We start from the raw sequence: 53,463 nt of genomic DNA on the forward strand, positions 1-53,463 counted from the left end.
CACGAACGCCTGATACAGGGTGTCACCGCGCAACGGCGAGCCATCACGGCTGACGAACAGGCGTTCTTTCCCGGCGTACTCGTCCAGGTGCAGGCGGATCACAGGGACGACGTGCGGAGGAATGGCGATGGTCCGCCGACCCGCTTCTGACTTGGGGTCCTTGTCGAACGCCTTGCCGCGATCGTGAAGCGGCTCGACCCGGGCCTTCCGCACCGTGATCGTGTGCTCGGTCAGGTCCACATCCGCCACCCGGAGTCCGGCGATCTCCCCGCGCCGCAGCCCACACCAGGCGGCGATTAGCACCGCAGTTCGGTAGCGCGGATTGATGGCCTCGACCAGGGCGACGACCTGAGCAGGGGTGGCGACAGGCCGCTCAGCGACGCGAACCGTACCCGCTCCCGGAATCTGGCACGGAGACCGAGCGATGATGCCCTCACGCACCGCCGTGTTCATCACCATCCGCAGAAACCGATACGACTGAGAAATGGACGTACGGCCACCGGTTCCGCGAAGCGCAGCGGCATGCCACTCCCGAACACGACTCGCCGTCATCTGCCGAAGCGGCACGTCGACCAGCGGTGCCAGGTGAAGCCGTAGGTTCCGCTCGCACGTCTCCCGCCAGCGGACGCCGATCTTCGGACTGTCCCGCAGGATCGCCCGCGCGTAGGTGCCGAACGTCTGCGCCGCCGCCCGGTCATCGAGCCAGGTGCCCCGCGAGATGTCCGCTTCTACCAGGGTGAGCCACCGGTGAGCGTCAGTCTTGGTCTTGAAGGTATGCGGTGCGTTCTGTCGGGCACCAGTGCCAGGCGGAAGGAACGAGGCTTGGTAGCGGCCCGAGGGCAACTTGCGCACCGATCCGAACTGACGACGCTTACCCATCAGGCCACCGCCTTCCCACCCGACCACGCAACGGCGATCGGCTCGACCGTGCCGGCGGCGATGAACTCGACCAGAGCGGTTTCGGGGATGCGGACGTGAGCACCGAGCTTGACGAAGCGGATTCGTCGCTCAGCGATCAACCGCCGAGGAAACCGCTCCGTCGTCCCCAGAAGGCCAGCGGCCTGGGCCACCGTCAAGAGCCGTTCCATCACGCCATCTCCTTCGGGTCGGCAGGTCGGTCGCTGTCGGGGCCAGGTACTGCTGGTGGTAGCCCTCGGCGAAGAAGTTGATCCGTCTCGGGGGCACCGGTACTTGCTCGGTCGCGGGCCACGTTGAGGGCGGCTTTCCATTGGGCGCGTTGGGATAGGGCTTTGAGGAGGCGGTGTTGGAGGGGTGGGATGTCGGGGTCGTCGGGTCGGGCGAGTTCCCAGGCGTAGGCGGGTGGGTCGTCGGGTCCGGCGGTTGGGGCGTCGTCGGCGGGGACGGCGACGCCGAGGAGGTTGCGGACCCAGGCACGGGCGTCGGCGCGGTGGTCGGCGAGGGTTTTGCCGGACCAGTCGCGGGAGACGAGGATGCGGCGCCCTCCGATGCCGAGGGTCGCGCGTTGGTGGACCTTGCCTTTGCAGCGTCCCGCTTGCAGCCGGCCGTGGGCCTTCTTCGGCTGGATGCCGTAGATCAGCCAGTTCGCGCACCGCTCGTTGCAGGGGGTGACCCGCAGTTGCTGCCAGAGCCGGTCATGGTGCTGACGCTGCCGGTCGGTCGTCGCTGTGTGGCAGTCGGCGGCCGACTTGGTGATGTACTTCGTGATGTAGCCGATGGTGCGGTTGGCGTGCACGGTGCCGGGGGTGACGCCTTCGGCCCGGACCTGCACACCGAAGCGGGCGACGTGAACCGGTCGAGCGTCGGGGTCGGCGTCGACCTGGTCCAGGGCGTCCGTCCAGGACGGCAGCGGCGTGTGGGTATCGGGGTCGACCCACGCGTTGTGGTCGTTGTCCCAGACGGGTAGCCGGTCGAGGGTGTACACGGGTTCGTCGGCGGGGGGCCACCACACCTGGTGGTAGGTCGCGGCGGCAACCTGCTTGAGCATTGCCCGGGGGATGGTGCCCCGGATGGCGAAGTGCGCGTGAGGGGCGAGACGCCGTTGGGGTTCGACGCAGCCGGCGTACTGGACGTTCCAGCCGGCGCAGCGTCGGAGGTTCTGCCAGAACCGGTCGAGGAGTCGGGGGAAGTGCACGGCGTCCCAGGCGGCACGCCGGTAGTCGTAGGTGGCCGGGTCGACGGGGGTGCCGTCGGGCAGGACGCGGCCGTAGCTGTCGAGGGTGAGGGTCAGCCACATCGACGGCCGATGCTCGGTCCCGTCGGGGGCGGTGTAGACGCGGCCGATGGTGCGGGGTTCGACCTTCTTGCGGGGTAGGTCGGGTGCGTCCTGGCGGCGGCGGGTGGACCGCTTCCGGCGGGGACCGGCGTCGTCGTCGTCCTGGTCGTGGGTGGGGGCGACTTGGCCGCGGAGTCCTTCGGCGGCGATGGCTTCCTCTACCTCACGGATCGCCTGGTCGACGTCGGCGACCTGGTCGTGCTGGGCGGCACGGGCAGCGTCGTCGCGGGCGAACTCCAGATGCGCGCGCAGCAGGATCAGTTCCCGTTGCGCGTCGGTGGCCGGTGTGGGTGCGGGGGCGGGTTCGTCGGTGCGGTGCCAGCCTTCCCGGATCTGGGTACGCCGCAGCCGCAGAGCGCGTTGCGCGCAGGGTGGGCACTTGTCCTCGCGGGTCGATCCGCAGGGCAGGTCGATGACTTCGGTTTGCCCGGTGTGCAGGTCGGTGCGGCGCAGGGTGACCGGGTGCAGGCAGACGCCGTACTCGGCGGCCATCTCTTTGAGGACCTGACGCGACATCGGCAGCGCCATCCGGGCGGCACGGGTGCCGGACGCGGGTGGGGCGTCGGCGGGTATGACGGTGGGGGTGTCGGGGGCGAGGCCGGGCAGAGTCGGGGCGGTCATCGGGTCACCTCCGGAAGGGTTGGGCAGTGCCGGTGGCCCACCCGGGCACAGGGGTGGGCCACCGGCGGTGGTGGGGGTCAGTGGTGGCAGCCGGGGCAGTGCAGGCCGGGGCAGCAGCGGCCGGCCCGGCGTAGCAGCAGGACGAGGACCAGGGCGACGACGGCGGCACCGGCGATGAGAGGGAAGACGGCCCGGATGGTCTGGACGAGCTGCACCGCGAGGTAGCCGATCCCGGCCAGCACGGCGACGCCCGGGATGGTGGTGGCGGCGATGACGTGGCCGCGTCGGAGTCGGCGGATCGGGGCGGGGGCGGGGGTGGTGGTGTCGAGGAACCTGACGGTGACGGTGACTCGGTCGCTGCCGGGGATCTGCTGCGGGTGGGTCATCGACAGCAGTCGTCCGGAGTCGCGGACCAGGGCGACGGTCGCGGCGACTTCCGTCGGGGTGCCGACGACGCGACGCACGAGGGCTGCCGGCCGGTTCGGGGTGTGGGTGCGGGCGAGGTGGGTGCGGGTCATGGGAGTCACCTCCGGGTTTGTGGGGCGGGTCGTGCGCCGTGGGGGCGGTTGAGGTTGCGGGAGTTGACGTGTCGCCAGTAGGGGTGGCTGTCCTCGTTGACCCACTCGATGACGCCGTTGCAGGTGGCGCAGACGTTCTGGTCGCGGGTGGGTTGGTCGTTCATCGGACGACATCCGAGGCGAAGACCTGCCCGTTGCGAGGGGCTTGGACGACGGACGAGATCAGCGCCGAGCGGACCGGAGCCGAAGTCGGTGCGGGCGGGACGTAGACGGGAGCCGGGGCGACCGGCAGGTCGGCGGCCAGGTCGACCGGGTCCAGGGCGACAACGTCCTCAGCCGGCGGGACCGGTTCCGGTGCCGGTTCCGGGGCGGGGGTAGGAGTGCCGCCGGTGAGGAGGAGTTTGGACAGGGCGAGGAACGCCAGTGCGGGCACCGACGACAGCAGTCGTGAGGAGAAGCTGTCGTTGGCGACGGCGATTTGTGCGGCCAGGGACAGGGCGACAGCGGCGAGGAGGATGGACAGGGGGTAGAGGACGGAGGCGTTCGGGTCGTGACGTCGGCGTCGGCGGATGACGAGGAGTGCGGCGGCGGGGGTGAGTTCGGAGATGACGGCGTTCGACCAGCCGAACCACTGCCCGGTGCCGGCGGGGGCGTGGTGCATGGTCCAGTCCTTGACGTGGGTGAACGACGCGGCACCGGCCATGCCACCGACGGCCAGGAGGATGACGACCAGGGCGACGGCTTCCAGCCGCTCCGGGTTCAGGACGCGGCGCATCGGGTCACCTCTGCGGGGGAAGTGCGGAGGGCGGGGTTCAGTTCACGGGTCAGGTAGTAGGCGGCGAGGTCCGATGCAATGCCGGGGGCGGGCTGGACATTGGTGCGACCTTCGTCGTCGATGACGAGCCAGGCGCAGGGCAGGCAGCGGGGAGCGCCGTCGTGCCAGTGGGTGGCGGGTCGTGGGCAGGCCAGAGTGAGGCAGCGCACCGGCCCGGAGGGCAGCGGGAGGGCAGCGGCGGTCGGGTTAGTCATGCTGCCCAGCCCCACGCTTCGGCGTCTTCGGCGGCGATCTCGGCGTGCTGGCGCAGGGCAGCGGTGAGGATGTCGGTGGTGTGGGTGTCGGTGCAGTAGGGGCAGGCCTGGTCGGGGTCGGTGTGGTGCAGGTCGAGGCAGGTCCGGCGGATCGGCCGGCGGGCGAGACGACGAGTACGCATCGGGCGCTCCAAGGCAGACGGGGGAGGGTCAGCGGGTGGTGGGGGTGACGTGGACGCGGATCCACTCGGGCGGTTCACCGGTGGACGCGACGGCTTCGGACAGGCAGCGCCACAGCGCCCACGCCTCGGAGGGGGTGAGGTACATGCGGCGGCGGCCGGCACCGATGGCGACGTACAGGTCGGCGTCGGGGGTGACCCGGACCGTGACCGGGACGGAGGTCTTGTCGACGTGCGGGGCGCGCAGCCGGTAGAAGCGGCGCGGTTCGGCGGTGGTGTCGGGTTCGTCGGCGTAGGGCATCGGGACCGGCGGCGAGTCGGGCAGCTCGTGGGTCATCGGGGGTCGCTCCCGTTCGCGGTGTCGAGGTCCAGGGCGTTGAGCAGCGACGGCGGCAGCAGCGGCGCGGCCTGCTTCGGTGGGTTCGGCCGGTAGGTGCGCTGCCCGTTGCCGTTGCCGTTGGTGCGGGCGGGCTTGGGCTGGGCCGGGATCACCACGGGTTCCGGCTGAGACTCGGCCGGGGCGGGGAACGTCGCGGCCAGGTCGCGGATGGCGTCGTCGGTGAGGAAGGAGAACCGGACCCGGGCGGGCTCGGGCTGACCGTCGAGAAGCACGTACGCCACGCCTTTGGCGGACAGGGGGATTTGGTCGGCGAGGGCTCCCCGGTCGCGGGCACCGTCACCGAGCAGGAGATCGACGTGGCCACGTTCGGTCAGGCCCAGGGCGATGCGGGTGGGGAAGAAGTCCCGGACGGTCACGATCTCTTTGCGCGGGTCCTGGGTGGCGGCGACGACCAGGACGCCGAGGCCGGCACCCTGCGTCAGCAGCAGCCCGAGGGATTGGGTGACGCGTTGGCGGATGTCGCTGTCGGGCAGGAACGCCAACAGCGCGGCCAACTCGTCGATGACGATCACGATCAGCGGCTCATCAACGGTCGGCGTGTGAACCCGGACCTTGCCCCGCAGCACCTGTTGCCGGGCGCGCATCCGGGCAACGGCGTCGTCGAGGAGGTCGGCCATGCGGGTCCAGTCGTCATCGACGTACCGGGAGAACAACGGCCGACCGATGGACAGCTCCATGCCACCTTTCGGGTCGATCGCCCACACCCGCACCAGACCCGACCGGATACCAGCCGCCAGCGCGCGGAGAAGGGACCAGATGACCGAGCCCTTGCCCATCCGCGTGGCCCCGCCGATGAGGACGTGGGTGGCCAGGAGGCGCAGGGAGTAGACGGCAAGGTCTTCCCGCAGACCCATCGGCAGGGCGGCGAAGTCCGGGCGGACCGGCACGGGCAGCGGCGCGACGATGCGGGTCAGCGGGTCGCGGCGGATGAACACCAACCACACATGCCGGGGGCGGTCACGGAACCGGACCCGGTCGATCAGGCGCAGCAGCCAGGCCAGCCGGCCGGACCGGTGCGGGGGTGCCTGACGGCGACCGGTGAACACCCGGCAGTGCCGGGTACCGAACGAGTAGGCCAGGTCACGGGCGGCCTTGTGGTAGACCTCCGGGTTCTGGCCCCGAGGCATCCGCACCACCAGCTCATCGGTGGCGTAGGTGCAGCGCACCGACAGCAACCGGGGCAGCTTCTCGCCACCGTCGTACTTCTTGACCAGGCCGCACAGGGACATGACCTCGTGCCACTGACGCCGGTATACCCACAACCGCCGCCAGACCGATACCGCCCGCAGGACGATCAGCCGGTGGAACGAGTCCCGGCCACGCCACCACCACACACCGCCGGCAACGGCAACGACGGTGAGGGCCAGGAGGTGGGGCCACCAGCCGTGGGAGCGGTAGACGTCGACGGCGAGGACGGCCAGGGCGACGGCAGGCCAGGCCCGCCAGTGCCGCACCGACACCACACCCAGCCGCACGACCAGCACGACGAGACGAGCCAGGAGGAACAGGGCGGTGACGGTCCAGACCAGGGGCCACGGGGCGGTGATCTGGAACCGGCGGAAGTTGACCAGCGGGGCGCGCATCACGCCACCGCCTTACCGGCACGCTGCGCGGTCCACGTCTCAGCGCAGACCTTGTGCACCGGCTTACCTGCCGGGCTGCGACAGATCGCGGGCTTGCCGCAGATGACACACGGAGCGGACTCGCCGGCACCACCGGTGCGGGTCCAGTCCAGGAACGTTGGCATGATGAACCTGCCCTTCCAGGCCGAGAGGGTTGGAGGGCAGCGGGGCGGTCAGGCTTCCTACGGCATTCAGACCGCCCCGCGCCTCAGTTGATTCAGGCCGCCGCCTTCACGGTCGGCACGGACAGCGATTCCTGCGCCTGCGCCAGCACCTCGGCCAGCCGGGCGATCTCCGACCGGGGCAGGAACACCGCCACATCACCGCCGGACTCGCCCAGTTCCAGCACGACGCGGTCCTGATCCGGGTGGGACCGGAACGACAGCACGGTGTCCGGCCGGATGTGCACACCCACCGTCACGGCAGCCATCAGGCGGCCTTCCCGCGCGTCTCCGCGAGGGTCTTCGGCGCGACCAACGCGGTCGCCCGGAACGAGTACGCCAGCCGGTTGTTGTTGCCCACGTACGGCGTCACCGTCAGGTTCTCGAACTCAACCGCCTGGAACGGACCCACCGGCGGCACCGGCTGCACGTCGGCGAGGATCTTGATCGACACCTCACGCGAACGGGAGCCCAACTCCGGGTCCATGTCCATCACCCGGCACTGCCACACCCGCTGACCGGTCAGCTTGTCCTTCGACGGGGTCCGCTGGCGGGTCGCCTCGTTGAAGTCCTGCGCCTCCGCGATCGAGTCCGGCACGAACACACACCCGTGCGGAAAGACAGCCTCGAACGGGACCGTGAAGCGGGCTCCACCCCTGAGCGCCATGGTGTTCTCCTTCGCTGCTGCGACGTGACCGGCTATCCGGTCGCTGTGATGCAGGTAACCTAACAACTGATATGACTCCACGTCAACTGTTAGGTACGAAGTTCCTGCGCAGTGTCACTGACCAGGCAGAATCCCTCTCATCTGTTAGGTCACTGGTAGCCTTCAACCGGTCCTAGTCGCTCACCAGGCAGGGAGTACCGATGAGCTCTCCCCGGAACCGGGCCGACCGGTCGGAGTCGCTGCATCAGCAGGTCGCGCGGAACATCCGCAACGAGGTTGAAGCGGGACGCCTGGTGCACGGCACCGCCCTGCCGTCGACCCGCAAGCTTGCGGAGGAATGGGGCGTCAGCGTCTTCACGATCACCGAGGCGATGAAGGTGCTGGCCGATGAGGGATTGGTCATCAACGAGTCGCGTTCCAAGCGGGTGGTCCACGCACCCGACCAGACGCGGCGTAGTGAGGTTCGACCCCAGCGCCCGCGCGTCGTCCTGATCGGCGGTTACGCCGGCAGCGGCAAGACTGAGTTGGGGCGCATCCTCGCCCGCGAGACGGGTTGGCCGATGCTCGACAAGGACACGTTGACGCGGCCTGTGGTCGAGGCAGCGCTAGAGACGTTGGGGCAGTCGCCGCATGATCGTGAGTCCGATACCTACCTGAACGCGATTCGTCCTCGTGAGTACGAAGCCCTCCAGGACGCGGCGAACGAGAACGTCCAGTGCGGCAACAGTGTGATCGTGACCGCGCCCTTCATCCGGGAGTTCGGTGACCCCGCCTGGATGGCACGAACCCGTGCGTTCTACGAGGCCGCGAAGGCGGACACGGTCGTGGTCTGGGTGTACTGCGACGCCGACACGATGCTGACGTACGTCCGCCGTCGCGGGGCTGCCCGGGACACCTTCAAGCTTGCCAACTGGGCCGGCTACCTCGACGCCGTCAACCTCGACTTCCGGCCGACTGAGGCGCACATCGTGGTGGACAACTGCGCGTCAAGCCGCCCTTTGCAGGAGCAAGCGAAGGAACTGGTGAAGGGAATCCTTGCGGACGAGGCGCTGTGATGCGCGGCGTGATCCTCTACGGGCCGCCGGCGGCGGGTAAAGACACCGTCACCGCAGCACTGCACGCCCTTGACACCCGGTACGCACTGTTCCAACGGCTGAAAGCGGGACCAGGGCGCACCACGGGTTACCGCATGACCAGCGAAGCGACGTTGGACGAGCTGGACCGGAACGGCGATGTCGTCTGGGAGAACGAACGGTACGGCGCGCGGTACGTCGTTGACCGACCGTCGCTCATTGAAGGACTCTCGGCAGGGGTGCCCGTCGTACATCTGGGCCAACGACCCGCTGTCGACGCCGTCACCGCAGCCATTCCCGACGCCCGATGGTGTGTGGTCTACCTGTGGTGTCCCCGAGACGTGGCAGTTCAGCGGATCATCGCCAGGCGCACCGGGGACACTGAGGCCCGCATCCGTGCTTGGGACGACACCGAGCCGCTAGTCGCGAGCGACCTCACCATCAACACTGCCGACGTTCCACCACAGGTGGCAGCCGAGCTGATCCACCATCACGTCCTGGCCGACAACCAATCGGCAGCGATCCGGGACTGATGGCTGATCCTGGCCGTCCTCGAAGAGAGGAGGGCGGGAGAAGCAGGGTAGGGCCGGGGGCGCGGGGACAGCGTCAATCGACATCACGGGCGGCAGACCGGTTCGGGCTGACCAGGTCGATGTTCTAGGGCAGCTTACGCCGGACGGATGGACGCGAACGCGGGTCGGGTTGGGCAGTCGTTGCGGGCGGAGACGCCAGGTGGTTGGTGTTGTCGTGCTGGCTTTGGTTGGCTCGGAGCTTGCGGTGATCTGTTGCCGAATTGGCCTGTACTAGATCAAGCGCGCTCCGCGCGGCGCGGGCCGGGCGCGGTAACCGGCTCCTGCGGAGCCGCCGCCCCGCTCGCCTTCGGCGGCGGGGCGGAAAGTCAGCCGGCCCGAAGCCCACGCCCGCCCCGCGCGTCACCCCCTGGTTCCGTGAAAGGAACCGGTGACGAGTCCCGGAGACCACCGGGACCAGGACCACAACCCCGATCCTCCGACCGTCTCCCACCTCGTGACGTCTCACCTCGGACCGGTCGACGGTCGGTCGGGCGAAGTTGCCGAACGGAATCCGTCGGGCCGCTCACGGTCCGAGGTAGGGAAGGGGTGAGGGTGGGGAAGGGGGCGGCGGGGTGGTGGCGGGGTTGGGGTTAGGGCTGTGCCTCCGGCGGGGGCCAGACGACTCCAGGATGGAGTTGCCGAACGTTGCGGTGGGTAGGTGGTGGGTGGTGGGGGTGGGATGCCATCCCGCCAGCCACCGACCCAGGCAGAGCCGAGCAGATCAGGGCCAGGGCGACAAGGTCGTTCGTCCGGTAGGGCGCTCCACCTTGTCACCCTGGCCCTGATCTGCTCCACGGTGTGTGGGTCGGCGGCAGACGGGATGGCGGCAGGGTGTTGGCGTCTACACCGTGGCGAGCACTGAGGGGGTAAACCCTCGCGCCCCAAACCCTGACCAGTCCTTCAGGCCAAAGCGCAGCTCACCCTTGGTCTGCTGGTCCAGCAGCTCAAGCAGCATGCCAACGGTCGCTGTCCCGCCGAACTGGTCACCGCTGCCGGGTTTGACCTCTTTGTTCGGCTCAACGTTGCAAAATCCGAACCGGCCCTTGTCTTCGAACCAGACTGCCAGGACGACCGGGGGCTTGTACGTCTGCGCGCGGGCAAGTACGTCCCGGATTGGATCATTTGGCAGGGCGAGCACTATCTGCCACTCGGGACGGTAGCCGTTGTTCCTCATGTGCTGGCGACCCTCGGCGGTACCGACGAAGCGCCCCAGAGCTGCCCCAGCCTTCAGCCGCTCACGCAGATCAGGCATCTCTCCACCTCCGGACGTTCTCTTCCCACTCTGCCATCATTGCCTCGACGGCTGGCTCAAATGCCGCGTTTACGACTTCCCAGCCATCTTTCGGTATCTGCTGAATCACGCGCCTGTCGTAGATGTCAGTCCCGTCAGCGACGAACTGATGTCGATGGATCGTGCTGTGGCAACAGTCGATCCGCGCGACCTCGACCCAGTCTCCGTCTTCGCGCCGGGCCATCTGTTGAAGGGCGAAGTCCACGACCCGGCCCTTGTAGATACGGGGGCGCATGATCAACCTGTGGCCTGGCGCAAGGTCTGCATCGACAGGAAACTCCTCAGCCGGGGGGCACGTCGGCCGCCGATAGACGTCCTCCTCCGGGTAGGTAGTCATGTCGACCAAGCGTCGCTGACCGCTCTTGCTGCTGTTGTTCGCCAGTGCCCTACCTCCCCGTCGACCTGGGTCGATCGGAGTGACATCGATGGACCCGGGTGCCCCGTACCTCAGCGTCCCATAGTGGACGGAGACGCACCAGAGTCCGATTCGGCTTTGGGGGATTGCCCAACAGGCCAGAAGCTGTACGTGCTTCCGGCAGCTGTGGTGGAGCCCACATCGGCAGGCATCCTCAGTTGTTGAGTGCCTGTCATGATCGAGTGCCCCGCCCTCACGCGCTCAGCGACGCATGCCGCGTGCAACCTGTGTGCGATAAGGGCTGGTGATCACCGGATAGAGACGGTCAACCGGGGGTAGTCCTACCCCGCCATGCAAAAAGCGGCCCTCACCGACGTTTCCGCAGGTGAGGACCGCTGTAGCCCGGCGAAAGGCTATGTGGCCAGGGGCGGGGTCGAACCGCCGACCTTCCGATTTTCAGTCGGACGCTCGTACCAACTGAGCTACCTGGCCTGGTGCTTCGGGACATGTTACCCGGAGGGCGGGGTCTCCGCCGACAGGGTGACACGTCCCGATACGCAGAACGCCGCGCAATGGTGCACGCGGCGTCGGCGCTGGCGGTCCTGACGGGACTTGAACCCGCGACCTCCGCCTTGACAGGGCGGCGAGCACTCCAACTGCTCCACAGGACCTAGCTTTGTTGCCTCCGGCTGGGCCGGATCGTGCCCCCAACGGGATTCGAACCCGTGCTACCGCCTTGAAAGGGCGGCGTCCTGGGCCGCTAGACGATGAGGGCGGCCCCGCCATCATTGCACACTCGCAACTTCAAGCGGACTTGCTCCCATCCGGCCCCGCCGGAGGCATGAGAAGCATATGCCATGCCCCGGCGGTCGACCAAACCGGTATGCCTGCCGGGGTGCGGCCCGGCAAAGTAGCAGGTCAGCGAGGTGGTGCGATGCCGAAACGGCGCTTGAGGTCGCCGATGACCTGCGGCACGGCGCCCAGGGTGCGGCTCCGGTCACCCCCGCCGTCGTGCATCAGCACCACCGCACCGGGGCGGGAGGCGCTCCTGATCCGCCCGGAGATCACCCCGGAAGTGGGCTTCGCCCAGTCCTGGGGGTCGACGGTCCAGTGCAGCGACCGCATGCCGAGTTCCTTGGCGACCTGCACCACCTCCGGCGTCCACCGGCCACCGGGCTGCCGGTAGAACGGCACCTTCGCGCCCGGAACGGCCCTGGTGATGGCCTGGTTGGTGCGCACCAGGTCGGCCCGGATGTCGGCGACCGGCCGGCGGCCCAGGTCGACGTCGTGGTGCCAGCTGTGGTTGCAGAGCTGGTGCCCCTCGCGGACGATCCGGGCCACCAGCTCCGGGTGCTTGCGGACCTGGGTGCCGACCACGCAGAACGTCGCCTTGACCTTCGCCGCCCGGAGCTGGTTGAGCACCTTCGGCGTCCAGGTCGGGTCGGGTCCGTCGTCGAAGGTCAGCGCCACCGCGCGTACCCCGGTCGCCTTACGCAATCCGGCGGGCAGCGTCTTGGGCTTGGGCCGCAGCCGGGGCTTCGGCTTCTTGGTCGGCGGCGGCGTCGGCACCGGGGTCTGGGCCGGCTCGGGTGCGGAGGTCGTCGGGGCGGGCGCGGCGGCCGGCCGGACGTGCCGGGGCTTGTCTCCACAGCCGGCGACCAGCAGGAGCAGACCCAGGACAACCGCCAGGACGGGGCGTGAACGCATCGTCACTCCGAGGGATGGGGGTACGCGGACGGCCCCGACGGTAGTTCACGAAAGCGAAATATGTCAGGCCAGGTCGGTCCCGGTGGACTGGTCCAACGAATCCCGGACGGCCAGCGCGAGCGACACCGCCTCGGCCAGGTCGACCGGTCGGACCACTCCGGCGGGCAGGGTGTCGGCCCGCCAGCCCGGCCCGGCGGCGAGCACCAGCAGCGGTCGGCGGGGCACCGCGAGCAGGGCGGAGAGCTGCCCCGGATCGGCGGTGGGGCGGGTGTGCGACCAGACCACCACGGCCGCCGGCCCGGTCCGGTTGACCGCCTCGACCAGCGCGGCCACCGGCACCCGGGCGCCGAGCATCCGGTACGCCACCCCCGCCTCGGCCAGCGCCGCGGCGAGCGCCTCCAGGGGCAGGGTGTGCTGCTCCTCGTCGGCGCAGGACAGCAGGATGCGGGCCGGCCCGGTGGCCCGGCCGGAGCGGGCGACGGCGGCGAACGCCTCGGAGACGCACCGGGACATCAGGTGCTCCACGTCGATCAGGCCGGCGGTGGCCACGAACCGCTCACCGATGCCGGCCAGCACCGGCCGGAGCAGCCCCTCCCAGGTGGCGATCACCCCGTCGGTGGCCAGCGCCTGGGAGATGGTGTCGCCGATCGCCGCCGCGTCCAGTCGCATCGCGGCGCGGGCCAGCCCCCGGGCCGCCGGTCCCGCCCGGCCGACGGGGATGGCCTGTCCGCCGCCGTCCCGGCTGGCCCCGGCCGGCAGGCGTAGCGCGGTGCCGGGGCTCTGTTTCGCCCAGCGGGCCGCCTCCGCCGGGCTGACCCCCTCGGCGGTGAGCTTCCGCATGATCTCCAGGCGGGCCAGGTCGGCCGGGGTGTAGCGCCGGTGGTGACCGGGGACGTGCTCGCTCGGGCCGAGGCCGTAGCGCTGGTGCCAGGTACGCAGGGTGGTGACCGCCACGCCGAGCCGGCGTGCCACGGCCCCCGCGCTCAGCGGCTCAGCGACCACCCGACCGCTCCGACGCGTCGTCCACCCGGCGGCCGGACGGTATTGCGGAGCCGGCGGCGGGACCCCCGGCGGGAGCCTCGGGACCCCCGGCAGGGGCATCGGGGCCGGTGGTGGTCGGGGCCGGCCGGAGCAGTCGGCTCACCACACCACCGAGCCAGGGGGCGTACGGGCGCGGGTCGGCGTCGATCTCGGTCATCAACCGGGTCGGGTCGACCCAGCGCAGCTCGGCCACCTCGTCCGGGTCCGGCCGCAGGGTGAGTACGGCCGGCACGTCGGCCCGGAGCACGTGGTCGTACTCGAACTCGACCCGACCGGTGGCCGGGTCCTCGGCGTAGTAGAGGTAGACGCCGACCTCGGTCAACGACACCGGCCCGGCGCCCAGCTCCTCGGCGAGCCGGCGGTTGGCGGCCTCCGCCAGTGACTCGGCCGGCAGTGGGTGCCCGCAGCACGAGTTGGCCCAGCGCAGCGGGAACCGGGTCTTGACCGGGGCCCGCTGTTGCAGGAGGACCCGGCCGTCCGGGTCGACCAGCAGCACCGAGAAGGCCCGGTGCAGGCGACCGGGTGCCTGGTGGGCGGCGGCGACGGTGGTCTCGCCGAGCACCCGGCCGGTGTCGTCGACCAGCTCGACGAGGTGAGCCTCCCGGGATTTCACGCGGTCACCGACCCGCGCCGGTGATGCGGTTGGCGGCCAGCTTGCCGGAGATCAGCACCATCGGCACACCGACACCGGGCTGGGTGCCGGAGCCGGTGAAGACCACGTTGGGCAGGCTGCGGTGCAGATTGGACGGGCGGAACGGCCCGGTCTGGAAGAGGCTGTGCGCGGCGGCGAACGGCGTACCGGCGGCCATTCCCTGCTCCTCCCACTCGGCGGGGGTGATCGTACGCAACACCTCGATGCCGGCGCCGAACCCGACGTACCCGCGCTCCTCCAGCGTGGCGACGAGCTGGTCGGCGTAGCGCCGGCTCAGGTCGCCCCGCCAGTCGAACGGGGCCCGGTCGAGGTTGGGCACCGGGGCCAGCACGTAGTAGGTGTGCCGGCCGTCCGGGGCGACCGACGGGTCGGTCCGGCTCGGGTTGGTGACCAGCAGCGACGGGTCGCTCATCAGCTCGCCGCGCCTGATCACCTCGTCGAAGGTGCCCTTCCAGGACCGTCCGAAGTGGATGTTGTGATGAGCGATCTTCCCATACCCCTGCGTCGATCCGACGTGCAGGACCACGCAGGACGGCGAGTAGGTCAGCTTCCGCTGCCGATCCTCGGGGAGCAGGTCGCGGTAGGCGACCGGCAGGTCCGGGTTGAGCACCACCACGTCGGTCGGGATCAGCTCGCCGTCGGCGGTGACCACGCCGGTGGCCCGGCCGTTGGCGGTCTCCACCCGGGCGACCGTGGTGTCGTAGCGGACCTGGACGCCGTGCTTCTCGGCCGCGCCGGCCATCCCCTTGGAGACCGCGTGGATGCCGCCGCGCGGGAAGTAGACCCCGGCCACCGAGTCGAGGTACGCGATGACGCTGTAGATGGCCAGCGCGTCGTGCGGCGAGAGCCCGGCGTACATCGCCTGGAAGGAGAAGATCCGCTGGGTACGCGGGTCGGAGAAGAACTGGTTGATCTTGGTTTGGAGTCGCCGGAACGCCCCGTTCGCCAGCAACTTCAGCAGGTTGCCGGTGAGCAGGTCGGTCGGGGCGTCCAGGTTGCGGTCGATGAAGTCGGCCCGTTCCCAGTTCCACAGGTTGCGGGCGTAGTCGACGAACCGCAGGTAGCCGTCGGCCTCGCGGGGGCCGCAGACCCGGGAGATCTCGGCCGCCATCCGGGTGGTGTCGGTGATCACGTCCAGGGTGGAGCCGTCCGGGTAGTAGGCCCGGTAGGCGGGGTCGATCGGGGTCAGGTCGAGCCAGTCGTGCAGCTCCTCGCCGACCGCACCGAGCGCCTCGGCGATCAGGTCGGGCATGGTGAGCACGGTGGGGCCGGTGTCGAACTCGTACCCGTCGACGCTGAGCCGACCGGCCCGTCCGCCCGGCACCGGCTCGCGTTCCAGCACGGTCACCTGCCGGCCGCTACCGGCCAGGTGCAGCGCGCACGCCAGCCCGCCCAGGCCCGCGCCCACGACCACCACCCGGTCCGTACGTCCCGTCACGGTCCGCACGCGACCACCTCCTTCAGAAAGTTGCCCATCATGCCCGCCGCGTCGCGGCGGCGGTGGCGAGACCGGTCAGCGCGGTGCGCGCCGTCTCGTCGATCGACGCGGTCTCCAACGCGGCGAGCGCGTCGGTGACCCGGTCGGAGATCATGCGCTCGACCCGGCCGACCGCTCCGGTGTCGGCGACGATGTCGGCCAGCCGGGCGACCTCGCGGATGCCGACGGCGGTGCCGGCCCGCTCCAACGCCCGCCGCTGGCCGCCGGTGGCGAGTTGGCGGGCGAGCATCAGCAGCACCGTCGGCTTGCCGGTGCGCAGGTCGTCGCCGGCCGGCTTGCCGGTCGCCGCCGGGTCACCGTAGACGCCGAGCAGGTCGTCGCGGAGCTGGAACGCCTCGCCGACGGCCAGTCCGTAGCGGGTGTACGCGGCGATCAGCGGCGCGTCGGGCTCGGTGCCGGCCAGGCAGGCGCCGAAGAGCAGCGGACGCTGGACGGTGTAGCTGGCCGTCTTGTAGCGGGCCACCCGCAGCGCCCGGTCCACCGACCAGTTCGCCGCGTCGTTTTCGCCGAGCACGTCGAGGTACTGCCCGGCGATGGTCTCGACGCGCATCTGGTCGTAGCAGCGCCGCACCTCCAGCATCCGGGTCGGCGGCACGGTGGCGTGGGCGAGCAGCCGGTCCGCCCAGACCAGGCAGAGGTCGCCGATGAGGACGGCAACCGACTCACCGAACCGGCCCGGATCGCCGGTGTGTCCGGCGGTGACGTGCCGGGCGGCGGCGGCCCGGTGCACGGTGGGCAGGCCCCGTCGGGTGTCCGAGGCGTCCATCACGTCGTCGTGCACCAGGGCGAAGGTGTGCAGCAGTTCCAGGGCGGCCAGCGCGGGCAGCACGGTGGGCAGTGGCGCGTCGCCGCCCACCACACCCCGCCAGCCCCAGTAGGCGAAGGTCGGGCGGACCCGCTTGCCGCCGGCCAGCACGCAGTCGCGTGCCGTCGCGGCGAAACCGCCCATCGCTGCGTCGATCTCGGTCAGCGCGTCGACCTCGCGGGCGAGGAACGCCGACAGGGTGCCGTCGACGTCGTCGACCAGGTCACGGGCGAAGGCGGCCAGTACGCCGTGGACCGGATCGTCCGTCGCTCCCGGCTGTGCCGGCGCGACGCGGAGCGCGTTACCCGCAACTGCGTCGTTGGCCATGGGGGCGAGCGTACCCTAGGGTTACGAGTTGCGTCGATTGCTGCGTCGAATCAGAGGAGGCCCGGTGGACACCGATCTCACCGCTGCCTATGCCCGCTGCCAGGAGCTGCACAGACACCACGGGCGCACCTACTATCTCGCCACCCGGCTGCTCCCCGCATGGAAACGCCGACACGTGCACGCCCTGTACGGGTTCACCCGCTACGCCGACGAGATCGTGGACCGCACCGAGGACCTGCCCCCCGCCGAGCGGGCCGCCCGGCTGGACGCCTGGGGTTCCCGCTTCGTCGCCGGCCTGCACGGTGAGCCGGTCGACGACCCGCTGCTGCCGGCGGTGCTGCACACCATCGCCGTGTTCGACCTGGACCGGGCCGACTTCGCGTCGTTCCTGCGCAGCATGGCGATGGACCTGACCGTCATGTCCTACCCGACCTACGACGACCTGCTCGACTACATGGAGGGCTCGGCGGCGGTCATCGGCACCATGATGCTGCCCATCCTCGGCAGCTCCGACCCGGTCGCCGCCCGGGAACCGGCCCGGCAGCTCGGGTTCGCCTTCCAGCTGACCAACTTCATCCGGGACGTCGCCGAGGACCTCGACCGGGGCCGCACCTACCTGCCCGACGAGGACCTCGCCAAGTTCAACGTCACCCGCGAGGACCTGCTCGCCGCCCAGGCCGCCGGCCACAGCACCGACAAGATCCGCGACCTGATCGAGTACGAGGTGACCCGCGCCCAGGCCCACTACGCCGCCGCCGCGCCCGGTATCACCCTGCTCGCCCCCGCCTCCCAGGCGTGCATGCGCACCGCCTACGCCCTCTACGGCGGCATCCTCGACGAGGTCGCCGCCCAGGACTACGACGTGTTCGTCAAGCGGGCCGTGGTGCCCCAGCGGCGACGGCTGGCGGTGGCGGCGAAGGCCCTGCTGACCCGTACCGGCACCCCGGTCGTGGTGCCCGGCCCGGCCCTGACGTGAGCGGCCGTACGGCGGTGGTGTTGTTCACCCGCGACCTGCGGGTGCACGACCACCCGGCGCTGGCGACGGCCTGCGCCGCCTTCGACCGGGTGGTGCCGCTGTACGTCCTCGACCCGACGCTGGCCGACCACTCGCCCAACCGCACCCGGTTCCTGCACCAGTGCCTCGCCGAGCTGCGGGACACCCTGCGCGGGCTCGGCGGTGACCTGGTGATCCGCCGGGGCGACCCGGTGGCCGAGACGGTCCGGGTGGCCCGGGAGGTGGACGCCGAGGGCATCGGCCTGTCCGCCGACGTCAGTCGCTACGCCCAGCGCCGGGAACGCCGGCTGCGCGCCGAGTGCGACCGGCACCGGCTCGCCCTGCGGCTCTTCCCCGGCGTCACGATCGTCGAGCCGGGGGCGCTGCGACCCGGCGGCGGCGACCACTACCGGGTGTTCACCCCGTACCACCGGGTCTGGTCCGCGGCGCAGTGGCGGGAGGAGCTGGCCGCGCCCCGGCGGGTCACCCTGCCCGACGGGGTCGCGGTCGGCCGGCTGCCGGCGCTGCCGAAGGGCGAGTCGCCGCAGGCCGCGGTCGGCGGCGAGACCGTCGGGCAGCGCCGGCTCACCCAGTGGTTGCCGACCCTGCGCCGGTACGACGACATCCACGACGACCTGGCCGGCGACGAGACCTCCCGGCTCAGCCCGTACCTGCGGTTCGGCTGCCTGTCCCCGCTGGCGGTGGCGAACCGGGCCGACGACCGGGGGCACCCGTTCGTCAGGCAGCTCTGCTGGCGGGACTTCTACCACCAGGTCACCGCCGCCTTCCCGGAGATCGCGGCGAAGGCGTACCGGCGCGGGGCCACCGAGGACTGGCGGTACGACGCGGCGGCGTTGACCGCCTGGACCGAAGGCCGGACCGGGATGCCGATCGTGGACGCCGGGATGCGTCAACTGCACGCCGAGGGGTGGATGCACAACCGGGCCCGGCTGATCACCGCCGGCTACCTGACCAAGGTGCTCGGCCTGGACTGGCGGCCCGGTCTCGCGGTCTTCTCCCGCTGGCTGCTCGACGGGGACGCGCCCGACAACTCCGGCAACTGGCAGTGGGTGGCCGGCACCGGCAACGACAGCCGCCCCTACCGCGGGCTCAACCCGGTCCGCCAGGCCGAACGCTACGACCCCGACGGCGGGTACGTGCGTCGTTGGGTGCCCGAGCTGGCGGCGGTGGCCGGCAAGGCCGTGCACCAGCCGTGGCGGCTGCCCGCCGAGGTGCGACGCACCCTCGACTACCCGCCGCCGCTGGAGGTGCCCGACGCCGACCCGGTCTGGCTGCGCTGAGGTCTGGCCCGTCGGCCCGGGCCGCTTGCGCCGGGCCGCTTGCGCCGGGCCGGGTCCCAGGCGGTGCGGGGCCGGGTCCGGCGGTGCACGCGGGCGGGAATTCCGGGGTGGACCGGTGGCCGAGGGTGGGGTCGTGCGGAATGCTGACGGGATGGCAGAGCCGGAACTGGTGGACGTGGTCGTGATCGGGCTCGGCGTGGGCGGCGAGGAGGTGGCCGGGCGACTCGCCGAGGCCGGCCTCAGCGTCGTCGGCGTCGAACGGGACCTGGTCGGCGGGGAGTGCCCGTACTGGGGGTGCATCCCCAGCAAGATGATGATCCGGGCGGCGAACGCCCTGGCCGAGGCGCGACGGGTCGACGGGCTGGCCGGGTCGGCGCAGGTCCGGGCCGACTGGGCGCCGGTGGCGAAACGCATCCGGGAGGAGGCCACCGACACCTGGAACGACCGGGCCGCGGTGGACCGGTTCACCGGCAAGGGCGGGCGGTTCCTGCGTGGCAGCGGCCGGCTCGACGGTCCCGGCCGGGTCCGGATCGGTGACCAGGTGTTCCAGGCCCGGCGGGGCGTCGTCCTCGGCACCGGTACCCGCCCGTCGATCCCGCCGATCGACGGGCTGGCGGGCACCCCGTACTGGACGAACCACCAGGCGATCGAGGCGGCGGAGCTACCGGCGACCCTGCTGATCATCGGGGGCGGCGCGATCGGGCTGGAGCTGGCGCAGGTCTTCGCCCGGTTCGGGGTCGGGGTGACCGTGCTGGAGGCGTCCGGCCGGGTGCTCGCCCTCGAAGAGCCGGAGTCGTCCGAGGTGGCCGCCGCCGCGTTGCGTGCCGACGGGGTGGAGATCGCCACCGAGGTCAAGATCGAACGGGTCGGCCACGACGACGACACCTTCACCGTGTACGCCGGTGACCGGTCGTTCAGCGCCGAGAAACTGCTGGTGGTGACCGGTCGCCGGGCCCACCTGGACGAGTTGGGGTTGGACACCGTCGGGGTGGACGCCACCCAGCGCTACCTGCCGGTGGACGACCGGATGCACGTCACCGACGGGATCTGGGCGGTCGGCGACGTGACCGGCGAGGGCGCGTTCACCCACATCGCCATGTACCAGGCGTCGATCGTGGTCGCCGACGTGCTCGACCACGCCCGGCGGGCCGAGGGCGGCCCCGACGCCAGCGGCACCGCCAGCGTGGTGGGCGGTGCGATGGGCGCGGCCAGCGCCGTCGGGGGTTCGATGGGCGCGGCCGGCCCGAGCGGCGCCGCCGGCACCGTGCCCCGCGCCGACTACCGGGCGCTGCCCCGGGTCACCTTCACCGACCCGGAGGTGGGCGCGGTCGGGCTCACCGAACGGCAGGCCCGCGAGCGGGGCATCAACGTGCAGGTCGGCTTCACCGAGCTGTCGTCGTCCACCCGGGGCTGGATCCACGGTGGCGAACCGGGCGGCTTCATCAAGGTGATCGCCGACGCCGACCAGGGGGTGCTGATCGGTGCGACGTCGGTCGGCCCGGCCGGGGGTGAGGTGCTGTCGGCGCTGGTCGTGGCGGTGCACGCGGCCGTGCCGGTCAGCCAGCTGAGGCACATGATCTATGCGTACCCGACGTTCCACCGGGCCATCCAGAGCGCCCTGAACGACCTGAGCTGAGCCCGGCGCACCGGCCCGGCGCGGCGCAACCGCCGGGTCGGCCGGTCCGGTCCGGCCTCGGAGCAGACCGGGCCAGGTTCCCGGTTCACGCCGGCCGGGTGGGGTGCGCGGTTCGTGCCCCGGGCCGGGTGGGGTTCCAGGTTCGTGCCCCGGGCCGAGTGGGTTCCAGGTTCGTGCCCCGGGCCGGGTGGGGTGAGCGGTTCGTGCCGGCCGGGCCGGAATTACTGTCCGTGCCGGCCGGCACCGGCGGCGAACCGGGCCGCGCCGGCTGTGGCGTCCGCCGCCAACGAGTCGATGCCGTAGGCGAACTCGGTGGCGAACGCCTCCGGCTCGGGCCGGCCGGCACCGGCCAGCACCGAAGCCCGGTCGTTGCGCAGGCAGGTCTGCGGATGCCGGGCGATCTCGGCGGCCAGCCGCTCGGCCGCCGTCCGCGCCTCACCCGGCGCGACCACCCGGTTGACCAGCCCCATCGCGTACGCCTCGTCAGCGGGCACCGGGCGGCCGGTGAGGATCAGGTCCATCGCCCGGCTCTGGCCGATCAGCCGGGGCAGTCGTACCGTGCCGCCGTCGATCAGCGGCACTCCCCAGCGTCGGCAGAACACCCCGAGCACCGCGTCCGACTCGGCGACCCGCAGATCGCACCAGAGCGCCAGCTCCAGGCCACCGGCCACCGCGTACCCGGAGATCGCCGCGACGACCGGCTTGGACAGTGCCATCCGCGTCGGACCCATCGGGCCGTCGCCGTCGGGCTCGACCCGGTTGCCGCTCGGCGTGCCGATGGCCTTGAGGTCGGCACCCGAGCAGAACGTGCCGCCCGCACCCCACAGCACCGCGACCCGGGCCTCCGGGTCGGCCTCGAAGGCGCGGAACGCGTCGGCGAGCGCCCGCGCGGTCGGCCCGTCGACGGCGTTGCGCGCCGCCGCCCGGTCGAGGATCACCGTGGTCACCGCCCCGTTCCGGGCAACATGCACCGCCATCCCCCCAGCATCCCCCGCCCACCCCCGCCCGGCCACCCCGCCTGCCCCGCCTGCTGCGCGGGGCCTGCGGGTGCGCTCCCCGCCTGTCCTGCCTGCACCCGCAGGCCCTGCCTGCTGCGCGGGGGCGCTTCCGCTCACCCCGCCTGTCCGCAAGCCCTGCCTGCTGCGCGGGCTTGCGGGTGCGCTCCCCGCTCCTCCCGCCTACCCGCAAGCCCCTGCCTGTTGCGCGGGGCTTGCGGGTGGCGCTGGTGCTGGGTCCCCTGGGGCTTGGGCAGCGCCATCGGCGCGACAATGGCGGGGATCTGCGTGGGCGGGTGGTGCCGTGCCTGGGCCGCAGCGCCGGGCCGTGCCGGGGGCCGCGGTGCCGTGCCGGGGCCGCAGTGCCGTGCCGGAGGCCGCAGCGCCGGGCCTGGGGGTGGCCCGGTCGGTGCGACCCGGTGTCACGGCGGGCGGGGTGGGGTCAGCGGCGGTCGGTGATCCGGGTGAGGAAGGTGTGCCAGGCGGCGGGGGTGAAGGTCAGGGTGGGGCCGTCGGGGTCCTTGGAGTCGCGGACGGCGATCACCCCGGGCAGGTTGTCGGCCACCTCGACGCAGTTTCCGCCGTTGCCGCTGCTGCGGGTGCTCTTGCGCCAACGGGCGTGGTTCAGTTCCATGTCTGGGCCACCTTCGTGATCAGATCGACGGACTGCCGGTGGGACAACGCCTCGCCGCGCACGTTCTCCCACGCTGCCATCATGGCCGCGAGGTCATCGAGATCGCTAACCACCTGTCCCTGGAGTTGGTTGTCGAGATAGCCGGCCATCCGGTGATCCGGGTTCGTGGCGATCACGAAGGGGCCGTTGAGGCCGGCGTACTCACCCACGGTGGCCGGCACGACGTGCACCCGGACGTGCAGCTGGTCGCAGGCGTCGGCGAGGGCGAGCAACTGCTCGTGCATGGCCTGCCGGCCGCCGACCGGCCGATGGAGGACCGACTCGTCGAGCACGGCCGTGAGCTGGGGTGGATCGTCGCGTTTCAGGATCGACTGGCGGGCGAGCCGGGCCGCGAGGTGCCGGTCGATGTCACCCCGGGGCAGGGTGCCGGCACCGAGCAGGACGGCTCGGGCGTACGCCTCTGTCTGGAGCAGGCCGGGGATGACGACAGACTCGAATGAGCGCAGCGACAGGGCGTCGCGTTCGATCTCCTGCCAGGGACGGAACCACACCGGCTCGCGACGTCTAGAAGTGTCCGGCCAGATGTCCACGATGTCCCGCCGGAGCGCTTCCGCGGCGGCCACCCGGTGCCGGGCATGCGGTATCCGCCCCTCGCTCAGCCAGCGGCCCACCGTCTTGGGGTCGACGCCGACGCGCTCGGCGAGGGATTCGGTGGTGTAGCCGGTTTCGTTGAGTGCCGCGCGCAGCGCATCGTTCACGACTCCTCCATCGGACGTCTCGAATATCTGCCCACCATACGCCTACGCGGTGTATCTGTCTGACCACAGGGAGGCACGATCTGGTGGAGGGCGGCGCGGCCGGTGGAGGTGAGGGAACCCGGTGGTCGACGTCCAGCCCGGGGCCACCCCGCCGGTGACGGGTGGGGTGGCCCCGATCCACCTGGAAGGAGAACCGCAGTGCGACACCGCTCCCTGCGCCACACCCGACCGCACCTGCCGATGCGTCCACTGTGGCGGTGTCGGGGCTGCGGCGCGGAGTGGCCGTGCCAGCCGGCCCGGCTCGCCCTGCTGGTGGAGTACCGCGAGGACCGGACCGGCCTGCTCGTCTACCTGAGCACCCTGATGGCCGAGGCGGGTACGCAACTGTCCCAGCTCAACGGGAACGTCGTACCCGATAATCTGATGGGTCGTTTCCTCGGGTGGGCCAGAGCGCGCGGGTCGGACACCAGCCCCTGACACCGGCCGGCGGCCCGCCCACTGGGGTGTGGGTGGCGGGATGCCGCGCCGGTCGGTGCCCGTGTCCCGGCACGGCGCTGATCAGGGCAAAGGGCAGATTCGTCCCGGCCGCCCGGTTTGCGGCCCGGTCAGCCGGGAAGTCGGGGAACGTGCGAGCGTTGATGACGAAACTCGAACAGGCCACCGCGCTGGACCGGGCCGGCGACCGGTTGCAGCGTGCCGTCCAGGCGACCCTGCGCCCACAGCGGGTGCGTGACCTGCTGCACGGCGTGTTCCTGGGGCATCCGCTGCACCCTGCGATGGTGCAGGTGCCGGTGGGGGCCTGGATCAGCGCGGCAGTGGTCGATCTGCTCCCCGGTCAGCGTCGCGCGGCCACCACACTGGTCGCGCTGGGCACCGTGAGCGCGGTGCCCGCCGCCGTGGCGGGGCTCAACGACTGGGCGGAGCTGTCCCGGGACCAGCGTCGGGTGGGGCTCGTGCACGCCGCCGCCAACACCGTTGGCCTGACCCTGTACGCCGGCTCCCTCGCCGCCCGGTTGAGCGGCCGGCACGGCGTCGGCCGGGCGCTGGCCTACCTGGGGCTGGGCGCGGCGAGCGCCGGGGCGTACCTCGGTGGGCACCTGGCATACAAGCAGGGGGCGCAGGTCAGCCAGAGCGTCTCCGAGCTGCACCGGATGAGCGACGGGTGGCAGTCGGTGGCCGAGCTGGCGGGGCTGCCGCAACGAGAGCTGGTGACCCGCGAGGTGGACGACGTCTCGGTCATCCTCTACCGGCACGGCGACGAGGTCACCGTCATGCTGGAGCGCTGCCCACACCAGAGCGGCCCGCTCGGTGAGGGCGAGGTGCAAGAGATCGACGGGCACGCCTGTGTGGTCTGCCCCTGGCACGGCTCGGCGTTCCGCCTCAACGGTGGCGAGGTCGTCCACGGCCCCTCCGCGACCGACCAGCAGACCCTCCCCACCCGGGTAGTGGACGGCACCCTCCAAACCCGCCTCCCCTAACCACCCGCCCCTCCCCGCCCGCCCGCCCTCCCCACCCGCCCCGTCGTCCCTGCGCCCCCACCCGCCCTGCCCCGCCCCCACCCGCCCTGCCCCACCTCGCCTTGCCCCGACCTCGCCCCGCCCCGCCCCGCCCCGCCCACAGCGTGATCAAGAGGTTTGCGTCGTTTGATCAAGAGGTTTGCGTCAAAGTTGATCTACAAATTGACGCAAACCTCTTGATCACCGGGGCGGGCGGTGCGGGGCGGGCGGTGCGGGGCGGGCGGTGCGGGGCGGGGCGGCGGGGGCGGCTGGAGCGGGCTGGCTGGGTTGGGCGGCCGGGGGCGGGACGGGGTGGGAGTGGGGACGGGGTCAGTCGCGGCGGTGGCGGCCGGTTACCAGGTCTCGGGCGGCGGAGGCGCGGCTGCCCATCGAGCGGCCCGGGGTGCGGCCGGCGGTGCGGTTGGTGGACATGCGGGCGGCGGCGATCCGGGCGGCCGAGGTGCGCCCGGCGGTCACCCGGACGGGTCGGCGGCGCAGGCCGAGTACCGCGCCGATCTGCGCGCCGACGATGCTCGCCACCGCCAGCACCGCCGACACGGCCAGTGGCCGGTTGATGGCGTCGTCCGGGGTGGCCCGGGACGCTCCGGCGGCCATCGCCGGCGGCACCCCGACCGGTCGCTCGGCCGGCGGCTGCGCGGGCGGTTGAGCGGTCTGCGGGGTGGCCGTCTGCGGGGTGGCCGGTCCGATCTTGCCCGGTTTCGGGGTGGCCGGCCCGGCAGGCTTGCCCGGGGTGACCGGCGTACGGGGGGCACCCTGATGCTGCGGGTCGGCCTGGCCGCCCGGCGTGGTGACCGGCGGGCGCGGGGACGGCTTGCGGGGCGTGTTCGGGACCAGGTGGCCGCTGGCGTGCCGGCGGGCACCGGTGTCGTCGGCCTCGGTGGGGAGTTTGATGAGCTGACCCGGCCGGATCCGGTCGGCGTCGCGCAGGTCGTTGAGCCGGGCCACTTCGGGATAGCGGTCGAAGTCGTCAAGGTAGCGTTCCGCGACCTCTCCCAGGTAGTCACCCCGGGCCACCCGGTACATCGGCTTCGCCGTCGACTTCCCGTCCTCGATGCCGGTCCGGGGGACGGGACCGAGGCCGGAACCGGGGACCGCGCCGTGGGTGACACCGGCGCTGGCACCGAGGCCGGCGCTGGGGGCGGCACCGAGCCCGGTACGGGAGGTGTCCAGGGTGGTCGCCACGCCGGTGCCGGCGGCGGCCGGGAGCGGCTGGGCCAACGTCACGGCCGCGCTCGCCGCCGGGCTGGCCGCGACGATCAGGGCGACCGAGCCCAGTAGGGCTGCTGCCGCCCGCTGCTGCCGGCTCATCCCGGGCAGCCGGGGCGTCTGCCGGCGGGTGATCTGGGCACCCATCTCCACCAGCACCGAGAAGGCGAACGTCGCCCAGCCGAACCAGCCGACCAGCGCCAGTGCCCGGATGAAGAGCTGGCCGTCGTCCCGGCTGGTCAGCACGGAGCCGACCTCGGTGAGGGTGGGCAGGTGGTCCGGCAGCGGGTTGCCGGCGAAGGCGAGCAGGGCGATCGGGGCGCCGACCAGCAACGCCACCAGCACCACCAGCGACCCGAAGCCGGTGAGCAACTGCCCGGTACGTCGGGCAGTGGAACCACGCGGTGTGGCCATGCTGCCCTCCTTCCTACGGTCTGCCGGTGCGGGGACACCGGATGGGTGGGCCTACGGTCTCGGTGCGGGACCCCGGTGAGCGGGCCTACGGTCTGGGTGCGCAACGGACGGAATCCGCCAGGTCGACGGGCTCATGGTCGGTCGGTGAGGGTGCGGGCGGTCGCCTCGCCGACGACGGTGACGGTGCGGTCCATGCCGATCAGGCCGAGCATGTGCCGGCGGTAGACGACGGTGACGCGTACCCGGATCTGTTTCTCGCCGGCCACCACCGGGAAGCTGACCTGCTGGCTGGTCACGTCGGAGTTGCCCCGCAGGTACTGGGTGACGGCCGCGCGGGCACCCGGCTCGTCGATCACCTTGGGCCGGCCCTCGATCGCGGCGGCCCGGTCGATCACCTGCCCGCCGCTGCGGGCCGCCTCGGCGGCCAGGTCGTCGGCGCGTTGCAGGGTACGCAGCTGACCCGCGCCGTCGTACGCGACGCCGATGATCGCCAGCACGCCGATCATGGTGACGGCGAGGAAGAGGCTGATCCGGCCCTCGTCGCCGGTCGGACGCGCGGTCACTGCCGGGTCCGGTAACGGTCCAGGGGGGAGGCGAAGGTCGCCTCGACCCGCCGGTCACGCATCGGCAGGCCGGGGAAGCGCATGCCGGCGAAGGAGACCGTGCAGCTCACCCGGACCCAGATGCTCACCGGTTCGCCGAGCGGCCGCCGGAACGCCGTGCCCACCGAGGTGTGGTCGGAGTTGCGCGTCGAGCCCCAGACCGTGACCTGGGGTGCGCTCGTACAGTTGAGGCCACGCCAGTCGAGCTGCCGCCGGGCGGCCGTCCGGGCGGCGCTCTCCGCCGTGCCGGCGTTGCGGGCGATCGAGGCGGCCCGCGCGGCGTCGTGCGCCGCCGCCTCCACCGCCTCGTCGGCCACGGCAACCCGGCCGGCCACCCCGGCCAGCATCAGCAGCGCCAGGAACGCCGGGGTCAGCACCGCCACCTCCACCGACACCGATCCCCGGGTACGCCCCGCACTCCGGTCGGCCGACACCGATCCCCGGGTACGCCCCGCCGCCCGATTCACCGACACGTGGCCCGGGTGACACCCGACCACCTCGTCGGGGCTGCCGGATCGCGGGGCGTGCACCACGGCCCGGTCGCCCCGGACACGTCGTCGGGCGGGCCGGGTCAGCAGTTCGCGCCAGGTACGCCGGGGCGGGTGGGCGGTCACGGGTTGGTCCACCGTTCGGCCGTGCCGTGGGCGGTCTGCCGGATGTCGAACCGGACGGCCGGGATGACGCTCAGGGACTTCCCGGTGACCGTGCAGGTCACCTCGGTGGCGGTGGCGGCGCAGGTGGTCTTCGCGCCGACCAGCCAGTCCCCGGCGGCACCCAGGAAGTGTCTGGCGCGGGCCTCACCCGCCCCGGCCGGCGCGTCGAGGACCCGTTGCGCGTTCACCCCGCTCTGGGCGGCGTGCATCGCCGTCGACCGGGCCACGAACCAGGCGGCGATCTGGACGGAGCTGAAGAGCAGCACCAGCACCGCCGGCATCACCACGGCCAGCTCCACGGGGTTGGCCCCCCGGTCCGTACCCCCGGCGGTGAGCCTGCGGTGGGCGGCCCGGCCTGCGGCGCGGAGCCCGGTCGGGGTGTCCCGCCCGGCCGTGGACGCGCACGGGGGTGCGCACCGGGACCTGGCGGTGGGGGCCGTCCGGTCCCGGCGCGAGCCGGTCAGGGGGAGACTGGTCACGGGTTGTCGATGCTGTTCATCCAGTCGGTGGCCTTGGTCAGGACGATGCCGGTGACTGCGACCCCGGCTACCACCAGGCCGGCGATGATCACGGCGGTCGGGACCGGGCTGTCGCCCCGCTCCGCCTCGCGGCGTAGCTCGGCCAGGCGGGCCACGGTGGCCGCGTAGAGGAAGGTGACGAGGTGCATGGCGGGACTCCTTGGGGAGGTGGGTTACTCAGAGGCGGGCGATGAACGGATAGAGGACGAAGGCCAGCAGCACGAAGACCAGCAGCGAGCCGGGAATGTCCAGCCGGCTGGTGACGCCCTCGGCGCGGGCCAGGTTGTCGGTGCGGATCTGGTCCCGGAGCGACTCGGCGCGGCTGCGCAGCGTCTCGTGCACCTGGGCGCCCTCGCTGCCGGAGGACCGCATGATCGCCCCGACGTCACCCAGCTCCGGGATGCCGATCTTCTCGGCCAGCGCCTGCAACTCGTCCCAGGGCGAGTGCATCTGCATCTGGGCGATCCGCAGCGACTCCCGGATGCGGGCGAAGACCCAGCCGTCGCAGACCGCCGCCGCGCGTTCCAGCGACTGCACCGGGCCGTGCGCCGCCGACAGCTGCAACGCCACCAGATCCAGGTAGGTGCAGACCGCCGCGCGGAACTCGTCCCGGGCGGTGTCCGCCTTGGCCAGCACCGTGTGGTGCGCGAGCAGCGCGCAGACCAGCGCCAACCCCAGACTGCCCAGCACCGGTACGGCCACCGGAATGCTCACCCCGGCGAGGAAGAGCAGGGCCCCCGCCACCGTCGGGGTGGCCAACCCGACCAGGGCGGAGAGCAGGATCGACATGGTGTACTGCTCGGGGGTCTGGTCGAGCAGGGCGAGCTGGCGGTGCGGCGGGCGCAGCCAACGGGCGACGCCCCCCAGCCAGTCCGGCCCATGTCCGGTGGCGACGGCGGTGCCCGCCGGTTGGTGCAGTCGGCGCAGCGCCGGGCCGAGCGCCGGGGAGGCCGGCAACGCCTCCCGGACCAGCAGGAACACGCCGAGTCCGATGGCGGCCCCGCCGAGCACCGCGATGGTGAGCTGCCAGTTGAGCATCATGCGACCAGCTCCGCCGGGTCGGGTCGGGGCAGGAACCGGGGCGGCGGTGGGGGCTGGCTCATCGCGCGCACCCACACCAGCAGGGCGATGAACGCCGTCGCGAGCACCGCCATCAGCACCTGACCGAACAACGTCCCGTACGGCCGGACGTACTCGGTGTTGACCAGCCCGTACGCCAGCACGGCCAGGGTCATCCCGGTGAGGAAGCGGACCGCGAACCGGGGCTGGGTGCGTTTGGCCTCCACCTCGCGCCGGGTGGCGACCTCGGCGGAGGCGGCCGACGCGATGGAGCCGAGGACGTCGCCGAGGCGTTCCCCCCGGTCGGTCAGGTGCAGGATCAGCGCGGCGACCACCTGGTCGCAGACCGGGTCACCGATCTCGTCGGCGAACGCCAGCAGGGCGGACCGGGCCGTCCAACCGGCCTGGAGGCGGGCGGCGAGCAGCCGTACCTCCTCCTGGATCTGGTCCGGGACGGTGGCGATGGTGACGACGATCGCCTGCTGGAGGCCCTGTCCGGTGTTGGAGACGTCCTTGAGTCGGCGGGTCCACTCGCCGACGGCCTCGATCCGGGTGATGGCCCGTTCCTCGGCCCGCCCCACCGCGAACAACCAGGGCACCCCCGGCACCGCCACCGCCACGATCAGCCCCACCACCGGCAGCCCGGTCAGCAGGAACGCCAGCGCCCCCGCCACTACCGCCGCACCGAGCGTCATCTGGTGGGCCCGCTGGTCCCGCCGGTTGGTGCCCGAACCGAGCCAGAGCCGACGCAGCCCCGTGGTCGAGGTGCGGGTCGGGCGGGTGGGCTTGGTGGTGCCGAACAACGCCACCACGGCCAGCACCATTCCGCCGACACAGGCCGCCCCGGAGACCACGGCGAGCAGTTCGATGGTGCTCATCGGCGCACCACCGGGGCGAGGCGGCTGTGCCGGGGGCGACGCCACGCGCCCGCCCCGGCCTCGATGAAACGGGACAGCAGCCGGGCGTCGTAGCCGACCCGCAGCAGCTGGCCGCGGACCCGTTCCGGCAGGTGGCGGGGGATGGCCCGACCGTCCGGGCCGGGCCCGAACACGGTGGTGGTGGTGATCCGGTTGGCGTCGCCGACGCCGATCACCTCCTCGACGTGGGAGACGAACCGGTGCTTGCGTCCGCCGATCGCGGTCTCGTCCTCGACGGTGACGTAGACGATCAGGTCGAGGGCGTTGCCGGCCATCCGGCGGGCCTGGTCGACGGTCATCTCCCGGCCGTGTGCCAGCGCCAGCTCGATGATCCGCTCGCTCACCCCGCCGGGGGTACGGGCGTGGATGGTGCACATCGATCCCCGGCTGGTGGTCATCGCCTGGAGCATCGGCACGATCTCCCGGGACCGGACCTCGCCGACGATGATCCGCAGTACGCCCATCCGCAGCGACACCGGGATCAGGTCGGCGATGCTCACCTCACCGGCCGGTCGACCGTCCAGGCCACGTTCGCCGTGCCCCTCCCGGGATTCGAAGCTCATCACCGCCCGGTGCTTTTCGCCGCGTCGGGCCGGCAGCAGTTCCCGGCTCTCCTCCAGCAGCACGTACGGTTCGTCGGGCGGGATCTCGTCCATCAGCGCCCGGATGACCGTGGTCTTGCCGGCCCCGGCCAGCCCGGCGACCATGATGTTCAACCCGGCCCGCATGGACGCCCGCAGGAAGTCACGCAGCAGCGGGTCGATCATCTCGTCCAGGTCGGGGCGGCTGCCGGCCAGGTCGTCGAGGCTGACGTCCAACGTGTTGTGCTTGCGGATCACCGCGTAGGGGCGGTGGCTGACCAGGAACACCGCCGCCAACCGGCTGCCGTCGGGCAGTTGCAGGTCAAGCGTCGGCTTCGAGGTGGACAACGACCGTTCGGTGGCCCCGGCCCGGCGGGCCGCCGCCTGGAGGATCTCCACCAGCTCGTCGTCGCTGTCGGCGATCGGCTCACCCCAGTCGACGCCGCCGCCGTGCCGGGTGATGCGCACCTGGTCGCAGCCGAGGATGTGCACCTCCTCGATGGTGTCGTCGACCAGCAGGGTCTGTAGCCGGCCCAGCCCGACCAGCTCGGCGGTCACCTGGTCGAGCAGGGTCCGTTCCTCGTCGGCGCTGAGCGGGGTGCCGGCCCGGCGTACCGCGTCGGCGTAGCCGGAGACCACGGCCACGGCGAGCCGGGCCCGCTCGACCTCCTCGGCGTCGGCGTCGAACTCCCGGCCGCGCTGCCACTGGGTGAGTCGTTCGCTCAGCTCCCGGCGCAGCTCGCGGACCACCGCGAAGTCCACCTTCGGCCGGGGTGGCGCGGTCGGCGCGGGTGCCGGCGGGGCGGCGGCCGGTGGCGCCGCCGGGGCGGTGGCGTGGTGCCGGCCGTTCACCGGGGCCAGCGGCGGCATGGTGGAGGTGACCCCGGGCGGCGGGGTGCGTGGGTCGTGGGAGACCGGCTCAAACCGCATCCGGCACCCCCTGCGCCGGGGTCGGCCAGGCCAACCGGGCCCGCCGCTGCTCCAGCAACTCCCGCACCGGGGTCTCCAACGCGGCCGCCGCGCGCATCAGCGGCCGTCCGGCGCGGATCGTGCCGCCGAAGCTGAGCGCCTGCGCGGTACGCGGGTCCTGCGGCAACCGGGCGATCACCGGCACCCCCAGGGCCTTGCCGATCTCGCCGGTGCCGTGCCCGTCGCCGACCACCACCAGCCGCAGCGTGCCGGGGGGCACCCGGTGGTTGGTGAAGTCCCGTTCGATCGCCCGGATCATCGACCGGGTGCCGGAGAGGCCGGGCAGCTGCGCCCGGGTCACCAGCAGCACCACGTCGGCGGCGCGCAGCAGCGGCCACGGCGGCCCGAAGACCTGCAGGCGTCCGCAGTCGACGATCACGTCGTAACCGGGCCGGCCCTTCTCCAGGGTGTGGAAGTAGTCGGCGAACCGTTGCCACAGCGGGGCGACGCTGCCGGCCTGCGCCGGGTCGACCACACCGGGCAGCAGCAGTCGTTCCCGCCTCGGCGCGTCCAGGTCGACCAGCTGGGACCAGAACGTCGACTCCAGGCTGCCGTCGCGCAGCTCGCCCACGGCCAGCTCACCGATGCCGCGTGGCCCGTCGAGGGCGCCGCCCAGGTAGCCGGCGAGCACCGAGCCGCCGGCCGGGTCGCACTCGGCGAGCACCAGCCGCCGGTGCCAGCTCAGGGTGCAGGCCAGCGCCGTGGTGGTGACGCCGGGTGAGCCCTTCGCCGAGACCAGCGCGATGATGGCCATGGTCAGGCCGCCTCGGTCAGCACGAGGGCGATCCGGTCCTGCGCGGCCAGCACCACCACCGCCGGGACGTCCCGTACGGCGAGTGCCAGGTAGATCACCACGTCGTCGTTCTCGGGGACGACCGCGTCGATCACCGTGGCGGTGAACCGGGTGGCCGACGGCTGGTTGTCGGCATCCTCGTCCGGGGTGCTGACCAGCAGCACCTTGTCACCGGGGTGCAGTTTGCGGGCCGGCACCTTGCTCGGTTCGAGGCCCAACGCGATCTGCTGCTGCCCCTGGCCGAGCAGCGGGGCGTCGGTGAGCTGGGCCATGGTGAGCAGCGAGCCGGGGACCAGGGACACGGCGGCCCGCTTGCCGACCACCTCGTCCCGCTTCTTCGCCGGCACCGGGGACAGCCCCGCGCCCCCGGAGACCTGCACACTGACCAGGTCGTCGGCGGTCAGGATGCGGCCCACCTCGACCGGGCGGGCGATCGCCAGGTAGCTGCCGGTGGCCCGGACCGAGGTGACCGCGAAGGCCGCGCCGAGCCCACCCAACGCGATCAGCAGCACGGCGAGCCCGAGCAGACCGGGCCGGGTACGGCGCTGCCGGACCACCTTGGGTGGGGCGACCGGCGCGTCCACCGGACCGCTGTTACGGGTGGCCAGACTCACTGAACAATCTCCGTTCGCGACTGCGGGGCTCGCAAAACCGGCTCGCTCCTCGCGCTCACCGGAACAATCTCCGTTCGCGGCTGCGGGGCTCGCAAGATCGAGCGGTGGGCGCTCATCGGGTCACCACCTGGAGTTCCTTGATCTGGATCTCGACGACGCCGCTGGTGCGGGTCTGCGCGATGTCACCGCTGCGGCCACCGCCGACCCAGTGCACGTTCCAGAAGGTGGTGGCGCTGACCCGGTAGTTGTTGGCCTTGGGATAGCCGTCGTATCCGCAGGTGGGCGACTTCTTGCCGGCGTTCGGGCCGGTCGTCTTGTAGGGCGTGCCCGGGCCGGTGCAGGTGACCTTCTTGCCGTTGCCCATGGTCCACACGGTTCGTTGGACCTTGGCGGTGATGGTGACGGTCAGCCCCCGGTCGCTGGCCCGGGCGGTGAGCGGGCCGAAGTAGTTCTGGCCGGGGCTGGCCCACATCCAGACCGGCAGGCCGACCAGGCCGGGGCCGACGCTGCGCCGGGGCGCCACCGAGGCCCGGGGCGGCAGCAGGCTGATCGAGGCGAGCGCCCGGCGGGCCAGCTCCTCCGGGTCGGGCGGGGTGCCGAACCCGGGCGGCGGCCCGTCGAGCAGCACCATCGACTGGTCGCCCAGGTCCCCGCCGTTGCAGGTCCGGACGTACCACACCTGGCCGTCCGGGGCGTCGCGCTGGGGCTCGGCGACCTTGTAGTAGCAGCCGCTGGCGTTGTCGAACCAGCCGAGGTTCGGGTTGTAGCAGGGCAGCGGCCTGCCGTTCCACTGGCACTTCGGGGTGGCGCCGGGGCTGTTCGGGCCGCCCGGTCCGTCGCCGCCGCCGGGATCACCGGGGGTGCCGGGCTCGTCGTCCCAGACACTGCAGTCGTTCTGCCCCGGTGGGCACTCCACCCCCGGGCCGGCGGCCTGCGCCTGGGCCGGTGCGGCGAACCCGGCCGCGAGCACGGCCACCAGCAGGCCGGCCAGCACCCGACGGATGGGGAGGCGTGCGGTGCTCCGTGTCAACATGGCTGGTCCTCGTGTGCCGCGCCGGCGCTGATCAGCCACCGGCCGTCCGGGTAGCGGGTCGCGGTGGCGGTCGCCAGGTGCCGGCTTCCGCCGGAACCGGGCACCACCCGCTTGTCCTTGACATAGACCAGCCGGTAGCCGGTGGCGTCCAGGCAGTCCTGGATCTCCACGGTCGGTGGGTCGCCGTCCAGGCTGACGGAGGTGACGGTGGGTGCGGACTTGAGCGTCCCGGTGCGTACCGCGCCGTGCCGGCGGGTGTCGTCGATGGCGACCCGGACCCGGGTGAGCAGCGGGTCGGCCAGGAACCGGGTCAGCTTCGGGTGGCGGGGGTCGCTGTCCCGGCTCGCCTCACGGGAGGCGTCGAGATAGCCGGCGTACGCCGCCAGCGCGGCCCGCTCGGCGGCCCGTTCCGCCTCGGTCGGCTGGCGGGTGTCGCTCGCGGGCCGGGGTGCGGGCGCGGTGGTCGTCTCCGGTGAGTCGCCGCAGCCGGCGGCGGAGCCGGCCACCACGGCGACGACCAGGCAGGTGGTCCAGCGGCGGGAATGCCGAGTACGCATTGCCGTGCCCCTCCTCGGTATCACCCGGCGGCGGCGGTCGTGGCGGCCTCCGGGCATGCGGCGGTACGCCGGGATGATGTCGATCGGACATGTCCGGGTGCTGTCGCATTTACCTGTGCGGATCTTCTGCCAACTGTGGAGCGTCGTGTCCGGTGTGGGCGGTGACGCGGCTGCGCGGGGTTGCGTCCCACCCAAGGGGCGAGCATAGGCTGACGTGCGCCGATGCAACAGAGGCAATTCAACTGCGCACTCTCGGTGATGGGCAGGAGTGACGACACGTGGGCGATGTCCAGGGGGGCCGGCCGGGGCTACCGGTGCCGGCCGAACGAGGGCCGGTGCCCGTCGACCGGCCCGGCCCGGCCGTCGAACCGTCCGCGCCACCGGGGGATTTGGGGTGGGTCGAGGCGGCCGGTCCGATCCGTTCCCCGGTCGTCACGGCCACTACCGCCCAACCTTCCGGACGGGTGAGGGCGGTTCCGGGCTCCACCACCGCCGACGAGCTGATACCGGACCGTTACGTCGGCCCGGACGGGAAGTCACCCTCCGTGTTTTTTCTGCGGCGGCTGGCAGGGGTCCTGGCGGTCGTACCGGTCCTGCGGCTCGCGGTCGCCCGGTACGCCGTACCCCCGGGGGTGGTGGACCGGGCCGGGTGCGACGGCTGCGGCGCACCGATCGGGCTGGACCGGCCGCTGCCGGCGCTCGGGCCGGTGGCCCGCTGCCCGGCCTGCCGGGGGCGGATCGGCGCGGCGCCGCTCGCGGTCGAGGCGCTGTTGCTGGCGGCCGTGGCGGTGCTGGTGCTGGTCGACGGTTCGTTGGCCGAGCGGGCCGCGCTGGCCTGGTGGCTCGGCTGGGCGATCCCGCTGGTCCTGGTGGACCTGGCGGTGCACCGGCTGCCGGACCGGCTCACCTGGCCCGCCGCCGTCGGCACCTGGGCGTTGCTCGGGGTGGCCGCGCTGACCGGGGCTGGTGCCGGGCCGTGGCTGCGCGCGATGGCGGCCGGCGCGGCGCTCGGTCTGGCCTTCGCCACCACCACGCTGCTGCTCGGCCGGCGCGGCTTCGGGCTCGGCGACGCCAAGCTGGCGCTGGGGGTGGGGGCGTTGCTCGGTTGGCAGGGCTGGGGCCTGCTGGTGACCGGCCTGGTGCTGACGTTCCTGCTGTCGGCGCTGGTCAGCGTGGCGCTGTTGGCGAGTCGTCGGATCGGCTGGTCTAGCCACCTACCCTTCGGCCCGTTCCTGGTCGCCGGCACCTGCGCCGCCCTCCTGCTGACCGGCTGAGCAGACCCGGCCGCTGACCCCGCTCATTGGCCGGCCCGATCCCGCTCAGCGGCGGGGCCGGGGGCGGTGGGGACCGGTTCCCGCCCGGCCGGGACGCCACGACGGCGCAGCGTCCCGGCGACGGCGCGGGCCGTCACCGGGGCGAGCAGCAGGGTCACCGCCACGCCGAGGAGCAGGCCGGCGAGGACGTCGTGCGGGTAGTGCACGCCGACGAACACCCGGGAGAGCGCGGCGAGCAGGGCCAGCGGCACGGCGAGCAGACCCCACCGGGGGGACAGCAGCAGCACTGCGGTGGCCAGCGCCCCGGCGATGGTGGCGTGGTTGCTCGGGAACGACCAGTCGCCCACCGGCGGGCACTGCCCGGCCAGGATGGCCACCGCACCCCGACAGGGCCGGTCCTCGTCCACCAGTGACTTGAGCACCTCGCTGCACCCGTACGCCAGGACGACGGCGGCCGGCGCGACCAGCGCCAGGGCCCGGCCCCACGGGTCGGCGTGGCGCAGCCGGGACACGGCGACGGCCACCAGCAGCAGGCCGAGCAGCAGGATCACCCCCTCGGTGAAGTGCACCGCGAACCACTGCACCGGGGTCGGGGCGGAGTCGGCCACGTCGACGACGTCGCGGTACCACTGCTCGCTGATGTCAGGAATGTCTGCGGTAAAAGTCTTTTCCATCACTCACCTCACCAAAGTGTCATACCGCTTTCAGTGCCATCGAGGTGGAGGAAACCGGTGGAACCGTCACATGCTGCGGGATGCGACGGCGGTTCGCCGCCCGCGTCACAGCGAGTTCACAGCGCCCCCGCGATTGGCCGCCCACCGCCGCCGGGTACCTCCCCACCGTGCAGATGGACGAGACCTGGCAGATCCGGCGGACCGCCACCGACCTGGACCGACTCAGCGAGACCGAGTCGGTCTTCGCCCTGTCCAACGGCTGGGTGGGCTGGCGGGGCACCCTCGACGAGGGCCAGCCCTACGGCATGCCGGGCAGCTACCTCAACGGCCTCCACGAGCGGCGGCGACAGAGCTACCCCGAGGACGGGTACGCCTTCCCGCAGGAGAGCGACACCGTGATCAGCGCGCCCAACGCCGCCCTGATCCGGCTCTGGGTGGCCGGCGAACCCCTCGACCTGCGCACCGGAACCGTCCGCGCCCACGAGCGCACCCTCGACCTGCGCGCCGGCGTGGTACGCCGACACACCGAGTGGATCTCACCGGCCGGGCACGGGGTGCGGGTCCGCAGCACCCGGCTGGTCTCCCTGCCCCGGCACGCCGTCGCCGCCGTCGACTACCAGGTCGAACCGCTCGACGACCGGCCGGTCGAGATCCGGGTCTGCTCGGACGTGCTCGCCAACGAGCGGGTGCCCGAACGGGCCGACGACCCCCGGGCCGCCTCGATCGTGCCCGACCCGCTCGACGCCGAGCTGCACCGCCCCGACGGCCACCGGGGCGTGCTGGTGCACCGCACCGACCGCAGCGCCCAACGGGTCGCCGTCGCGGTGACCCACGCGACGGACGTGCCGGCGGGGTTCACCGACGGCGACGACCACACCCCGGACCGGCTGCGCACGACCCTCGAAGGTCGGCTCGCCCCCGGGCAGCGGCTCCGACTGACCAAGTACGCCGCGTACGAGTGCACCCCGGTCGACGGCGGCACCCCCGACGAGCTGGCCGACCTGGTCACCGCCGAGGCCGACGCCGCCCACCGGCACGGGTTCGACGCGCTCCTGGCCGACCAGCGGGCCACCCTCGACGAGCGGTGGCGCACCGCCGACGTGGAGATCGACGGCGACCCGGAACTCCAGCAGGCCGTCCGGTTCTCCGTGTTCCACCTGCTCCAGGCGGGCCGGGCCGACGGCGACCGGACCATCGCGGCGAAGGGACTCACCGGCAACGGCTACGACGGGCACGTGCTGTGGGACACCGAGAGCTACGTGCTGCCGGTGCTGACGTACCTGCTGCCCGGGGTGGCCCGGGGGGCGCTGCGCTGGCGGCACGACCACCTGCCGCAGGCCCGGGACCGGGCCGCCGAGCTGCGGCTCACCGGGGCCACCTTCCCGTGGCGCACCATCGGCGGCCGGGAGTGCTCGGGCTACTGGCCGGCCGGCACCGCCGCCCTGCACGTCAACGCCGACATCGCCGACGCGGTGCTGCGCTACGTCACGGTCACCGGGGACCAGGAGTTCCTCGCCGACACCGGGCTGGAACTGCTGGTGGAGACGGCCCGGCTGTGGGCCGGCTACGGCCACTGGTCCGACGACGGCGCGTTCCACGTCACCGGGATCACCGGCCCCGACGAGTACGCCGCCCTGGTCGACGACAACGTCTTCACCAACCTGATGGTCCGGCGCAACCTGCGGGGCGCCGCCGACGCCGCCGGACGGCACCCGGAGCGGGCCACCGCCCTCGGTGTCGACCCGGCGGAGATCGCCGGCTGGCGGGCCGCCGCCGACGCGGTGCACCTGCCCTACGACCACAAGCGCGGCGTACACCAGCAGGCGGCGGGCTTCACCGGGCAACCCGAGTGGGACTTCGCGGCGATGACCGACGACGACTACCCGCTGCTGCTGCACTACCCCTACCTGGAGCTGTACCGGCGGCAGGTGGTCAAGCAGGCCGACCTGGTGCTGGCCATGCAACGCTTCCCGGGGGAGTTCACCGCCGAGGAGAAGGCCCGCAACTTCGCCTACTACCAGGCCCGCACCGTCCGCGACTCGTCGCTGTCCGCCGGCTCCCAGGCGGTGCTCGCCGCCGAACTGGGTCACCTCGACCTGGCGTACGACCTGTTCGCCGAGGCGGCCCTGCACGACCTCGCCGACCTCGGCGACAAGACCGGCGACGGGCTGCACCTGGCGGCCCTGGCCGGGGCGTGGACGGCGGTGGTGGAGGGCTTCGGCGGGTTGCGCGACGACACCGGGGTGCTCTCGTTCGACCCCCGGCTGCCGGCCCGGATCGACCGGCTCGCCTTCCACCTGCGCTGGCACGGGCACCGGCTGCGGGTCACCCTGACCCGCGACGGGGCCCGCTACGAGCTGCCCGACGCCGACCCGGAGACGACGGTCGACCTGCGGCACGCCGGGGAGCCGGTGACGGTCACCGGCGCGGCGGCGGTCACCCGGCCCCTGCCGCAGGTGCCCGACCCGGGGCCGGAACCGCCGTCACCGCACGGCCGGCGGCCCGCCCGCCGGGCCTGACCCGCCCCGCATCCGCTCCCGCACCACCGCCAGCTCCTCGAAGGCGTACGCCCAGTTGTGGCACTTGAAGCTGCGCAGGCCGGTGATCGGGGTGTGGCAGTCGAGGCAGTGCACCCCGGCGATCGCGTCCGGGACCTCGGTGTTGACGTAGCGGCGGTCACCGAGGATCACCGTGGCGATCATCAGCGGGTCGTGCACCCCCTTGAGGGCCGAGGCGACGATGTCCAGCCAGGTGGTCCGGCGTCCGCACTTGGGGCAGTCCGGTTCGTCGCCGCTGACCCACAGGGGTGCGCCGATGCTCTGCGCCGGCATCCCGAGCAGCTTCTCCAACCGGCGTACGTCGTGTTCCGGGGTGGTCCAGCGGTGCCGCCCCGGCAGCGAGGCGGGTGAGTCGTACACGGCCCGGAACAGGGCCGGGTCCACCTCCACGGTCTCCCGGTCAGTGTTCATCGGATGCCTCCTCGCCGTCAGTCGGTGTCACCGTCATACCGGCCCGGGGCGGTCCCGTGCTGCCGGCTCGCCGACACGGCGGGTCAACATGTCGTCGCCCGGGGTGCTAGACATCAGGGCGCGACGTGCCCGCCGCCCGGCGGTGGGTCGTCCCGCAGCGACGTGAGGGGAAAGGGAGGGCCGGTGACCGCGCCGACCGACGCCGAGCCGGGGCCGAACGTGGCCCGGATGTACGACTACTACCTCGGCGGGTGCCACAACTTCGCCGCCGACCGGGCCGCCGCCGAGCAGATCCTGCGGATCTTCCCGGACACCGGGATCGCCGCCCAGGCCAACCGGCACTTCCTGCGCCGGGCCGTGCGGCACGCCGCCGAGCTGGGCGTACGCCAGTTCCTCGACATCGGTGCCGGGCTGCCCACCCAGGGCAACGTGCACGAGATCGTCCGCCGGGTCGCCCCCGAGTCGACGGTGGTCTACGTCGACTACGACGAGGTCGCCGTCACCCACGCCCGGCGGCTGCTGCCGGCCGACGGGCGGACCAGCGTGGTCCGGGGCGACCTGCGCCGGCCGGACGAGTTGCTGGCCCACCCCGACGTGCGGGCGGCGATCGACTTCGGTCGCCCGGTGGCCGTGCTGCTGGTGGCGGTGCTGCACTTCGTCACCGACGCCGAGCAGCCGTGGGATGCCGTCGTCCGGCTGCGGGAGGCGACGGTCCCTGGCAGCCCGCTGGTCGTGTCCCACCTCACCACCGACGGTGCCCCGCCGCTGCCCACCCGGCAGGGGCAGGCGGTCTACCAGCGCAGCAGTGCCCCGCTGGTGCCCCGCCCGCACGCCGACGTGCTGCGTTTCTTCGACGGGTACGACCTGGTCGATCCGGGGCTGGTCCGGGTGGCCGAGTGGCGGCCCGACGGGGAACCCCGGGAACGGATCTCCCACGGCTACGCGGGGATGGGCCTGCGCCGCTGACCGTCGCGCCGGGTGATCCGCTGTCCGAGGTGGAGCACCAGCAGGGCGACCACGGCACCGGCCGCGCCGAGGGCGTACATGGTGGGCACGCCGGAGGGCAGCGTCGCGCCGCCGACGGCGGTGCCCAGGCCGATCCCGAGATAGATGGCGGACGAGTTCAGCGACACCACCAGGGGGGCCTGCTGCGGCGCGGCGGCGATCAACCGGTGCTGCTGTGCCGGGGTCTGACACCAGCTCGCCGCGCCCCACGCGCCGACCAGCAGCGCCACCAGCACCGTCGGGGCGGACCCGGCGGTGCTGAGCGCACCGAGCACGCCCAGCGCGACGGCCAGCGCGGCATAGCCCGTCGCCAGCACCGGCACCGCACCCCACCGGTCGGTGGCGTACCCGGCGGCGACGTTGCCGACGACCGCCCCCACGCCGTAGAGCAGCAACATCAGGTTGACCTGGTACGCGTCGACGTCGAGCGCGCCGAGGGTCGGCACCGCGAAGGCGTACACGGTGTAGCAGGCCGCCATCCCGATCACGGTGAGCGGCAGGACGGCGAGCACGGCCGGTCGGCGCAGCGCCGTCAGCCGGGCGCGCAACGGGACCGCCGGGCCGCCGGGCAGCGCGGGCATGGCCAGCCGGACGGCCGCCGCGACGGCGAGCGCCAGCAGGGCGACCGCGACGAGGGCGGCCCGCCAGCCGAGCCACCGCCCGGTCAGCCCGCCGAGCGGCACGCCCAGCGCGGTGGCGACGGTGAGCCCGCCGATCACCACGGCCAGGGCCCGACCCCGTTGCGCGGGCGGCACCAGCGAGGCGCCCACGGCACCGGCGTTGGGGGTGTACGCGGCGGCGCCGGCGGCGGCGACGATCCGGCCGAGGAGCAGCACCGGCAGCGTCTCGGCAGCCGCCGCGACGAGGTTTCCGGCGGCGAGCACCAGCAGCGCGGCGACGAGCAGGCGACGGCGTGGCAGCCGGGCGGCCAGCGTGGACAGCAGTGGGGCGAGGATCGCGTAGGAGATCGCGAACACCGTCACCGACTGCCCGGCGGCGGTGGTGGTGGTCCGCAGTGCGGCGGCCATGTCGGGCAGCAGCCCGGCGACGACGAACGCGTCGGTGCCGACGGCGAAGGTGCCGGCCGCGAGGATCAGGGTGATCCGTGGGCCGCGCCCGGGTCCGGCGGTGGTGGCCGGCCCCGGGCCGGTACGGGTGTGCGGGTGGGACATGAGGTCTCCGGTCGGCGGGACGGCGTGCGGCGGCACGGCGGGCCGTGCCGGGCACGGGACTCGGGGGTGGACGGTCGTCGGGGCCGGCGGGTGCGCCGGCCGGGCCGGTGGCCGGGGTCGCCGGTCGGGCGCGGGTGGGCCTGCGGGTGGTGGCGGGGTGCGCCACCGGTCGGTGCGACCGTGGGTCGGAGGTCGCGGGCGGGCGTCAGCCGCGCAGTTGCGCGTAACGGCGACGGGTGCGTTCGGCTGCGCCCGCCGGAGCGGATTCGAGCAGGTCGGCCAGGGTGTGGCTGGCCAGCTCGCGACGCCAGGCCAGGTCGGCGCGGTGCATCACGGTGCTGATGGCACACGGGGTGCGGAACTCCGGCGCGGAGGGGTCCACCCCCGCGCCCCGCTGGCGGATCTCGGTGCACCGGAACGGGTTGTCGGGCCCGTCGACCGCCACCAGCACGTCCATCACCGTCACGTCCGCCGGTCGGTGGGCGAGTCGGAACCCGCCGCGCGCGCCGGGCACGGAGTGGAGGATGCCGGCCCGGGTCAGGGCCTGGAGGCACTTGGTGAGGTACGCCGGGGGCAGCTCGAACCATTCGGCGAGCCGGGCGGCGGGCATCGGGTGTTCGCCGCCGATCCAGGCGAGCGTGAGGCAGCAGTGCAACCCCCACTCGACCTGCTCGCTCATCCGCATAACCAGGATATTAGCTGTCCTGATTATGCGGCGGGGGGCGACACCGACGGCCGGCTACCCGCGCGCCGGTTCCGGTGCGGGACCAGGGCGGTCGGCCGGCCGGAACCCCGGTCACGGCCGTCGCGCGTGTCGATGCCGGGCGGGGCGGTCGCCGTGAGCGTGGACACGGGCCGTGGCGTGCTCATATGCGCAGCGCATAATGGTTACGGTCTCCGCGCTGTCCGGTGGAGGCGAGGGGCAGCGACGGCCGCCGGTCGGGGGTCGGGGCGACGAGCGGAGACGGCGGTACGGTGACCCAGGCGATGCCGAACGTGACCCGGAACACGCGTCAGCGCGGCGAGGTGCTGGCGTTGCTGCGTGAGGTCGACGGTTTCCACACCGCGCAGCAACTGCACCAGATGCTGGTGGCCCGCAAGGCGCGGGTGGGCCTGACCACGGTCTACCGCACCCTGCAACTGCTCGTCGATGCCCAGGAGATCGACTCCACCCGGCTGCCCGGCGGTGAACAGCTGTTCCGCCGGTGCAGCCAGAGCCGGCACCATCACCACCTGGTCTGCCGCCGGTGCGGTAGCACGGTGGAGGTGGCCGGGCCGGCGGTCGAACGGTGGGCCGACCAGGTCGCCGCCCAGCACGGCTTCACCGAGGTCGGGCACACCTTCGAGATCTTCGGCACCTGCGCGCAGTGCGCCCGTTGACCCGCGGCACACCGCACCGCCCCCGGCGATAACCGGACCCCCGTCGTCGGCGGGCTGCCGCCCGTGTCCGACTGTCGGGCACCGTCCGGTTGTCACCCGCGTCCGGTCGTCCGGCACCCGCTCGGGTTGTCGCCCGTATCCGGTTGTCGGGCACCGTTCGGGTGGTCGCCTGCGTCCCCGCTGTCCGGCCCCGCTCGGGTTGCCGCGTGTGCGGTGCCGTCCGGTGTGCCGGACCGGGAGTGGTGTCCTCCGGTCCGGCACACCGGTGCGGTCAGCAGTTGCGCAGCTCGGGTGACTGGTTCAGGAGCTGACCACGGGTGGAGACGAAGCGGCGGTAGGGCTCCGAGTCCACCGCCGCGGGGCGGAACGCGGCGACCCGGTGGCAGTTCTGGAACGCCAGCTTCACGCCGAAGTGGCGCTCCAGGCTGGCGCGGATGGCGTCGCTGGCCAGTGCGCGCAGCAACTGCCCCCGCTCCGCCTCGCCGGGCGGGGGTACGGAGTTGTCCGCCCGCTCCGCGCCCGACGACTCCAGGTCGGCGACGACCCGGCTCACGGTCTGCCAGGCGTACGGCAGGGATTCCCGAACGCAGGCGACGAAGTCCCGGTCGTCGACCGGGCCCGCTTCGGCGGCTTCCAGCAGGGCGGGTGGCACGGTGAGAGACATGATCCTCCTCAACTGATAATGATAACGATTGTCGTTAGCGCTAACCCCGTGAGCACACCACGTCACTCCGCCCGCGTCAAACACCGACACTCCCGACGGTGCGCACGCAGCGGAGGGCGGGTCTCAGGTGGACCCGACCCGGCCGACGTGGTCGGGTAACCTGTGGCTCAGCGGGCCGTTAGCTCAATGGCAGAGCTGAGGACTTTTAATCCTTAGGTTCTGGGTTCGAGTCCCAGGCGGCCCACCAGCAACCACCGCTGAGCTGCCGAAACACCTGACGAAGATCATCGGGCACAACCAGGGCGCAACTCAGCCCCGATCCTGGTCCGCACGGAGATCCCGTCGAGCGCTGCCCGCGTCCCGCGAGAGGCCACCGGCCAGGCCGCGCGGCCGGTCCTTTTTCGGCGACCGGTGAACGTAGGCCTCCTACGTGATCCGCAGGTTGGCGTGCCGTAGAGCCCTCCACACCCCCGCGGCAAGCTCATCAGGGGGCAGTTACAGACGTTTGGTTGGATCTATGCGTTGGGTCTGTGTGGAGATCGTTCTGCGGGTTCGCAATGGCGCCGGCTTCCGACGCGTATGCCCAGATGTCGGTTCGGTGGCCGTGAGACCAGCCACTGACTCATACCTTCAGGATGTCCACGTCGTACAGCGTTATCGACGCGTCGCGGGTGGCCAGGGTCAGCCTTTCGGCGGTCGCCTGTGCCACCAGCATGCGGTCGAAGGGATCGCGGTGATGTGGCGGCAGGCGGCCGGCGGCGATGGCGTGGGCGTGGGTCACCGGGAGTGCGCGAAAGCCCATGTCCCTTACCCTCTCGGCCAGGTCCGGGGGGCCGGCGAGTTTTCCCACGCTCTGCTTGATGGTGATCTCCCACAGGCTGACCGGGGAGAGGAAGATGTCCGGGTCGTGGCGTAGTCGATCGAGGAACTCGTCGCCGAGAGTCGCATCGCCTGTGATGGCCCACAGTGCGACATGGGTGTCCAGCAGCAGGGTCATGCACCGATGCCGAAATCAGTGGCGATCTCTGCATTGGTCTGGTGTGAGTCCCAGTCGCCGGAGAGATCCAACTGACCGGCGAGGGAGCCGACCGCGGTTCGGTTGGCCCGCCGTACCAGCGGCACGACCTTCGCCACCGGAGTTCCTGCCCGGTCGATGATGATCTCCTCGCCGTGTTCCACCCGGTCGATGATGCGCGACAGGTGGGTCTTGGCATCATGCATGTTGTAGTGCACGGCCTCAGCGGACATGACGCCACCTCCTCGATTAGCTAACAGCTTAGCCTGCCTGGATCGATGTCGTCACGGATTCGTAGGCCGCCGGCCTAGTCGGGCTCGTCGGGGGTCGCTCGACGACCGCGAGCTGAGCAAATTCAGTGGTAGTGGGTTACCAACGATGAGGGCAGTGTGGTTCGCATGGTGGTGCCTCCGGCCCACCAGCAATCGCAGCCGAGCTGCGGAAATGCCTGACGAACATCAGCAGGCACCACCAGGGCGGCAGTTCGGCCCCGCTCCTGGTCCGCACGCAGATCCTGCCGAGCGTCGCCCGCGTCCGGTAGGAGTCGGCCGGCCACCTCGCACCAGCCCGCCCGCGACCCGACCGGCGGGCATCGACCCGTGCCGCTGGTACGCGCGGGACCCGGCAGTATCGGTGCGGGTTCCACGCGTTGCCGGCGTCGTCGGCGGGGGGCAACGGGCGTCGGTCGAGCCTGAGAATTTTTGATCATAATTATGGTGATTTTGCATACAGTAAGTGCGGCAATATGTCGTCATTTCCGGTCAGTGTCGGCATTTCGCGCCGGGGGTCGAGGCATAAATCAGCTTCTACCGGCGCTAAGATGGAGCAAACGTGGTGCGGGGCTACTCCGGTGACGGCTCGTGACCTTGAGGTTGCGGGGTGGCCGTGTGTGCTCTGCCGCCCTGCGTGTGCTATGAAGGTACGGCGACTTCCTATGGCCCATAGGTTGCAGCCGGTAGCTAGTTGCATGACTGGTCGCTTGAGTTGACGCCTCCAGGACGAGGCTGAGGGATCAGGGAGGCAAGGGTGGCCCGAGTCGGATTGGTGGCGTCGCGGGTGACGACGGCCGCAGCCGACCTGGCTGACAAGGTCGGCTTCGACAAGGTCACCCTCTCGGCCGTGGCTCGCATCCTCGGCATCGCCGAGCCCAGCATGTACTCGCACGTCCGTAGCGTCGCGGAGCTGCGTAAGGGCGTCGCCGTGCTCGCCGCCACCGAGTTGGCTGACTGCATCGGTGAAGCGCTCGCGGGTCGGGCCGGCAAGGACGCGTTGGTGGCCTTCTCCAATGCCTACCGGGAGTTCGCCCGCACCTGCCCGGGCCGGTACACCGCCACCCACATCCAGCTCACCGAGGAGGAGCTGTCCCGGTCGACGGGCCACCAGCGCATCTTTGCGATGACGATGGCGATGTTCCGCGCCTACGACCTGAGCGAGGGCGAATTGACCGACGCGGTGCGGCTCGTCCGGAGTTCTCTGCACGGCTTCGTCTCACTGGAGTCGATCGGTGGTTTCGGTCATCCCCGGGACGTGCAGAAATCTTGGGAAAATGGCATCGAAGCAATTCACGTGATGCTCACCGAGTGGCCCTCGTCCGGCGCTGCGCGATAGGTGACCCCCGGCGGTAGTCCGCCGCCGGCAAGCGCGCTCCCCCGGCCGCGCCTTTAATGCCTGGGGTAACTCTTCATTCCCGTTTTCCGGGTGCCGTCGTACGCCTCATTATCACTCTGAGTAATTGTAGAGTGACCCGTTGCGTCCAGGGATATACATTGATAGATTTGCACTGATGTTTACATGTGTAACAGCGCCCGACCCGGCGCGAGGGAGGCTTCAACGGGTCAATCACTCCGCACTGCACCGTGATTTTATTGTGGAGGCAAAGATGACTACGGGGACGACAGATTCGACGAGCGATGACGTGAATTATTCGGGGGATTCGAGGCACCACCGGGTCGAGGGGGGCGAGACCAGCCCGACCGTGGAACAGGTTCCTCTTAACGAGCTCAGCGGGTCCTGCTCGCCGAGAATCGCCGGAGCGGACGGATCCCACGTACAGACGCTCGCGGTGTGCGCCGGGCAACTACCGCCGATCATCGTGCACCGGCAGACCATGCGGGTGGTGGACGGCTGGCACCGGTTGCAGGCCGCCGGCATCCGGGGGGACGCCACCATCCCGGTCCGGTTCTTCGACGGAAACGAGCAGGACGCCTTCGTCCTGGCCGTACGACTGAACGCCAAGCACGGTCTGCCGCTCTCGGCCGCCGACCGGCGGGCCGCCGCCGAACGTATCGTCGCCTCCCATCCGAGCTGGTCCAACCGGGCCATCGCCGCCGTGGTCGGCATCGCCGACAAGACCGTCGCCTCGATCCGACGGCAGCGCAACGAAGGCGTCGCCTCGGAGGTGAGCAGGGTCGGCCTCGACGGCCGGACCCGGCCGGTCTCCAGCGCCGACGGACGCCGACGTGCCGGTGAGTTCATCGCGCGGCATCCGGACGCGTCGCTGCGGGAGATCGCCCGCAGCGTCGGCATCTCACCCGGAACCGCCCGCGACGTCCGGACCCGCCTGGAGCGTGGCGAGGACCCGGTCGCCACGAAGCAACGAGACACCGACGCCAGGCAGGACACGGCACCGGTCCGCCAGGTGACGCGACCGCCCCGGGACGATCTCGCCGCCCGGCGCACCAGCGTCGAACAGCCGACGCCGGTGTTGGACCTCCGGCGGGACCCCCGGCTCCGCTTCACCGACGCCGGCCGCCTCCTGCTGCGGTTCCTGGAGTTCCGTGCCCTCGACGAACTGCAACGGCGACGGCTGGTGGAGGCCGTGCCGACCTACCAGTCGGGCGCGGTGGCACGCATCGCCCGGGAGTGCGCGCGGAGCTGGCAGATGTTCGCCGATCAGCTGGAACGGCGGGAACGCTACTCCGCGTGACACCGGCACCAACGGCGCCGCCGGGCGGAGATCCGGCGGCGCCGTTCGTGCCGGTCACCGGACGGGGGCACAGCGCTCCCCGTCGTTGCGGTACTCGTGCCGCGTGCCCTCGTGGACGATCGACGACACCGCGTCCACCAACCGATCGACGTGTTCCACCGGAGTCCCCGCGCCGAAGCTCGCGCGTATCGCGTGCTGGCTGCGCCCCTGCGGCCGGGAGTCCCGCCCAGAAGCGGGCCCCTGGTGCACGGCACCGACCAGCACACGCATCAGGGGATGGGCGCAGAACAGGCCGTCCCGCACGCCGATCCCGTGCTCGGCTGAGAGCGCTGCCGCCACCTGCGAACTCCTCCACCCCTCGATCACGAAGCTGACCACGCCCACCCGTGGTGCCCCGTCGCCCAGCAGGGAGAGCAACGTGACACCCGGAATGGCGGCCAGGCCGCCCGTCAGCCGGCGCAACAAGGCGTCCTCGCGCTCCACGAGAGCGCTGAACCCCGCTTCGGCCAACGCCCGGCAGGCCGATGCCACGGCGTACGCACCCACGACGTTGGGCGACCCGGCCTCGTGCCGTGTGCTGCCGCCGTGCCACTGCACGTCGAGGGTGCCCGCCGCCGTCACCTCCACCCGCCGGCTCGCCCCGCCGCCGGCCAGGTAGGGCCGTGCCGCACCCAGCCAGTCGGCCCGACCGGCCAGGACACCGGCCCCGAACGGGGCGTACATCTTGTGACCGGAGAACGCCACGTAGTCGACGCCCAGGGCGCCGACGTCGATCGGTCGGTGCGGTGCCAGCTGGGCGGCGTCGAGCACCAGGCGGGCACCGGCGGCGTGGGCCACCGAGGCCAGCTCCGCCACCGGCCACAGTTCGCCGGTCACGTTCGACGCCCCGGTCACACAGACCAGCCCCGGTCGTCGCCGGCTTCGTCCGGCCAGCGCCGCGGTCAACCGGTCGACCGCGTCCTGCGCCGAGCACGGTGCGGCAAGGACGGTGGTCGCGCCGTCGTGCCACGGCAGCAACGCGGCGTGGTGCTCGGTCTCGAAGACATACACCTCGGTGTCCCCCGGAAGGGCCCCGGCGAGCAGGTTGAGCGAGTCGGTCGTCGAGCGGGTGAACAGGACCTCGTCGTCGGGCCGGACACCGAGATGCTGGCGGACCGTGTCCCTGCTGCGCTCAAGCAGCGCGGTGGACAACTGCGAGAGATAGCCCGCGCCGCGGTGCACGCTCCCGTAGTACGGCAGGAAAGCCGCGACGTCGTTCCACACCCGTTCCAGGGCAGGGGCGCTCGCGGCGTAGTCCAGCGCCGCGTACGTCACGTGTCCGCCGGTGACCAGCGGCACCGTGACGTCGCGACCCAGGACCGGCAAGGGTGCGCGAAGCGCCGGATCGATCGGCGCAGAGGTGGAAGTGGCCGGCATGGAGGACCTCCTGTTCCTGAGTGCACGCCCGACGGGCACGGACTGGTTTCCTCGACACGGTGAGCGCGGGCCCCGGGCCGGAGAGCCGGTTCACCTCACCGCCGCGGACGCGGCCCCCGAGGCAGCGCCGACGACTGCCGGCCGCCCCAGCCGGTCGCACAGATCCCGCGCTCCCAGCACGGCCAGAGCCATGCTGGTGAGGGTCGGATTGCACGCCGTACGCGTCGGGATGACACCGTTGCCGGCCACGTACAGCCCGCGCACACCCCAGACCTGCGAAACCGGGTCACAGACACTGGTGCCGTCGTCCGAGACTCCCATCCGTACGGTGCCCTGGTAGTGCAGGGAGCTGCCGGGCGGATGCACCCAGGGCACCTCGCCCTCGACCGGCCGGCCGAGCAGCCGGCTCAGCCGCAGCACCGCCTCCCGCGCCGCCTCGATCGTGGCCCCGTCTGCCGGGCTCGGCCGGTGACGCAGCCGCATCACCGGCAGGCCGGCCCAGTCACGCTCGTCATCGCTGAAGGTCACCCGGTTGCCCGCAGCCACGTCCTGCGGCACGAAGAGGTGCACCGCGGCCCAGGGGTGCGGGGCAGGGACCGGCAAGGTGGTCGGATCGAGGGGAGTCACCATCCCGTGGAACGGGAAGGTCAGGTCGTCGTAGGGAATCCAGGTGACGCCCCGGGCCGGGCCGGCCGGCACCTCACCGGCGAAACCGTGCAGCTCGGCGGCGAGCGACACCTGAGCGTGCTCGTTGAGGTACCGACCCAGCGCCGGTGGCCGGATGCCCGAGGCGAACAGCAGTTGCGGGGTACGCAGCGAGTCTGCGGCGACCACCACGTGCCCGGTGCGCACGGTGGAAACCGATCCGGTGGCGAGATCGCGCAGCTCCACCCCGGTCACGCCACCGTCGTCGGTCAGGACCCGGCTGCACAGGGTCCGGGTACGCAACGCGACGTGGCGGTGCCGGTCGCCGAGCAGCCCGCCGAGGACCACGTCGACACCGGCCCGCCGTACCGACCCGTGCTCGACGGTCAGCGCCATGGGCAACGGCTGAACGCGCCGGTGCGCAGCGCGGCCGTCGTCGAGTGCGGCACCCAACCGTCGCCGTATCCGTGACTCGACGGGCGAGTCGGCGAACTGCCGTGCCGAGACGCGCAGTAGACGTTCGGCGACCCCGAGCGCCCCGTCGAGCACGGCCGGGTCGAGAAAGTCGATGCGCTCGGCACCGGCGGGCCGTGGGCAGGCTGCGAACCACTGGGTGGCCATGCCGCCGACGTTGCAGGCGGCCTGCGCGGCGGGGAGGGAGCCGCCCGGGTCCACCGGGAACAGGCCCGGACGGCTGAGAAAGGCATCGTCACGTTGACCACGCGGAACGTTGTGGGCGATGCCGGAGGCGACCGTCGTGCCATGCCGGACCCGCAGCGGCCCCTGTGACGCGACCTGGGCCCGGTCGAGTTCCCCCGGATCCGTGACGTGACTCAGATGCCGGCCCGGTGGCTCGGTCACCGCCGGACCAGCCTCGACGATCAGGATGCGCACGGCCGGTACGGTGTCCGCGACCAGCCGCGCGTAGACGGCACCGGTGAGGCCGCTGCCGACGATGACGACGTCCGCGACGTCGGTGGACTCGCTCATCTGTGCTCCTCAGCCGGAGTCGAGGTGCGGACCGCGGTCACAGTGACCGTGCGATCACGACGCGCTGTATCTGGTTCGTCCCCTCGATGATCTGCAGCAGCTTGGCCTCCCGCATCCAGCGCTCGACCGGATGGTCCCGGACGTAGCCGTACGCGCCGAGCACCTGGACGGCGTCGGTGGTCGCCCGCATCGCCACGTCGGTGGCGAAGAGCTTGGCCCGGGCGGCCATCGCCGTGACGACGCCGTCCGGCTGGCCCTCGTCCAGGGCCCGAGCGGCCTCCCGGACCAGGGCCCGCGCCGCGGCGATCTCCGTCGACATGTCCGCCAACAGGAACGCCACACCCTGGAAGTCGGTGATCGGACGATCGAACTGCCGCCGGTGCCTGGCATAGGCGGTGGCGTACTCCAGGGCTGCCTGGGCGAGCCCGACGGCACAGGAGGCGATGCCGAGGCGGCCCCGGTCGAAGAGCCCGGCCGCGATGAGGAAGCCCTTGCCGCGTCGGCCGATCAGCCGGTCGGCCGGCACCCGCGCGGCATCCAGCACGACGGAGGCGGTCGGCGACGACTGCACCCCCATCTTCCGCTCCGGCCGCTGCGGCGAGACACCCGGCGTGTCGGCGGAGGCGAGCAACACCGACAGTCCCCGTACGCCCTCGCCACCGGTGCGGCAGAAGACGTTGTAGTAGTCGGCGACGCCGGCATGGCTCGTCCAGGCCTTCGTGCCGTCCACGACGTAGACGCCCGCGGCCTCGTCCAGGCGGGCCGCGCAGGCGATCGCGCCGACGTCCGACCCGGCCGCCGGCTCGGAGATGCAGTTGGCACCGAGCAGGTCACCGCCGAGCATGTCGGGCAACCAACGGCTGCGCTGCTCCGGACTGCCCCACCGGGCCAACGGGTAGCACGACAACACATGGATGTTGACGGACTGCGCCACCGCCAGCCAACGGCTCGCGAGTGTCTCCAACACGCTCAGGTAGACCTCGTACCGCTGACCGCCACCCCCGTACTCGACCGGGTAGGGCAGGCCCAGCAGGCCCACCCGGCCCAGCGTGCGGAGCAGGTCCCGGGGAAAACTGCCGCGTGCCTCGAACTCGTCGACGAGGGGCGACAGCTCCTTGTCGGCCAGTTCCCGGGCCAGCGACAGCAGGTCCCGGACCTCCGTCGCCTCCGCCGCCCCCGGAGGTGCTCCCTGCGGGATCCGCCCCGTCACCACCGGGCCGCCGCCGGCCACGTCGCGTCGACCCGGCGGACCGCGTACTCCCAGTACGACCGGATGGACAGATCGGCGTAGATGAAGTCGCGCTTGAGCTGGACGTCCTCGTCGGTGGCCCAGACGTACGGCACGCCGGTCTGCTCGGCCAGCAGTTGCAGGCGGCACGCCCGCTCCAGGACCTGCGCGAGCACCGCGGCGTGCCGGACGCTCCGACCGACCACCACCCCGCCGTGGTTGCGCAGCAGCAGACCCTCGCCGCTGCCGAGGCTCTTGGCGATCGCCTCGCCGGTCGACTGGTCGAGCACCGTGTTGCTGGTCTGCGTGAACAGCCCGAGCCGGCCGGTGAAGTAGGAGCCGTCGTGCGAGAGGGGCCGCAGGTGCAGATCGGTGGCGCCGAAAACGAGCGTGTACGGCGCATGGCTGTGCACGATCCCGTTGACGTCCGGGCGGGCCCGGTAGATGGCCTGGTGCAGCGGCAGCTCGGGGGGCGCCAACGGGTCCACCGGAGCGTGCGGGTCCGTCGACGCGGCCACCACCTGGGACGGGGTCGCCTCGTCGAAGCCGCAGAGGGCGTTCTTGATGAAGAACACGTCCGAGCCGGGCCTACGTGCCGAGATCTGACCCTGGTTGAAGTCGTCGTGACCGTCGAGCGACAGCATGCGTGCGCCGTACGCGATCTGCCTGCTCAGGTGCGCCGGAACCGGACGAGGAGTCACCTGGTCGGCCTCGGGGCTCATCGTTGGTCCTTTCCGCCGTCGCCGCCCATGACGGCCAGCATCTGGTCGAAGACGTCGTGTGCGTGGTGCACGCCCACCGGCAGACTGGTGGCCGCGGCAGCGATACCGATCGCCCCGGCGGCGGCGGTCCGGATGGACCCCACCGTGTGCACCAGGGCGAGCGACTGCCCGTCCCAGCCGAGTCGCAACTCGTGGTCGCTGACCGCGTCGCCCGCGCGTAGCGAGGCCACGTCGCTGACCTCGTGCCCGGTCAGCGACGTCCACAACCGGCTCAGCTGAACCGCCGTGGTGCTGGGCCGGTGCGCCTTGCGGGCCGGGTGACGCTCGAAGACGGCGGCCTCCGGGACCGCCCCGGTGACGCCGGCCCGCGCCATGGTCGTCACCACCTCGGCGACGCACCGCACCGCCCTGCTCAGCAGGTAGTTTCCCAGGGTCAGGTTGGGGGCGGCCACCACGGCGACGGACCGGCCCAGCCGGCCCAGCACGGCCTCCTGCTGCTCGTCCAGTCCCGAGACGCACTGGACCAGCGGGCGACGCCAGTGGTGACAGAGCTCGGCGACGCCGGTCAACGCCGCGGGCGCGGAGCAGTCGACGACGACGTCGGGTGCCGTCTCGGTGCGTGGATCGGGCAGGGCGCGGGAGGCGTAGACGCGTACCTCGTGCCCCTCGGCCCGGGCCAGGTCGCGCACCGCGGTGCCGAGCCGGCCCCGGCCGACCACTCCCAGTACCGGCTCAGACATGCGCCGACTCGTCCTGTGCCGCGACCAGGGCGACGATGCCGTCGACCGACCGAAGTCGATCATCCTCCTCGTCCTGGTCGATCTCGATGCCGAAGGTGTTCTCGATCGCGTCGATCATGC

60 protein-coding genes and 4 tRNA genes (2 of these 64 running past the window's edge) are annotated in these 53,463 nt (G+C 72.1%); 14 read left to right on the plus strand and 50 right to left on the minus strand.

Translation table 11 applies throughout. The features are described 5' to 3' along the window. The 12 genes from ACQP2H_RS01080 to ACQP2H_RS01135 form a co-directional block, all read right to left on the minus strand. On the minus strand, window positions 1-879 hold the 5' portion of the coding sequence (locus ACQP2H_RS01080; RefSeq protein WP_433230503.1) for a tyrosine-type recombinase/integrase. 255 nt of this gene lie to the left of the window's left edge; 879 of the gene's 1,134 nt are visible here — the first part of the coding sequence; its start codon is at window positions 877-879; its stop codon lies beyond the left edge, outside the window. Continuing rightward, a complete protein-coding gene (locus ACQP2H_RS01085; RefSeq protein ID WP_433233407.1) occupies window positions 879-1,088 on the minus strand; it encodes an excisionase family DNA-binding protein in 210 nt (69 codons plus the stop codon). The genes ACQP2H_RS01080 and ACQP2H_RS01085 overlap by 1 nt, the downstream gene beginning before the upstream one ends. Next, window positions 1,088-2,875: a replication initiator gene (locus tag ACQP2H_RS01090; protein ID WP_433230506.1), complete on the minus strand. Its 1,788-nt coding sequence runs from the start codon at window positions 2,873-2,875 to the stop codon at window positions 1,088-1,090. Before ACQP2H_RS01090 ends, ACQP2H_RS01085 begins: the two co-directional genes overlap by 1 nt. 77 nt (window positions 2,876-2,952) lie before the next feature. Beyond that, the gene (locus tag ACQP2H_RS01095) at window positions 2,953-3,393 is read right to left on the minus strand and encodes a hypothetical protein (RefSeq protein WP_433230508.1); all 441 of its coding nucleotides are present in this window, start codon (window positions 3,391-3,393) and stop codon (window positions 2,953-2,955) included. 5 nt (window positions 3,394-3,398) lie between these two features. Further along, entirely contained in the window at window positions 3,399-3,557 is a 159-nt protein-coding gene (locus ACQP2H_RS01100) for a hypothetical protein (protein ID WP_433230510.1), read from the minus strand. Beyond that, window positions 3,554-4,168 carry a hypothetical protein gene (locus ACQP2H_RS01105; protein ID WP_433230513.1) on the minus strand — a complete coding sequence of 205 codons (615 nt, stop codon included), beginning with the start codon at window positions 4,166-4,168 and terminating at the stop codon, window positions 3,554-3,556. The genes ACQP2H_RS01100 and ACQP2H_RS01105 overlap by 4 nt, the downstream gene beginning before the upstream one ends. 250 nt (window positions 4,169-4,418) lie before the next feature. Further along, a complete protein-coding gene (locus tag ACQP2H_RS01110; RefSeq protein ID WP_433230515.1) occupies window positions 4,419-4,604 on the minus strand; it encodes a hypothetical protein in 186 nt (61 codons plus the stop codon). A gap of 28 nt (window positions 4,605-4,632) precedes the next feature. Next, window positions 4,633-4,938, minus strand: coding sequence for a spread protein (locus ACQP2H_RS01115; protein ID WP_433230517.1), 306 nt, complete (start codon window positions 4,936-4,938; stop codon window positions 4,633-4,635). After that, window positions 4,935-6,584, minus strand: coding sequence for an FtsK/SpoIIIE domain-containing protein (locus ACQP2H_RS01120; protein WP_433230520.1), 1,650 nt, complete (start codon window positions 6,582-6,584; stop codon window positions 4,935-4,937). The genes ACQP2H_RS01115 and ACQP2H_RS01120 overlap by 4 nt, the downstream gene beginning before the upstream one ends. Continuing rightward, window positions 6,584-6,748, minus strand: coding sequence for a hypothetical protein (locus ACQP2H_RS01125; protein WP_433230523.1), 165 nt, complete (start codon window positions 6,746-6,748; stop codon window positions 6,584-6,586). The genes ACQP2H_RS01120 and ACQP2H_RS01125 overlap by 1 nt, the downstream gene beginning before the upstream one ends. 92 nt (window positions 6,749-6,840) lie before the next feature. Next, a complete protein-coding gene (locus ACQP2H_RS01130; RefSeq protein ID WP_433230526.1) occupies window positions 6,841-7,053 on the minus strand; it encodes a hypothetical protein in 213 nt (70 codons plus the stop codon). Next, window positions 7,053-7,451 (minus strand): transcriptional regulator, encoded by a 399-nt coding sequence (locus ACQP2H_RS01135; RefSeq protein ID WP_357654626.1) that lies wholly within the window; start codon window positions 7,449-7,451, stop codon window positions 7,053-7,055. The genes ACQP2H_RS01130 and ACQP2H_RS01135 overlap by 1 nt, the downstream gene beginning before the upstream one ends. A gap of 200 nt (window positions 7,452-7,651) precedes the next feature. Here ACQP2H_RS01135 and ACQP2H_RS01140 point away from each other — a divergent pair, with 200 nt between their 5' ends. Beyond that, complete coding sequence (locus ACQP2H_RS01140) at window positions 7,652-8,506, plus strand: AAA family ATPase (RefSeq protein WP_433230529.1); 855 nt, start codon at window positions 7,652-7,654, stop codon at window positions 8,504-8,506. Further along, window positions 8,506-9,057, plus strand: a complete 552-nt coding sequence (locus tag ACQP2H_RS01145; RefSeq protein WP_433230531.1) for a kinase — start codon at window positions 8,506-8,508, stop codon at window positions 9,055-9,057. The genes ACQP2H_RS01140 and ACQP2H_RS01145 overlap by 1 nt, the downstream gene beginning before the upstream one ends. A gap of 880 nt (window positions 9,058-9,937) precedes the next feature. On the opposite strand, the gene ACQP2H_RS01150 is transcribed toward ACQP2H_RS01145, so the two are convergent. The 10 genes from ACQP2H_RS01150 to ACQP2H_RS01195 all read right to left on the minus strand — a co-directional run bounded on the left by ACQP2H_RS01150 (window position 9,938) and on the right by ACQP2H_RS01195 (window position 16,772). Next, window positions 9,938-10,348 (minus strand): hypothetical protein, encoded by a 411-nt coding sequence (locus ACQP2H_RS01150; RefSeq protein WP_433230534.1) that lies wholly within the window; start codon window positions 10,346-10,348, stop codon window positions 9,938-9,940. Continuing rightward, the gene (locus ACQP2H_RS01155) at window positions 10,341-10,724 is read right to left on the minus strand and encodes a DUF7718 family protein (protein ID WP_433230537.1); all 384 of its coding nucleotides are present in this window, start codon (window positions 10,722-10,724) and stop codon (window positions 10,341-10,343) included. Before ACQP2H_RS01155 ends, ACQP2H_RS01150 begins: the two co-directional genes overlap by 8 nt. 436 nt (window positions 10,725-11,160) lie before the next feature. Then, window positions 11,161-11,234 (minus strand) — tRNA-Phe (locus tag ACQP2H_RS01160). A 102-nt stretch (window positions 11,235-11,336) separates the two neighbouring features. Further along, window positions 11,337-11,413: transfer RNA gene (locus tag ACQP2H_RS01165), tRNA-Asp, on the minus strand. A gap of 31 nt (window positions 11,414-11,444) precedes the next feature. After that, a tRNA-Glu gene (locus ACQP2H_RS01170) sits at window positions 11,445-11,517 on the minus strand. 143 nt (window positions 11,518-11,660) lie between these two features. Further along, window positions 11,661-12,449: a polysaccharide deacetylase family protein gene (locus ACQP2H_RS01175; RefSeq protein ID WP_433230540.1), complete on the minus strand. Its 789-nt coding sequence runs from the start codon at window positions 12,447-12,449 to the stop codon at window positions 11,661-11,663. A gap of 63 nt (window positions 12,450-12,512) precedes the next feature. Next, window positions 12,513-13,451 (minus strand): MerR family transcriptional regulator, encoded by a 939-nt coding sequence (locus ACQP2H_RS01180; RefSeq protein WP_219465601.1) that lies wholly within the window; start codon window positions 13,449-13,451, stop codon window positions 12,513-12,515. After that, window positions 13,441-14,103 carry an isopentenyl-diphosphate Delta-isomerase gene (gene idi / locus ACQP2H_RS01185; RefSeq protein ID WP_219465602.1) on the minus strand — a complete coding sequence of 221 codons (663 nt, stop codon included), beginning with the start codon at window positions 14,101-14,103 and terminating at the stop codon, window positions 13,441-13,443. Before idi ends, ACQP2H_RS01180 begins: the two co-directional genes overlap by 11 nt. A 4-nt stretch (window positions 14,104-14,107) precedes the next feature. Further along, on the minus strand, window positions 14,108-15,589 hold the full coding sequence (crtI, locus tag ACQP2H_RS01190) for a phytoene desaturase family protein (RefSeq protein ID WP_357532844.1): 1,482 nt from the start codon (window positions 15,587-15,589) through the stop codon (window positions 14,108-14,110). Window positions 15,590-15,617: 28 nt separating this feature from the next. Beyond that, complete coding sequence (locus ACQP2H_RS01195) at window positions 15,618-16,772, minus strand: polyprenyl synthetase family protein (RefSeq protein WP_219465604.1); 1,155 nt, start codon at window positions 16,770-16,772, stop codon at window positions 15,618-15,620. Window positions 16,773-16,836: 64 nt separating this feature from the next. Here ACQP2H_RS01195 and ACQP2H_RS01200 point away from each other — a divergent pair, with 64 nt between their 5' ends. The 3 genes from ACQP2H_RS01200 to ACQP2H_RS01210 all read left to right on the plus strand — a co-directional run bounded on the left by ACQP2H_RS01200 (window position 16,837) and on the right by ACQP2H_RS01210 (window position 20,703). After that, entirely contained in the window at window positions 16,837-17,748 is a 912-nt protein-coding gene (locus ACQP2H_RS01200) for a phytoene/squalene synthase family protein (RefSeq protein WP_357532847.1), read from the plus strand. After that, window positions 17,745-19,067: a cryptochrome/photolyase family protein gene (locus ACQP2H_RS01205; protein WP_433230545.1), complete on the plus strand. Its 1,323-nt coding sequence runs from the start codon at window positions 17,745-17,747 to the stop codon at window positions 19,065-19,067. Before ACQP2H_RS01200 ends, ACQP2H_RS01205 begins: the two co-directional genes overlap by 4 nt. A gap of 151 nt (window positions 19,068-19,218) precedes the next feature. After that, complete coding sequence (locus ACQP2H_RS01210; protein ID WP_363818013.1) at window positions 19,219-20,703, plus strand: dihydrolipoyl dehydrogenase family protein; 1,485 nt, start codon at window positions 19,219-19,221, stop codon at window positions 20,701-20,703. A gap of 221 nt (window positions 20,704-20,924) precedes the next feature. On the opposite strand, the gene ACQP2H_RS01215 is transcribed toward ACQP2H_RS01210, so the two are convergent. The 3 genes from ACQP2H_RS01215 to ACQP2H_RS01225 form a co-directional block, all read right to left on the minus strand. Then, window positions 20,925-21,680, minus strand: a complete 756-nt coding sequence (locus ACQP2H_RS01215; protein ID WP_219465607.1) for a crotonase/enoyl-CoA hydratase family protein — start codon at window positions 21,678-21,680, stop codon at window positions 20,925-20,927. A gap of 460 nt (window positions 21,681-22,140) precedes the next feature. Then, window positions 22,141-22,332: a DUF397 domain-containing protein gene (locus ACQP2H_RS01220; RefSeq protein WP_357532854.1), complete on the minus strand. Its 192-nt coding sequence runs from the start codon at window positions 22,330-22,332 to the stop codon at window positions 22,141-22,143. Then, window positions 22,323-23,090: a helix-turn-helix domain-containing protein gene (locus tag ACQP2H_RS01225; protein ID WP_357532856.1), complete on the minus strand. Its 768-nt coding sequence runs from the start codon at window positions 23,088-23,090 to the stop codon at window positions 22,323-22,325. Before ACQP2H_RS01225 ends, ACQP2H_RS01220 begins: the two co-directional genes overlap by 10 nt. Window positions 23,091-23,288: 198 nt before the next feature. Between ACQP2H_RS01225 and ACQP2H_RS01230 the strand changes: the two genes are divergently transcribed. Together ACQP2H_RS01230 and ACQP2H_RS01235 are read left to right on the plus strand one after the other, a co-directional pair. After that, the gene (locus tag ACQP2H_RS01230; protein WP_308290966.1) at window positions 23,289-23,567 is read left to right on the plus strand and encodes a flavin reductase; all 279 of its coding nucleotides are present in this window, start codon (window positions 23,289-23,291) and stop codon (window positions 23,565-23,567) included. Between the two features lie 149 nt (window positions 23,568-23,716). After that, entirely contained in the window at window positions 23,717-24,568 is an 852-nt protein-coding gene (locus tag ACQP2H_RS01235; protein ID WP_219465612.1) for a Rieske 2Fe-2S domain-containing protein, read from the plus strand. Between the two features lie 348 nt (window positions 24,569-24,916). Here ACQP2H_RS01235 and ACQP2H_RS01240 read toward each other — a convergent pair whose 3' ends face one another. From ACQP2H_RS01240 to ACQP2H_RS01295, 12 genes are all read right to left on the minus strand, one after another. Further along, window positions 24,917-26,227, minus strand: coding sequence for a LysM peptidoglycan-binding domain-containing protein (locus ACQP2H_RS01240; RefSeq protein WP_219465613.1), 1,311 nt, complete (start codon window positions 26,225-26,227; stop codon window positions 24,917-24,919). Between the two features lie 131 nt (window positions 26,228-26,358). After that, complete coding sequence (locus ACQP2H_RS01245; protein WP_244251708.1) at window positions 26,359-26,733, minus strand: hypothetical protein; 375 nt, start codon at window positions 26,731-26,733, stop codon at window positions 26,359-26,361. A gap of 53 nt (window positions 26,734-26,786) precedes the next feature. Further along, window positions 26,787-27,263, minus strand: coding sequence for a TadE/TadG family type IV pilus assembly protein (locus ACQP2H_RS01250; RefSeq protein WP_433233409.1), 477 nt, complete (start codon window positions 27,261-27,263; stop codon window positions 26,787-26,789). Between the two features lie 176 nt (window positions 27,264-27,439). Next, entirely contained in the window at window positions 27,440-27,946 is a 507-nt protein-coding gene (locus ACQP2H_RS01255) for a TadE family protein (protein WP_433233411.1), read from the minus strand. A gap of 11 nt (window positions 27,947-27,957) precedes the next feature. Further along, a complete protein-coding gene (locus ACQP2H_RS01260) occupies window positions 27,958-28,149 on the minus strand; it encodes a hypothetical protein (RefSeq protein ID WP_208565381.1) in 192 nt (63 codons plus the stop codon). 28 nt (window positions 28,150-28,177) lie between these two features. Beyond that, window positions 28,178-29,038, minus strand: a complete 861-nt coding sequence (locus ACQP2H_RS01265) for a type II secretion system F family protein (RefSeq protein WP_219470556.1) — start codon at window positions 29,036-29,038, stop codon at window positions 28,178-28,180. After that, window positions 29,038-29,937 carry a type II secretion system F family protein gene (locus ACQP2H_RS01270; protein WP_219465615.1) on the minus strand — a complete coding sequence of 300 codons (900 nt, stop codon included), beginning with the start codon at window positions 29,935-29,937 and terminating at the stop codon, window positions 29,038-29,040. The genes ACQP2H_RS01265 and ACQP2H_RS01270 overlap by 1 nt, the downstream gene beginning before the upstream one ends. Then, complete coding sequence (locus tag ACQP2H_RS01275; protein WP_219465616.1) at window positions 29,934-31,487, minus strand: CpaF family protein; 1,554 nt, start codon at window positions 31,485-31,487, stop codon at window positions 29,934-29,936. The genes ACQP2H_RS01270 and ACQP2H_RS01275 overlap by 4 nt, the downstream gene beginning before the upstream one ends. After that, entirely contained in the window at window positions 31,477-32,280 is an 804-nt protein-coding gene (locus ACQP2H_RS01280) for an AAA family ATPase (protein ID WP_219465617.1), read from the minus strand. Before ACQP2H_RS01280 ends, ACQP2H_RS01275 begins: the two co-directional genes overlap by 11 nt. A gap of 2 nt (window positions 32,281-32,282) precedes the next feature. Next, window positions 32,283-32,933 (minus strand): SAF domain-containing protein, encoded by a 651-nt coding sequence (locus ACQP2H_RS01285; RefSeq protein ID WP_357532865.1) that lies wholly within the window; start codon window positions 32,931-32,933, stop codon window positions 32,283-32,285. Window positions 32,934-33,045: 112 nt separating this feature from the next. Further along, entirely contained in the window at window positions 33,046-33,966 is a 921-nt protein-coding gene (locus ACQP2H_RS01290) for a hypothetical protein (protein ID WP_433230556.1), read from the minus strand. Beyond that, complete coding sequence (locus ACQP2H_RS01295; protein ID WP_208565387.1) at window positions 33,960-34,523, minus strand: hypothetical protein; 564 nt, start codon at window positions 34,521-34,523, stop codon at window positions 33,960-33,962. The genes ACQP2H_RS01290 and ACQP2H_RS01295 overlap by 7 nt, the downstream gene beginning before the upstream one ends. A gap of 545 nt (window positions 34,524-35,068) precedes the next feature. Between ACQP2H_RS01295 and ACQP2H_RS01300 the strand changes: the two genes are divergently transcribed. Continuing rightward, window positions 35,069-35,797, plus strand: a complete 729-nt coding sequence (locus ACQP2H_RS01300) for an A24 family peptidase (RefSeq protein WP_308291123.1) — start codon at window positions 35,069-35,071, stop codon at window positions 35,795-35,797. Window positions 35,798-35,820: 23 nt separating this feature from the next. Here the strand turns inward: ACQP2H_RS01300 and ACQP2H_RS01305 are convergent, their stop codons facing one another. Next, entirely contained in the window at window positions 35,821-36,471 is a 651-nt protein-coding gene (locus ACQP2H_RS01305; protein WP_357532869.1) for a phosphatase PAP2 family protein, read from the minus strand. A 173-nt stretch (window positions 36,472-36,644) separates the two neighbouring features. On the opposite strand from ACQP2H_RS01305, the gene ACQP2H_RS01310 reads away from it, so the two are divergent. Beyond that, complete coding sequence (locus tag ACQP2H_RS01310) at window positions 36,645-38,990, plus strand: glycoside hydrolase family 65 protein (RefSeq protein WP_219470562.1); 2,346 nt, start codon at window positions 36,645-36,647, stop codon at window positions 38,988-38,990. Here ACQP2H_RS01310 and ACQP2H_RS01315 read toward each other — a convergent pair. Then, a complete protein-coding gene (locus ACQP2H_RS01315) occupies window positions 38,955-39,440 on the minus strand; it encodes a hypothetical protein (protein WP_219465623.1) in 486 nt (161 codons plus the stop codon). The two genes, ACQP2H_RS01310 and ACQP2H_RS01315, sit on opposite strands and share 36 nt — an antisense overlap. A gap of 183 nt (window positions 39,441-39,623) precedes the next feature. On the opposite strand from ACQP2H_RS01315, the gene ACQP2H_RS01320 reads away from it, so the two are divergent. Further along, a complete protein-coding gene (locus ACQP2H_RS01320; protein ID WP_363818036.1) occupies window positions 39,624-40,406 on the plus strand; it encodes an SAM-dependent methyltransferase in 783 nt (260 codons plus the stop codon). Here ACQP2H_RS01320 and ACQP2H_RS01325 read toward each other — a convergent pair. Together ACQP2H_RS01325 and ACQP2H_RS01330 are read right to left on the minus strand one after the other, a co-directional pair. Then, on the minus strand, window positions 40,379-41,617 hold the full coding sequence (locus ACQP2H_RS01325; protein WP_433230560.1) for an MFS transporter: 1,239 nt from the start codon (window positions 41,615-41,617) through the stop codon (window positions 40,379-40,381). The two genes, ACQP2H_RS01320 and ACQP2H_RS01325, sit on opposite strands and share 28 nt — an antisense overlap. Window positions 41,618-41,822: 205 nt before the next feature. Then, the gene (locus tag ACQP2H_RS01330) at window positions 41,823-42,296 is read right to left on the minus strand and encodes an RrF2 family transcriptional regulator (protein ID WP_433230563.1); all 474 of its coding nucleotides are present in this window, start codon (window positions 42,294-42,296) and stop codon (window positions 41,823-41,825) included. Window positions 42,297-42,604: 308 nt separating this feature from the next. Here ACQP2H_RS01330 and ACQP2H_RS01335 point away from each other — a divergent pair, with 308 nt between their 5' ends. Then, the gene (locus tag ACQP2H_RS01335; protein ID WP_208565392.1) at window positions 42,605-42,997 is read left to right on the plus strand and encodes a Fur family transcriptional regulator; all 393 of its coding nucleotides are present in this window, start codon (window positions 42,605-42,607) and stop codon (window positions 42,995-42,997) included. Window positions 42,998-43,268: 271 nt separating this feature from the next. Here the strand turns inward: ACQP2H_RS01335 and ACQP2H_RS01340 are convergent, their stop codons facing one another. Beyond that, on the minus strand, window positions 43,269-43,661 hold the full coding sequence (locus ACQP2H_RS01340) for an SCO5389 family protein (RefSeq protein WP_219465629.1): 393 nt from the start codon (window positions 43,659-43,661) through the stop codon (window positions 43,269-43,271). A 172-nt stretch (window positions 43,662-43,833) separates the two neighbouring features. On the opposite strand from ACQP2H_RS01340, the gene ACQP2H_RS01345 reads away from it, so the two are divergent. After that, window positions 43,834-43,908 (plus strand) — tRNA-Lys (locus ACQP2H_RS01345). Window positions 43,909-44,283: 375 nt separating this feature from the next. Here the strand turns inward: ACQP2H_RS01345 and ACQP2H_RS01350 are convergent. After that, on the minus strand, window positions 44,284-44,658 hold the full coding sequence (locus ACQP2H_RS01350) for a type II toxin-antitoxin system VapC family toxin (protein ID WP_219465631.1): 375 nt from the start codon (window positions 44,656-44,658) through the stop codon (window positions 44,284-44,286). Further along, on the minus strand, window positions 44,655-44,909 hold the full coding sequence (locus ACQP2H_RS01355) for a type II toxin-antitoxin system Phd/YefM family antitoxin (protein WP_219465633.1): 255 nt from the start codon (window positions 44,907-44,909) through the stop codon (window positions 44,655-44,657). Before ACQP2H_RS01355 ends, ACQP2H_RS01350 begins: the two co-directional genes overlap by 4 nt. A gap of 793 nt (window positions 44,910-45,702) precedes the next feature. On the opposite strand from ACQP2H_RS01355, the gene ACQP2H_RS01360 reads away from it, so the two are divergent. Both ACQP2H_RS01360 and ACQP2H_RS01365 read left to right on the plus strand, forming a co-directional pair. Beyond that, entirely contained in the window at window positions 45,703-46,284 is a 582-nt protein-coding gene (locus ACQP2H_RS01360) for a TetR/AcrR family transcriptional regulator (RefSeq protein WP_208565394.1), read from the plus strand. Window positions 46,285-46,738: 454 nt separating this feature from the next. Beyond that, window positions 46,739-47,602, plus strand: coding sequence for a ParB and winged helix-turn-helix domain-containing protein (locus tag ACQP2H_RS01365; protein WP_219465635.1), 864 nt, complete (start codon window positions 46,739-46,741; stop codon window positions 47,600-47,602). A 54-nt stretch (window positions 47,603-47,656) separates the two neighbouring features. Here the strand turns inward: ACQP2H_RS01365 and ACQP2H_RS01370 are convergent, their stop codons facing one another. The 6 genes from ACQP2H_RS01370 to ACQP2H_RS01395 form a co-directional block, all read right to left on the minus strand. After that, window positions 47,657-49,018, minus strand: a complete 1,362-nt coding sequence (locus ACQP2H_RS01370) for an aminotransferase class V-fold PLP-dependent enzyme (protein ID WP_219465636.1) — start codon at window positions 49,016-49,018, stop codon at window positions 47,657-47,659. A 90-nt stretch (window positions 49,019-49,108) separates the two neighbouring features. Then, complete coding sequence (locus ACQP2H_RS01375) at window positions 49,109-50,653, minus strand: GMC oxidoreductase (RefSeq protein WP_357532878.1); 1,545 nt, start codon at window positions 50,651-50,653, stop codon at window positions 49,109-49,111. 37 nt (window positions 50,654-50,690) lie between these two features. Further along, window positions 50,691-51,863, minus strand: coding sequence for an acyl-CoA dehydrogenase family protein (locus ACQP2H_RS01380; RefSeq protein ID WP_308290970.1), 1,173 nt, complete (start codon window positions 51,861-51,863; stop codon window positions 50,691-50,693). Next, window positions 51,860-52,603 carry a class II aldolase/adducin family protein gene (locus ACQP2H_RS01385; RefSeq protein ID WP_219465640.1) on the minus strand — a complete coding sequence of 248 codons (744 nt, stop codon included), beginning with the start codon at window positions 52,601-52,603 and terminating at the stop codon, window positions 51,860-51,862. Before ACQP2H_RS01385 ends, ACQP2H_RS01380 begins: the two co-directional genes overlap by 4 nt. Beyond that, window positions 52,600-53,343 (minus strand): dihydrodipicolinate reductase C-terminal domain-containing protein, encoded by a 744-nt coding sequence (locus tag ACQP2H_RS01390; RefSeq protein WP_219465641.1) that lies wholly within the window; start codon window positions 53,341-53,343, stop codon window positions 52,600-52,602. Before ACQP2H_RS01390 ends, ACQP2H_RS01385 begins: the two co-directional genes overlap by 4 nt. Then, a protein-coding gene (locus ACQP2H_RS01395; protein WP_208565400.1) for an acyl carrier protein crosses the window boundary here: on the minus strand, window positions 53,336-53,463 show its 3' end. Its footprint extends 142 nt past the window's final position; the window shows 128 of its 270 coding nt (coding positions 143-270); the start codon falls outside the window, past its right edge; it ends in the stop codon at window positions 53,336-53,338. The genes ACQP2H_RS01390 and ACQP2H_RS01395 overlap by 8 nt, the downstream gene beginning before the upstream one ends.

It is taken from the genome of Micromonospora sp. CA-248260 (genome assembly GCF_050942205.1).
Lineage (GTDB): Bacteria > Actinomycetota > Actinomycetes > Mycobacteriales > Micromonosporaceae > Micromonospora > Micromonospora antibiotica.

What these genes read in the sequence shown, in the direction of transcription:
- ACQP2H_RS01265 (WP_219470556.1), bottom strand. Translation starts at nt 29,038, where the DNA reads ATGCTCAACTGGCAGCTCACCATCGCGGTGCTCGGCGGGGCCGCCATC.
- ACQP2H_RS01135 (WP_357654626.1), bottom strand. Translation starts at nt 7,451, where the DNA reads ATGGCGCTCAGGGGTGGAGCCCGCTTCACGGTCCCGTTCGAGGCTGTC.
- ACQP2H_RS01295 (WP_208565387.1), bottom strand. Translation starts at nt 34,523, where the DNA reads ATGCGTACTCGGCATTCCCGCCGCTGGACCACCTGCCTGGTCGTCGCC.
- ACQP2H_RS01130 (WP_433230526.1), bottom strand. Translation starts at nt 7,053, where the DNA reads ATGGCTGCCGTGACGGTGGGTGTGCACATCCGGCCGGACACCGTGCTG.
- ACQP2H_RS01385 (WP_219465640.1), bottom strand. Translation starts at nt 52,603, where the DNA reads ATGAGCCCCGAGGCCGACCAGGTGACTCCTCGTCCGGTTCCGGCGCAC.
- ACQP2H_RS01145 (WP_433230531.1), top strand. Translation starts at nt 8,506, where the DNA reads ATGCGCGGCGTGATCCTCTACGGGCCGCCGGCGGCGGGTAAAGACACC.
- ACQP2H_RS01370 (WP_219465636.1), bottom strand. Translation starts at nt 49,018, where the DNA reads ATGCCGGCCACTTCCACCTCTGCGCCGATCGATCCGGCGCTTCGCGCA.
- ACQP2H_RS01115 (WP_433230517.1), bottom strand. Translation starts at nt 4,938, where the DNA reads ATGACCCACGAGCTGCCCGACTCGCCGCCGGTCCCGATGCCCTACGCC.
- ACQP2H_RS01175 (WP_433230540.1), bottom strand. Translation starts at nt 12,449, where the DNA reads ATGCGTTCACGCCCCGTCCTGGCGGTTGTCCTGGGTCTGCTCCTGCTG.
- ACQP2H_RS01215 (WP_219465607.1), bottom strand. Translation starts at nt 21,680, where the DNA reads ATGGCGGTGCATGTTGCCCGGAACGGGGCGGTGACCACGGTGATCCTC.
- ACQP2H_RS01100 (WP_433230510.1), bottom strand. Translation starts at nt 3,557, where the DNA reads ATGAACGACCAACCCACCCGCGACCAGAACGTCTGCGCCACCTGCAAC.
- ACQP2H_RS01315 (WP_219465623.1), bottom strand. Translation starts at nt 39,440, where the DNA reads ATGAACACTGACCGGGAGACCGTGGAGGTGGACCCGGCCCTGTTCCGG.
- ACQP2H_RS01125 (WP_433230523.1), bottom strand. Translation starts at nt 6,748, where the DNA reads ATGCCAACGTTCCTGGACTGGACCCGCACCGGTGGTGCCGGCGAGTCC.
- ACQP2H_RS01350 (WP_219465631.1), bottom strand. Translation starts at nt 44,658, where the DNA reads ATGACCCTGCTGCTGGACACCCATGTCGCACTGTGGGCCATCACAGGC.
- ACQP2H_RS01245 (WP_244251708.1), bottom strand. Translation starts at nt 26,733, where the DNA reads ATGATCGGCGTGCTGGCGATCATCGGCGTCGCGTACGACGGCGCGGGT.
- ACQP2H_RS01355 (WP_219465633.1), bottom strand. Translation starts at nt 44,909, where the DNA reads ATGTCCGCTGAGGCCGTGCACTACAACATGCATGATGCCAAGACCCAC.
- ACQP2H_RS01270 (WP_219465615.1), bottom strand. Translation starts at nt 29,937, where the DNA reads ATGAGCACCATCGAACTGCTCGCCGTGGTCTCCGGGGCGGCCTGTGTC.
- ACQP2H_RS01090 (WP_433230506.1), bottom strand. Translation starts at nt 2,875, where the DNA reads ATGACCGCCCCGACTCTGCCCGGCCTCGCCCCCGACACCCCCACCGTC.
- ACQP2H_RS01095 (WP_433230508.1), bottom strand. Translation starts at nt 3,393, where the DNA reads ATGACCCGCACCCACCTCGCCCGCACCCACACCCCGAACCGGCCGGCA.
- ACQP2H_RS01105 (WP_433230513.1), bottom strand. Translation starts at nt 4,168, where the DNA reads ATGCGCCGCGTCCTGAACCCGGAGCGGCTGGAAGCCGTCGCCCTGGTC.
- ACQP2H_RS01210 (WP_363818013.1), top strand. Translation starts at nt 19,219, where the DNA reads ATGGCAGAGCCGGAACTGGTGGACGTGGTCGTGATCGGGCTCGGCGTG.
- ACQP2H_RS01150 (WP_433230534.1), bottom strand. Translation starts at nt 10,348, where the DNA reads ATGCCTGATCTGCGTGAGCGGCTGAAGGCTGGGGCAGCTCTGGGGCGC.
- ACQP2H_RS01310 (WP_219470562.1), top strand. Translation starts at nt 36,645, where the DNA reads ATGGACGAGACCTGGCAGATCCGGCGGACCGCCACCGACCTGGACCGA.
- ACQP2H_RS01335 (WP_208565392.1), top strand. Translation starts at nt 42,605, where the DNA reads ATGCCGAACGTGACCCGGAACACGCGTCAGCGCGGCGAGGTGCTGGCG.
- ACQP2H_RS01390 (WP_219465641.1), bottom strand. Translation starts at nt 53,343, where the DNA reads ATGTCTGAGCCGGTACTGGGAGTGGTCGGCCGGGGCCGGCTCGGCACC.
- ACQP2H_RS01110 (WP_433230515.1), bottom strand. Translation starts at nt 4,604, where the DNA reads ATGCGTACTCGTCGTCTCGCCCGCCGGCCGATCCGCCGGACCTGCCTC.
- ACQP2H_RS01275 (WP_219465616.1), bottom strand. Translation starts at nt 31,487, where the DNA reads ATGCGGTTTGAGCCGGTCTCCCACGACCCACGCACCCCGCCGCCCGGG.
- ACQP2H_RS01260 (WP_208565381.1), bottom strand. Translation starts at nt 28,149, where the DNA reads ATGCACCTCGTCACCTTCCTCTACGCGGCCACCGTGGCCCGCCTGGCC.
- ACQP2H_RS01195 (WP_219465604.1), bottom strand. Translation starts at nt 16,772, where the DNA reads ATGGCCAACGACGCAGTTGCGGGTAACGCGCTCCGCGTCGCGCCGGCA.
- ACQP2H_RS01085 (WP_433233407.1), bottom strand. Translation starts at nt 1,088, where the DNA reads ATGGAACGGCTCTTGACGGTGGCCCAGGCCGCTGGCCTTCTGGGGACG.
- ACQP2H_RS01155 (WP_433230537.1), bottom strand. Translation starts at nt 10,724, where the DNA reads ATGACTACCTACCCGGAGGAGGACGTCTATCGGCGGCCGACGTGCCCC.
- ACQP2H_RS01375 (WP_357532878.1), bottom strand. Translation starts at nt 50,653, where the DNA reads ATGAGCGAGTCCACCGACGTCGCGGACGTCGTCATCGTCGGCAGCGGC.
- ACQP2H_RS01340 (WP_219465629.1), bottom strand. Translation starts at nt 43,661, where the DNA reads ATGTCTCTCACCGTGCCACCCGCCCTGCTGGAAGCCGCCGAAGCGGGC.
- ACQP2H_RS01120 (WP_433230520.1), bottom strand. Translation starts at nt 6,584, where the DNA reads ATGCGCGCCCCGCTGGTCAACTTCCGCCGGTTCCAGATCACCGCCCCG.
- ACQP2H_RS01290 (WP_433230556.1), bottom strand. Translation starts at nt 33,966, where the DNA reads ATGTTGACACGGAGCACCGCACGCCTCCCCATCCGTCGGGTGCTGGCC.
- ACQP2H_RS01325 (WP_433230560.1), bottom strand. Translation starts at nt 41,617, where the DNA reads ATGTCCCACCCGCACACCCGTACCGGCCCGGGGCCGGCCACCACCGCC.
- ACQP2H_RS01140 (WP_433230529.1), top strand. Translation starts at nt 7,652, where the DNA reads ATGAGCTCTCCCCGGAACCGGGCCGACCGGTCGGAGTCGCTGCATCAG.
- ACQP2H_RS01280 (WP_219465617.1), bottom strand. Translation starts at nt 32,280, where the DNA reads ATGGCCATCATCGCGCTGGTCTCGGCGAAGGGCTCACCCGGCGTCACC.
- ACQP2H_RS01220 (WP_357532854.1), bottom strand. Translation starts at nt 22,332, where the DNA reads ATGGAACTGAACCACGCCCGTTGGCGCAAGAGCACCCGCAGCAGCGGC.
- ACQP2H_RS01240 (WP_219465613.1), bottom strand. Translation starts at nt 26,227, where the DNA reads ATGGCCACACCGCGTGGTTCCACTGCCCGACGTACCGGGCAGTTGCTC.
- ACQP2H_RS01330 (WP_433230563.1), bottom strand. Translation starts at nt 42,296, where the DNA reads ATGAGCGAGCAGGTCGAGTGGGGGTTGCACTGCTGCCTCACGCTCGCC.
- ACQP2H_RS01305 (WP_357532869.1), bottom strand. Translation starts at nt 36,471, where the DNA reads ATGGAAAAGACTTTTACCGCAGACATTCCTGACATCAGCGAGCAGTGG.